Raw genomic sequence first — 55,556 nt, 5'->3', positions numbered from 1 at the left:
AGGAACCGCTCACTGCTTGGCGTATCGATCGAGTCCCTCGAAGACGATTCCGTGTCCGGGTGCCTCGGGCGGACGAAATCCACCGTCCTCCAGTTCCAGCGGCGTTTCGACGACTTCGTTGAGAACTGTCGAGTGGTGTTCGATGAACGGAACGTTTCCGAAGGCGGCCGCGAGATGGACGTGGATCGGTTCGACGTAATGCGGCGAGACCGGGGTATTCCAAAGCGCGGCCGTCTCGGCGACGGTGACCCACGGCGTGATCCCGCCGACGCGCCCGACGTCCGGCTGGAGGAAATCGGCGGCCTCCGATGCGAGCACCTGTTTGAACTGGGTGGTATTGTAGACGTTCTCGCCGAGCGCGATCGGGACGTCGACCTGGGCACGGAGATCGGCATAGGCGTCGTAATCCCCCTTCTCGAGCGGCTCCTCGAGCCACGCGATGGGACGATCGAGAGCGTTGACGAATCGACGAGCCTCCGCGACGCTGAACGAGCAGTTCGCATCGACGAAGAGGTTCGTGTCGGCGGGCAGTTCCTCGTGAACGGCGCGAATCCGGTCGGCGTCCTCCGCATGGCCGCGTCCAACCTTCATCTTCATGCCTGCAAAGCCCTCCCGACCCACGCGTCGGGCGTTCTCTCGAAGTCGGTCCTCCTCGAACTGGAGCCATCCGCCGTTGGTTTCGTAGGCAGGAACGTGTTCTTGTGTGCCCCCGAGCAGGTCATAGAGAGGGCGATCCGTCCGTTTGCCCTTCAGGTCCCACATCGCGGTATCGATCGCGGCGATGGCGATCTCGGAGATCCCCTCCCTGCCGACGAAGGTCGTCTCGGCGCGCAGGTCGCGGTAGACCGATCGCGGCGCGACCGGCGATCCCTCGACGAGCGGGGCGAGCACGTCCGCCAGAAACCGCTCGATCGTCGACCCTCCCTCGCCGATCGTATAGGTGAACCCGACGCCACGGTCGCCATCGCTCGTCTCGAGTACCGCCGTGATCAGTTCGAGTTCGTCAAACGTCTGTGTCGCGTCCTCGAGCGCCTCCTCGTTCGGGATGCCGTAGAGGCCGGTCTCGACGGACGTGATCGTGGGTTCCGTTGACATTCATTTCGGGGTCCACACGACCCGGCATAAAGATGCGGGATGGCCTCGCGGACTGGCTGTGAGAGACGACCTATCCCGTTCATACCGAGTGACTGATCGGATCCGATACTGGCAATGTTGTCATCCGAACAAGTCCCTCGCTGGACTCGTCGTACGGGTTGTGCATGAACGAAACGGGTTGTGCGTGGACGAAGAAGGAACATTTATCAACAATTATTAACATATGTAGACGATGGAATACACGACCCTTGGAAAGACGGGGACGAACGTCAGTCGTCTCTGTCTCGGGTGTGACGCCTTCGGGAGTAGCGATCCGTGGAAGCTCGATCCGGACGATGCCCACGAGATCATTGACCGAGCGATCGAACTCGGTATCAACTTCTTCGATACCGCCAATGTGTACTCAAGCGGTGAGAGCGAGCAGATCCTCGGGGACGCGATCGAGGAATACGATCGGGACGAGCTGGTTATCGGAACGAAAGTCGGGGAAACGATGGACGAGACCGACCCAAACGGGAGCGGTCTCTCACGGAAAGCGATCGAAACGGAGATCGCCGGGTCCCTCGACCGGCTTGGAATCGACACGGTCGATCTCTATCAGATCCACCGATGGGACTACCAGACGCCCATCGAGGAGACGCTGCGTACCATGTCCGATCTCGTCCGGAGGGGGAGGGTCCGATATCTCGGTGCGAGTTCGATGTGGGCGTACCAATTCGGTGATATCATTCACGCCTGTGATCGCCTCGGAATGGATCCGTTCGTTTCGATGCAAAACCACTACACGCTACCCTACAGGGAGGAGGAACGCGAGATGATTCCGCTCTGTGAGAACGAAGGCGTCGGCTTGATTCCCTGGAGCCCACTCGGTCGGGGATATCTGACGCGTCCGGATACCGACGAGACGACGACGAACCGCGAGCGGACCGACGAGTATATCGACGAACACGTCTCGACGTACCGTCAAGCGGGCGGAAAGGCCATCAACGAGCGCGTCGAGGAACTGGCCAGTGACTACGGGGTCTCGATGGCTCAGATCGCCCTCGCATGGCACCTTCACAAAGAGCCGGTCGATGCGCCGATACTCGGAACGACGAGCGTTCGCCATCTGGAGGACGCCGTCGAGGCGATCGATATCGATCTCACCTCCAGTGAGATTTCCTATCTGGAGGAACCGTACCGCCCAGTAAACGTATTTCGTCACGAGTAGATCGCGCCGGGTCGAGTCCGTGATCCTCGATCCGCCGCTTGTCGAGCGAGAGCGGATCCGATCCGTTTAGTCAGCAACCATCTCGCGATCGACGCCGAGAGAGGCGACAGTCATTCCTCGAAGACGATCTCGTCGAAGGTCGAACCCGCGATTCCGGGATCCGTCGGTACCTCGATCCGGCCGTCATCGACGGGTGCCGGATCCGGAACGAGGTCCTCTCGCAGAAGCGAACCAGTTGCGAGACCGCAGGGACGAACGTCGGGAATCGCGGCGGCGACGTGGACCGCGGCCGTGCGGGCGATCGCGGCGTCGATCGTGGTCGTCACGACCGGCTCCACCCCCGCCTCACGGGCGGCGCGCGCCGCTTCGAGGGTCCGAACGACACCACCGAGCACCATCGGCTTGCAGATCACCACGTCCGCCGCTTCTTCCGCAAGGATCCGCTCGATGCCGTATTCGGCGATCGACTCATCGAGGGCGAGATCGATGCGAAGCTCCTCGCGGAGTGCCTGGTGTCCTCGGAGATCGGCGGCCGGAAGCGGCTGTTCAACGTAGCTGACGCCCATCCGCCTCAATTTGTCGAGAGCCTGGCGTGCAGTGGTCCGGTCCCACGCCCCGTTTGCGTCGGCCCGCAGTTCGATGGCAGGACCGACCTCGCGTTGGACCGCACGCATGCGATCGAGATCGCGATCGAGGGCACCGGCGCCGACCTTCAGTTTGATCGCCCGATAGTCGTCATCGACGGCACGGCGCGCCTCGCGTGCGGCCGCCGCGGGAGTGCCGTCGCCGATCGTCGCATTGACCGGGACATGGACGGCCGGCTCCGGAAATCCGACTCGATCGGCGAGGAGCGCCGCGAGCGAGCGGTCGTCCGCGCGGGCGGCGGCATCCGCCCGTGCAAGAGTGATTCCGTGGCGAGCCGCCGGCGTCGTGAGGTCGGGATCGTTGGTCCGGTCGTCGCTTCCGCCACCGCGTTCGTCCCCACTCGGGGTCTCACGATCGTCGAAGGCCGCGAGCGCAGCCCGGCAGTCCTCGTGCGATTCGGTCCATCCCGGGAGTGGCGTCGCCTCGCCGACGCCGCGTGCGGGCACGTCATGCGCTTCGGGATCGAGGCCAACGACCCAGCCGCGTCTCTCGAGGACCTCTGCCCGCGCGGTCCCAAGGGGGCTGTCGAGTTCGAGGGTGAATCGGGTCGATCGCATGGGTGTTGGATTGTCGTCGGGCCTCAGACCGCGAGTCCGATCGCGAACAGGACGGCGTGAGCGGCCAATAGCTGTCCGGTTCGTTCCAGTGCCGGGTTGAGGACCTCCCCCGAGGTCTCCGTCCAGACGGTTCGAACGAGGGATGCCGCAAGCGGCACCGTCACGAGCGGCGCAAGCACCGAGGGGCCGTATCCGTCGGGGACGACGGCGAACCAGACCGGGACCACGTAGGCGAGCGTCGTCAACGCGAGGAACTGTAGCCGCGAGAACCGATAGCCGAACCGGACGGCGAGCGTCCGCTTTCCGGTCGTCGCGTCCTCCTCGCGGTCGCGAACGTTGTTGACGACGAGGACGTTCGTCGAAAGCGCCGCGACCGGGAGGCTCGCTATCAGCGCCTCGATCGTGAGGGTCCCGGGCGGAATCCAGACGGGGAATCCGGAGGCGAAAAGCGCTGCAGCCTGCACGTAGTAGGTTCCCGTCACGGCGACGATTCCGAAGAAGACGAACACAAAGAGATCGCCGAGTCCGTGGTATCCGAGTGGGTAGGGACCGCCCGTGTAGGCGATCCCTGCCGTGATCGATGCGAGTCCGACCAGAACTATCGGAACCCCGCCGACGGCGACGAGGTACGTTCCGACGAGGACCGCGAGAGCAAAGACCAACCACATCGCCCGTTTGACCGCCGGGGGTTCGATGATCCCCGTGGCGGTGACCCGGGTGAATCCCTCACGGTCGGGTGTGTCGGCGCCACGAACGGCGTCGTAGTAGTCGTTCGCGAAGTTCGTCCCGATCTGGATCAAGGCGGCGCCGACGAAGGCGGCGAGCGCCGGACGGGGGGCGAACGCGCCGTCGTGATACGCGAGTCCGACGCCGACGATAACCGGCGCGGCCGCCGCCGGGAGGGTCTGGGGACGGGCCGCAAGGACCCATGCCCTGGCTCGCGAGACCTCCGTGGTACTCATTGGTGACCCTTCGGGTGGCCCGTTCCTGAAGGTTGCCATCCGTTCTGCGGATCGCTCAATAATGCCAGGGGTACTCGCCGAACTCGGGGTCGCGTCCCTCGAGGAACGCGTCGCGGCCCTCTCTGGCCTCCTCAGTCGTGTAGGCAAGCCGGGTCGCCTCACCCGCAAACAGCTGTTGGCCCACCATTCCGTCGTCAGTCATGTTGAACGCGTATTTCAACATTCGCATCGCCGTCGGGCTCTTTTTGGTCATCTCGTCGGCCCACTCAAGGGCGACCGATTCGAGTTCCTCGTGCGGGACGACTTCGTTGACCATCCCCATGTCCTCGGCCTCCGCCGCCGAGTAGGTCTTCCCGCGGAAGAACACCTCTCTGGCCCGTTTTTGACCGATCTGCTTGGCGAGATACGCCGATCCGAACCCGCCGTCGAAGGAGGCGACATCGGGATCGGTCTGAAGGAACTTCGCCTCCTCCTCGCTTGCGATCGTGAGATCGCAGACGACGTGCAGCGAATGACCACCGCCGACGGCCCATCCCGGGACCACCGCGACGACTGGCTTCGGCATGAACCGGATGAGCCGCTGGACCTCGAGGACGTGCAGGCGGCCGGCTCTCGCCTCCCGGACGAGTTCGTCGTCCTCCTCGCTGGCCTCGTCGTCGTCCCGATACTCGTACCCCGAACCGCCGCGAACCGACTGGTCGCCGCCGGCCGAAAAGGCCCAGCCCCCGTCCTTCGGCGAGGGGCCGTTCCCGGTGAGAAGCACACAGCCGATGTCGGCCTGCTTGCGGGCGTGATCAAGTGCCGCGTAGAGTTCGTCGACCGTGCCGGGTCGGAATGCGTTGCGGACCGCCGGTCGATCGATGGCGATCCGGACCGCGGGAACGTCGACACCGCGGTGGTAGGTGACGTCTTCAAACTCCTCAGTCACCGACTCCCAGGCGTCCGGATCGAAGATCGCAGAGACCATATCTCCCGTGACGGGGGCAGCGGTTAAAAGTCGCCGAGTCGGAAGACGCGGAGCGCCGGGTCAGGTCGCTAGGAATCCTCCTCACCCAGCGATTCTCGAAGCGTCTCGATATGCTCTTCGAGGATCGAAAGCGTCGCGTCGGCGTCGGCGTATCCCTGATCGTACTCCGCGAGAGTTACGTCGGCATCGGCCAGAAACTCCTCGATCGCCTCTCGGGGGTCGTCGACGTCATCGCTCATGGGAACGAATCCGTCCCGGAGTGGGTTAAAGACGCCGCCACGAGCGGGGTGGAAACGGCACTACGACTGCGATCTCGGACGGCGGCTCATCGTATCTTGACGTGTTCGGATTCCTCGTTGAGCGCGAGGTTCGCCGCGATCTCCGCGTTCCGCATCGCGTACTCGGCGGTGTGCTGGAGGCTGACCAGCACCTCCCGGACCCGAAGCAGTTCGTCGTTGTCCAGCTCCGGAAGGTCCTCGAGGATGTCGGATTCGCGATCGCTTATCTCCTGAAAGAGTGCGCGGCACTCGACGGTGAGATCGTAATCGCGTTCGACGACGGATCGAACCGCCATCGCCGTGAGGTCGTCGACCTGATCGGTGAACTCGCGGATCCGTCGCATCGTGGACTGGTCGATGTCGAGAGTGTGACCCTCGGTTTCGATGACGATCTCGGCGATGTCCTCGGCGTTGTCCGCAGTGAGTTCGAGGTTCTTGGCGACCGACCGATATCCGATCAGGGGGAATCCCGAATCGAGACCAACGGCACGGGTCAGGTTCGGGTTCTGGTAGGCCGTAAAGATAAGCCGCAACATCAACACGAATATCTTGTTCGCCTGTCGCTCGCGGTTCAACGCGCGCTGGGCGAGATCGGTGTTGCCGTGAGCAAGCGCCTTGATCGCCTCTCCGCGCATCGTCGAGCCCGTGTTCTCGAGACGCTGCATGAGGTTATCGAGGGTGAAATCCTCGGGGTCGACCGAACAGCGGATCGCGATGCTTTCGGGCGTCTCCTCGATGACGCCGAGTCCCATGAGCTGCGTCTCCGCCCGATAAACCGCGTTGATGTGGTCGCTTCCCAACGGGCCGTCGCTTTCGACGTTGATGACCCGTCGACCGAGCACGTACTGGGCGACGATCGCCCGCTCCAGGGCGCCAGAATCGAGATTATCGGCGAAGATCGTTGCCTCCGACTCCTCCGTACTTGCCGACTCAGGGAGCACGGTGAGCGTTCCCTTCCCGCCCATCCGCAACGAGACCTCATCGCCCTTCTCGACGTCGTGTTCACTTGCCCATTCGGCTGGCAGGGTCATCGCCAGCGTCGAGGGACCGAGCCGCTGGACCTTCCGCGTTTCCATACCTGGCCGTATTGTTCCAGTTACCTTAACCCTATCCCTATGTACATTATACACGTCCGCAAAAATACAAGGTGTTCGATCGTGATTGTCAAAAATACGAACCGACTCACGTAGCCTGCAGCTTCCGGCTGAGGCCGGCTCGAATGCGGCGGGTGACGATCCCCTCCGTTCACGCGACGATCCGCATCATTCGCGTCTCGAAGGCACCGACCCGCACCCGCGTCCAGCCGGCAAGCTCCTCGTCGAGATCCGGATCGTCGGTATCGACCCGGAGAACACGAAGATCGTCGAGTTTACTCCGCGAGGCTACGATCGAGACCGAACACTGCCGAATCACCGCGGGAGACAACTGCGGGTTTCCCCGTCCGAAGACGAACCCCTGTCCGCCGATCGGTGAGACGACGATCTCGTTATCCTCCCCGAGCGCCTCCAGGATCTCGTCCTCCGAGGCGTCACGGACGAGCAACTCGCCGTCCCGCCACACGTCGACGCCGAGCGGCGAGGGATCGATTTCGAGTTCCGACTCGATCGCAGCGACCGTCGATCCCGGGCCGAACACATAGGTCACCGCAGGATCGACGTCCGCAGCGAATCCCTCCGTGAGCGCCTCGACGGTGCCGCCACCCAGCTGTTTGGCCGACTGCAACTCCTCGGCCACGGGAACGGAAACGACCGCCTGAAGCTCCGGGGAGACTTCCCCCTCGCGATAGGCGTCCTCGTCGATGTCCATCACCTCGCGTCGTTCGGTCCGCTCGAAGGAGGCGATGACGGTTGCTGCGTCCTCCGGTGAAACGGCGAAGACCGACGAGTAGACCTTGACTCCGGCTGGAATCCCGAGCATCGGCGTGTCCGACCCTTCAAGCACAGTCGCGACGTCGGCCGCCGTGCCGTCGCCGCCGACGAACGCCACGAGGTCGACGCCGGCATCGAGAAACGCCGAAACCGCGTTTCGGGTATCCTCCGCTGACGTTCCCGGATCCGCGTACGGATCGCCGGTGTCGCCGGAGGAATCGGGGCCACTGCCACGATCGTCCGTGGCCTCCGCTCCCGCGTCGGTCGACGGCTGATAAACCACCGTCGGGTCGAATCCCGCCTCCCGAACGATCGTCTCTCCCATCGGTTCGCCGGCAACCGAGATCCGGAGATCCGGACGGATCTGGTGGAGCCGATCGAGGGCGCGTCGGGCCCGCTGCGGGGCTCGTGGCGTGGCCCCCCGTTCGCGCGCCTCCTCGAGTTTTCCGTCGGTTCCCTTCAACCCGACGCGACCGCCCATTCCGGCGATCGGATTCATGAGGACGCCGATATGCATACGGCCCGATAGCCCGGCGGGAGCATTAAAAGGACGAGTCGACCGGACGGACCGGATGGACGTGAGTCGAGTTCACGCCTCCGGCGAAGGCTGAACGCTTAAGAACGACCCGGAACAACCGACGAGTATGATTCCGCTTGCAACCGACTCAGCGACACTCCCGATCCCCGAAACCGCTACCGCCGTCCTGCTCGTGAGTCTTCTTCTCGTCGTCGGCTGGCTGGCATACCTCTATCGGTGATCGACGATCACCGTCACTGCCGCTCGTCCGACCCCTCGGGCCGTTGTACCCGATCGGCCAGCCACGCCGCCGCCTCCTCGGCAGTCTCGCGCGATCCGGCCGTTATCTTTACCCGAACCGTCCCCCCGGGGTAGGATCCGACCGTCACGTCGAAGCGATCCCGAAGCTCGACCAGCCGGTCGATGAGGGCGCTTTCGGGCTCGTCCGCCGTCACTATCTCCGTATGTTTCGGAACCCCGTTGAACTCCCGTTCGATCCGGTCAAACATCGCCTTCATCTCGGTGGGAACGCCCGGCAGAACGTAGGTATTCTCGACGATCGCGCCGGGAGCGACGCCTTCCTCGTTGGGAATCATCCGCGCGTCCGTCGGTAGATGGGTCGTCCCGTCGGTCAGATCCGCGGCGCTGTATCCGCCCTCGCGTTCGAGCCACTCGATCACCGTCGGGTCCTCCGAAAGCGATCGGCCGAACGCGGCTGCAACCCCCTCCATCGTCACGTCGTCGTGAGTCGGACCGAGTCCGCCGGTGACGATCACGGCGTCGTATTCGGCGTGATACTCGTTGACCACTCTCGCGATCGTGGAGACGTCATCGGGGATCGTCGTCACACGGCCGACGTCAACGCCCCGGTCGGAGAGTCGAGCACACAACCACGTCGCGTTCGTGTTCTCGATATCCCCGGAAAGCAACTCGTCTCCGACGGTGACGATCGCGACTCGCATGAACGCTCGTAGGTGAGGCGGACTCAAAATCCCGTCGCTGTCGGGGGCTGGCCCCGGCGAGGACCGGGAGCCACCGCTTACCGCATTCCCGGCGGCGGCCCGTCGTCTCCGAAGTCGTCCGTCTCCTCCTCTTCGACGTCGAGTCCCATCTCCTGGCGCGTCTCGCGCAACTCCTCGAGTTGCCGTCGGAAATAGAGGTAGCCGGCGATCCCGATCGCCGTCGCGATAATGAAGATGCCGACGAAGATCGGGAGATCACGCTCGCGGTAGGCCTGGACGACGATCAACTCCGTCGTCACCTCCTCCCAGACGAGTCGCTCCCGTCCATCGACGGTCTCGACGTCATAGCCACGGGGTGAGCCGTGACCGAACAGCCAGAAGTCCGTCGTATAGCCGGGCGGAAGCACAACCTCGTAGGAGCCCTTCACGTAGGTTCGCGCCAGGAACCGTCTCGGCGACCCGTCACTGGTATAGGCGATCGTCCCGTCGGTCATGTCCTCGCCGAACCGCACCCAGACCTCGTCGGGCGTCTGTTCGATCTCGCCGCCCTGCTCGCGAAACTGCGATCCGTTGATCACGGTCCCGTTCGCGTAACGATACCGGAAGGCCCGAAACTCGAGCGGCTCTTCGATCCCGTATCCAGTTTCCTCGTACAGCCGAAGCTCCTCGCGGTCGGAGACGTTGGAGACGGTGAGATACGTCGAGTCAGCCTGGAACTCGATCCGCACGTCCGCGTTGGTGTCCCATTCATACGCCGCCGGCGGATCCGCATCAAGCGTCTCGTTCGTGATCTCACCGCCGCCGGTGACGTATCCGAGACAGCCAGCGCTTGCAGCGAGGAGTGCGACCATCGAGATCGCAAGCAGGAATCGTCGATTCACGTGTACGTAGATGTTCCAAATTCCGAGTTCGATCGATCAGACGACACACCGCATCTCGGCGGGAAGATACGACCCGATGGCCGCAAGCAGTCCCGGCGGATCGGTCTCTTCGCGACAGATGACGCTCTGTTCGAGCAGCCCGAGTCGCTCGACGGTGACGATGTCACGGGCGTGGCCGGCACGGTTGATCGTGGCACGAACCTCCCCGCGGGTTGCGGAGTTCACGTTCAAACGTCCGGGGCCGCGACGCCACTCGTAGAGGCGATCACGTTCGGCATCGGCGAGTCGAGAGGTCGCATCCGATTCCGGATCGGGAGCGGGTTCATCACCATCGCCGTCTCCCTCCCCTTCGCTTTCCGGAACCGCGTAGACGAACCGCATCGGGAGATGTTGGACCAGTCCGAAGCGCTCTATGACCTGTTCGGGCGTTCCCGCGCCGAGTCCGAGACGATCCGCCGGAATCCGGACATCCGCACCCGCATCGAGGACGATCCCGTCTGAATCCCACGATTCCAGCGTTCCCACGTACTCCGATCCGGGTTGGAGTCCCTCGTCGTGGGCGACGATCTCTCCCCACTCCTCGGCAAGGGCGTTCCGGGCGACTGCAGCGTCCTCACCGGCCAGATCGACCTGTACGAATCCGTCGCCACGGACCCCGATCTGCCAGTCCACGTGGAGGTCGCCGACCGCGTTCTCGACGAGCGAGTCCATCCCGTCGAGGGCGCGATCGCGCGCGTCGCCCTCGACGTAACATTTGGTCGCGAGGACGACCATCAGCGAGTCACGTCCACGTTGAGTTCGTCTCGAAGCTCGTCGATCCGTTGCTCCATGGACTCGACGAGCCGATCGTTGTCCATCGACTCGATCGGCGAACCGCACTCGGGACACTCGAATCCGAGATCCATCGCCTCCCCGAACTCGAAGCGGATCGAACACACCTCACAGAGGTAGAACTCGTGGGTCCGCTCGTACTCCTCGCGTTCCTCTAAGGCGTCGAGCAGCCGATACATCTCCTCCTCAAGGTTCTCCGGAATGTTCTCGTATTTGAAGGTCCACAGATACGTGAGCCAGCCGGAGTCCTCGTCGCGGACGCGACGGTAGGATGCGAGATCGTTTTCGTACAGAATGAATAGCGCGCGACGGATGTCGTTGAGCTCCAGGCCGAGCTCCTCGGCGAGCTCCTCGTCCGTCACCTCACCCTCCGGCGGCGCGGCGGCCACCGGCATCCCTGTCGGACCGACCAACTCGTGTAGGTACTTTTGGATGACGGGGTCGTTCAACAGGTCCTCAAAAGCCATTAGTGAACCATCCGGTCGGCGGTCGTTTAAAGGATTCGAACCAGTCATCCGCCCGAGGGTTCCGCCGGTATCGTCGGCAGACTCTTGTGGGAACCGGCCGTCGCGACGATCATGGACGAAGCGGTCGGGACGATCGATCCGGAGGCAAACGATCCGGAATCGGGCGATTCGGCGACGGGAGAGCGACGAACGAGTGACCCGCGAGCCGACGGCGGACCATCAGCCGACGACGGACCATCAGCCGACACCGGCGATGTGGGAGGCGAACGAGAAGGGCCCTCACCTCGGGAACTGATCGGGGCGGTCCTGCTCGCCGCGATCCCCGCAACCCTCGTCGCCGTTCCCGCGTTGATTCTCTCCTGGTTCGTCGACGTTAGTGCGGCGATCGTCCTTCCGGTCTCCGTGATCGTCGGCCTCGTGGGGTCGTACGCGATCGGTCCGACAGTCGTTGATCGCTCGATATCGAGGATGGATCCGATCAACGGGAACCGCTCCGATCACCTGAGAGAACGGGTAACGGATGTCGCCCGATCGAACGGAATCACGGTGCCGACGGTGCGTGTCGTGCAGCGGTCGGCAGTCACCGTCGGAGTCGCAGCGACACGTGAGAAAGCGATGCTCGTCGTTCCGGCTCGACTGGTCGAACTCGACGATCGGACCTTCGAGGCCATGGTACTTCATGCGCTGTCACGTGCGGATTCACACAACGCTCGGCTGACGACGGCGTTCCTCCCGGCGATGTTGCTCGTGGAGGCAGTCCAGCTGTTCGGGGACACGCTCGTGTCGCATCGTCCCTCAAGTGATTCCGACCGACCGCGAGCGTTCGGCGCTGACAAAGACGGAAGCCGCTCCGTCCCGTGGGCCGCGTACGCCCTCGCCGGTGGGACGCTGCTCGTCGCGATCGCGCCGTGGTGGCTCCTGCTTACGGCCGGCGATCGGCTCCTCGTCGGCGGTGGACGCATGTCGGCCGACCGGGCGGTCGCGAGACTCGGGCGGGCGGACGCCCTCGCGGAGGCTCTCGAGTACGGTCGGGACGCGAGCGGCCACCGGGGGTGGGCATTCGAGATCGACCGGCTCGCAGTGGTTCCGATGGGAGAAATGGCTTCCCGGCGGGCGCGAGGAACGAGTCGAGGAGAACTGCGGATCCGCATCGCCCGGCTTCGCTCGAAACGTCCGGCGTGATCGCGGCGATCAGGTGGATCAGTCGTCCTCCTCGATCTCCGACGCGTCGACGACGGTCTTCCCGCACGCCTCCGGGCGGACGACGCGGTCCGCGTCGGCCCACTCGCGATCGAGTTCACGGCCCTCGAAGAGCCGGTCTAAGAAGACGGCGAGTCCTGCAACCTCCGAGTGCGGCTGGTTCGTCACGCCGACGTTGAACGTCGCGTGTTCGTAGAGCTCCCAGGGAACCTTCTCCCCGCCAACCACGACGAGAAGCGGCGACTCGGCGTGTGCGTCCCGGATCGCGGACTCGACCGTTTGCACCGGCTCGCCGTACATCGTGAGGTGGACGACGACACCGTCCCAGTCGCGGACGATCGCGGTCTGATCCGTCCGGAGTTCGACCGTGAAGGGACCGCCGAAGCGGTCGGTGATGTCCTGGACGGTCTCGGCCGACTGGCCGGCGTTGTCGGGGAGGATCACCCGGTCGGCGCCGAGCGCGCGTGCCGTGAGTCCGACGTGGGTCGTCATTCGGTCGTCCCGACCCGGCCTGTGGCCGAACCGAAGGACCGCGACCTCGCGTGTCTCCTGCATGCACGCGAATTGGCGGCCGGACGGGTAGTGGCTTTCGGCACGGATCCGACCGCGAACGCACTTTCGCCCTGACCGGAACACACCTGCGTCCCGATCCGAACGCATCTGCCACCTCAACCGAGAACACACCTCCACCCCGACCGGAACGCACTTGCGATCGGCAACGGGAGGTCAGACATGGATCTTTCGGACGCACGAGTGCTGATCACGGGCGGAGCCGGACTGGTCGGCAGCCATCTGGCGACCGACCTCCTGGAGGACGCCGAGGCGGTACGGATCATCGACGACCTCTCGAAGGGCGATCGTGACCGGGTACCCGAGGGGGCCGAGTTCGTCCGCGGCGACCTCACCGATCCGGACGACCTCGCAACGGCGCTGACCGCGGACATTGACGTCGTCTTCCACCTCGCGGCCTACACCGACACGAACTACGACGACGATCGAAAGCTCTTCGAGGAGAACACGGAGATGACCTACAACGTCCTCGAGCGGATGTCCGAGGTGGGCGTCGATGCGATCGCCTTCACCTCCTCCTCGACGGTCTACGGGGAGGCTCCCCGACCGACGCCGGAGGACTACGCACCGCTTTCACCCATCTCGATCTATGGCTCCTCGAAGCTGGCCGATGAGGCGCTGTTGTCGACGTACGCCCACTCCTACGGGATGACCGTCTGGAACGTTCGGTTTGCGAACATCGTGGGACCACATCAACGGGGCAACGTCGTTCCGGACTTCATCGAGAAACTCCGTGCGGACCCCGAGACGCTCACGATCCTCGGCGACGGCCGCCAGGAGAAGTCGTATCTCCACGTGACCGAGTGCGTCGACGCGATCCGTCACGTGGTCGAACACGCCGACGACGCGTTCAACGTCTACAACCTCGGGACGCGGACGACGACCTCAGTCACGAGGATCGCCGACATCGTAAGCGAGGAGATGGGACTCGATCCGGACTACGAGTACACCGGCGGCGATCGCGGATGGACCGGCGACGTCCCGAAGATGCGGCTCTCGATCGAGAAGCTCTCGGCGCTCGGATGGGAGCCGTCGATCTCGAGCGACGAATCAGTCAGGCGGGCGACCCGCGAGTTGGTGGCGGAGATCGCTCCCGAACATCGAACCGGATAAACGGTCGCGTCGCCTTACTCGAACCGTGCAGATCGTCGGGTACGATTCGGGCGTCGGCGGGACGGACGCTTCCGGACCGGCGGGATTGCTCGTAGCTCGACACCAGCGATCCGGCGACGATCCGGCGCCGGTCGAGCGAATCGACCTGACGCCCGGGACGGAGTTAGCATACTCGCTCGGCGACCGCCGGTGTGCCGGAACGATCCACGACGGGAGCCACATCGCGTGTTCGGCAGCCCAGACACCCTACTGTGTCTCACACCAGAACGTCTGGGTCTGTGCACGCTGTACGGGAACGTGTCTAAAAGAGGAAATGGACTGTCTCGAAGAGCACGCCGTCTATCTCGCCGCGTTCGCCCCCGACCGGTTCAAGGTGGGAGTGACCCGCACCTGGCGACTCGAAACGCGCCTCGAAGAGCAGGGTGCCGATCGGGGCGCACGGATCCGAACCGCCGAGAACGGGCGGATTGCCCGCGAGATCGAGGCGGAACGGGCAAACGAGGTCGAGGAACTCGTCGACCGCGTTCGCGTCTCCGAGAAGCGTGCGGGGCTCGGGGCGTCACTCGACGAACGGGCGTGGAACCGCCTACTGGAGCGATTCGAGCCGGACCGTCGCTTCGAGTTCGAATACGGGATCGACCTCGACGAACGTCCGATAGACGAGACGATGGCCTCGGGCCGAGTCCTCACGACGAAGGGACGTCTGTTGGTGCTCGAACGTGGCGGGTCGACCTACGCAGTCGACCTGCGCGATCTCGTGGGCCACGATCTGATCGAGGGACGCTCCGCGCGGGATCTCCAATCGAACCTCGGCGCGTTCGAGCCCTGAACGGAACCGTCTCCTGTGACTACCGTCCATGAGCGCCGATCCGGATCCGCGTCCGTCACTCCACGTCCCCTGCGTCGAAGGGATCGATCTCCGATTCGCCCGGCGTCTCCTCATCGACGTCGAATCCGGGACCGGCCGTCGCGAGTTCGAAGACGAGGCCGTCGGGGTCGCTGAAGTAGATGCTCTCGAAGTAGGTGCGATCTTTGATCTCCGAGACACGAACTCCCTGCTCTCGGAGATGCGTCTGCCACTCTGCGAGCGTCTCCGCGTCCGGGACACCGAACGCGAAGTGGTGGCTCGCGCCCGGACCGGGTGCGCCACGGGAGTCGGGATACTCGAAGTAGGTGACGTTGGTTCCGGGTTCTCCCTTCGGCGTCGGCGAGAAGTAGTAATGTTTGGTTCCCGGATCGTCGTAGTTCTGCGTACGCTTGACCGTGTGCCAGCCGAGGACGTCCTCGTAGAACTCGACGGTCTCGTCCATGTCGGTACAGATGTTCGTCACGTGATGCAGGCCGGTGGTCGGTGGAGCGTCAGTCATGGATATCGATGATGATTGGTTTCCGCGGGAGCATAATTGTCGTGGTGGGCGAGTCGGTCGTCGAGAGCGGTCGGCGCGTCTAGAGAAGTCCGACGCCGACGGCGTAGGGCCACTCGATCGCACCGAGCGCGAGGAACGCGAGGGAGGCGGCGAGCAACTCGATGTTCTTGAGGAAGTTCGTCATCTCTGACTGCTTCTGGTCGTCGGGGACTGCCCAGAAGTCGTGCATCGTCGGAGAGGAAACGAGCAGGAAGACGACGAGCGCACCGGCCGCGAGGATCGGATACGCGCCGATCGCGATCCCGAGACCACCGGCGATGAGCATTCCCCCGGAGAACGTCACGGACAGCCTGGGCGCGGGGAGGCCCTTCATCTCGGCGTATCCCGTCATGTTCTCCACGTCGAGGAAGTGGTTGAGTCCCATGAAGGCCATGAGACCGCCGAAGAGTATCCGAGCGATCAGGAACAACTCTCCGGACAACGGCGCGTCGAACTGCAGCGGTATGGTTGCGATCTCTAGTGACATATTGTAACCTGCTGTATGAACCGAACTATTATAGTCGTTCCCGGACGAGATAGTTATCAGGTAACATCGATGTCATCACCGGATCCCATCGAGATCGAGGACGACGAGTCGTCCGAATCCACCGAAAACCCGGAATCCACGCCTCGAAGCGACGCCGCGGAAGCGGTCTCCGACGCCGCGTGTCCGATCGTCGATTCCCTCGAACAGATCGGCTCTCGCTGGCGACTCGTGGTGTTACACGAGCTCCAGAACGACGAATTACGGTTTAACGAGTTGAAACGCGAGACCGACGCGAACGCCCGGACGCTCTCGCGAGTTCTCGACGATCTCCAGGAATTGGGGTTCGTCAACCGTCGTCTCGAGGAAGCCGCACCCGTTGCGACCTACTACAGCCTCACTCCGAAGGGACGATCGCTTTGTCCGGTCTTCGAGGAGATCGAGCAGTGGGCCAACGAGTGGCTGGCCGCGTGCGACGACGAGACCGGGATGTCGACGGAATAGCGCCACTCCACACGTCCATTGTGTGTCATTGAGAGGGGTATCCATCGGTGAGTGGATAGCTACCGTCGAGTGTGATGGCTGCCGTCGGGCATGTGCATCGATCGCACGCGGGAGACTTTTTACGTCAGGGACGGTAGCGACCATCATGATATCGCTTGAGGATGCCGTGACCGCTCGACTCGAATCCCACGGCGAGCGCTTCGAGGTGCTCGTGGATCCGGACGCGGCGTTGGCGATCAAACGCGGCGAGTTCGAGGGCGATCTGGAGGACGTCATCGCCGCCGAGGACGTCTTCGAGAACGCCTCTCGCGGCGATCGCCCCGCCGAAACCGCCCTAGAGGAGGTCTTTGGAACGACCGATCCGATGGAGATCATCCCGGAGGTGATAAAGCGCGGTGAGATACAGATCACCGCCGAACAGCGGCGGGAGATGCAGGAGCGAAAACGGAAGAACCTGATAAACACGATCGCGCGCAACGCGGTCAACCCGCAGATGGACGACTCACCGCACCCGCCGGAACGCATCGACCGCGCCCTGGAGGAGGCCGGATTCACCGTCGACCCCATGGAACCGGTCGAGAACCAGGTCGACGAGGCCCTCGAGGCGCTTCGACCGGTGATCCCGATCCGCTTCGAGGAGATCACGGTCGCGGTCCAGCTACCGCCCGAACACGCCGGGTCTGGCCAAGCACGGGTCCGGGAGTTCGGCGATCTCGAACGTGAGGAGTGGCAAAACGACGGCTCCTGGGTCGGCGTCGTGACCTTCCCCGCGGGATTACAAAACGACTTCTATGAACTGGCCAACGAAGTCTCCGCCGGGGAGGCGGAGACGCAGGTTCTCAAGGACAAAGACGATCTGAGAACGCGCTGAGACGATCCCGCAGGGCGACGCTCCGCCTCCGTCTCAACACGACCAGCCGCGATCGGTGTGATTGAGCCGACGACAGCCTCCCTCCGTGACCACGACGAGATCCTCGATCCGAACACCGAATTCGTCGGGCAGGTAGATCCCGGGTTCGACCGAAAGGACCATTCCGGCCTCAAGGGGCCGCTCGTTGCCCGCGACGACGTAGGGTTCCTCGTGGACATCGATCCCGACGCCGTGGCCGGTCCGGTGGATGAACGCCTCACCGTAGCCAGCCGCCTCGATAGTAGATCTGACAACCCGATCGATCTCGGATGCGGGAACACCGGGCTCGATTGCCTCGACGCCAGCCTGGTGTGCACGACGAACGATCCCGTGAATTTCGCGAAATCGGTCGGTCGGATCGCCGCCGAACACGAGCGTCCGCGTCTGATCGGACGGATAGCCGTCAACGCGCGTACCGAAGTCGAGGACGACGGGATCGCCGACCTCGATCGTCCGGTCGCTGTGGTGATGGTGGGGTTTCGCGCCGTTCGGCCCGGAACCGACGATCGTCTCGAAGGCGGGCGTTTCGCCGCCCCGGTCCGAGAGGCGTTCGTCGATCCATTCCGCAAGCTCCGCTTCGGTCATCCCGACCGCGTCGGATCCGAGGGTTCTGAGATCGCCGACGACCGCATCGGTGATCCCCGACGCGCGTTCGATCGTCGCGATCTCCACCTCGTCCTTTCGGGCGCGCACGTCGCCGAGCACCTCGTTTGCGAGTCCCCATGTGGCCTTCGGTGCCGCCTCGCGAAGGTCCTGGGTGAACCGGGCCCACATCGTGTCGTCGACGAGCAATCGCCCCTCCAGAACACCACGATCGGCGATAAGCGCGCGGACCGCCGGGAGCGGATCCTCGTCGTCTCCCCACGATCGGATCTCCGTCTCCGGGACCGTCTCGCGGACGTCCGCGAGCGACAGTTCAGGGACGAGAAGGGCCGGATCGCCGTCAGCGGGGGTGAGATACAGAAAGTGACGCTCCCCCGGCGTCTCCGCGATTCCCGTCAGATACTGGAGGTTCGAACTCGGGAAACAGACGACCCCGTCGGCGATCCCCGAGTCGAGGCGGTCCTGTACCGCAGCGACGCGCCGATCGAAGGTCTGCCGGTCGGGCAGATCGGACGATCGAGACATACCGATCGGCGTCGCCGAAGGAACATATACCGTCCGGTCGGATCCACGGCGTCGGTTTCCGCGCCGCTTTAGACGCCCGCGTGCCAGTCGTGAATCGTGACCTGGAGCATTCGGCACGACGACGAGGGGCTGATCGAGTGGGAACGGGAGGACGGTCTCGCGACGATCCGAAAACGACGTCGTGGCGATGGAGACGGCTACATCGTGCGAATCGACCTTCTCGAACAGGCGCCCGAGGGGCGAACGTACCGACGGGAGTCAGTCGGGACGGAGACTGCCGCCGACGAATACGTGGATCGGTGGCAAACGGAGTTTGCGCTCGAGGAGTGAACGTCTCCCTCTCAGAAGACGTACTCCGGTCCCTCGATGTACTCGAACCGTTCGGCGTAGTCGTCTCTGAGCGTGAATCCGAGCCCCGGAGCCTCGGGCGCGTACACCCGTCCGTCGCGAACGTCGTACTCCTCCTCGAAGAGGTCGGTCAGGAGCGGCATGTATGCCTGGCTCACTTCGAGGATGTGACAGTTCGGCAGCGCCATGGCGAGGTGGATGCTCGCGGCGAAAAGGACGCCGCTTCCCCACGCATGCGGTGCGACACGGAGGCCGCGGGCCGACGCCATGGCCGCGATGCGGCGGATCTCGGTGAATCCACCGGCGCGGGCAACGTCCGGCTGGACGACGTCCATCGCACGCTCCTCCATGAGGCTCAAAAAGTCGAATCGGGTGAATTCGCGCTCCCCGGTAGCGATCGGGATGGGAGTGGCGCGGCGCACTTCGGCGAGTCCCGCGTGGTCGTCGGGTGACACCGGCTCCTCGAACCACGTGATGTCGTACGGTTCGATCCGTTCGGCCAGCCGGATGGCAGTCGACACGTCGAGCGAACCGTGCGCATCGACCATGAGATCGACGTCGTCGCCGATGCCTCGGCGCGCCGCCTTGACGCGGGTCACGGCATTCTCGATGGTGAACTCGTCCTCTCCGACGACGCGCATCTTCACCGCATCGAAGCCCTTCTCGGCGTAGCCTCGCATCTCCGCTTCGGCCTCGTCACCGGGAGCCCAGCCGCCGCTTGCGTATCCCTGCACGTCGTCCCGCACGGGACCGAGTAGTTTGTAGATCGGCTGATCGAGCAGTTTCCCCTTGAGGTCCCACAGGGCGATGTCGACTCCGGAGATGGCTTCGAGCGTGATCCCCCGGCGATCCTCGCGTGGTTGGGAGTAGCCCCGTTCCAGCGACGGCTTCCACCGCGATCCGTCGTACATCTTCTCCCAGAGACGCTCCGTATACAGGGGATCCGCATCAATCAGGTGCGGCGCGAGTTCGTGCTCGACGATGCTAGCTATCGTCGGCGGATTCCCGAGCGAGGCCCCGACTCCGGTGGTCCCGTCGTCGCTTTCGACGAACACCAGGGTCGCGTCGGTCTTTACCTTGGTTCCAAGATCCGTTCGATGACGCATCTCCTCCGGAACGGGATCCGATACGGGCATCGCGCGCACGTCCGTGATACGCATGGTGATAGCCAACGGAACTCGAACGTAAATAGGTACTACACAGAACACCCGACGCGAGTGGTATACTCTCGACTCGTTCGTAACGTAACACCGCTCGACCGTAACGTAACACCGCGTGGACACCCGACCACACCTTTAGGGTGGCCGCGCGCGACGTACGGTCGATGCGCATCAGCGAGTTGGAACTTCACGAGTTCACGTATAAACTCGACGACGTGGGGATGCGACACGGCCACCAGGCGTACGATCCGGGATCCGTCCTCGAGCCGCCGGGATTCGTGTTGACGGTGCGGACTGCCGATGGACTCGAGGGGCACTACCGGGGATTCTACTTCGTCCCGCCGATGCTAGCGCAGATTCGGATGGCATCGAGCGATCTCCTGGGACGGGACCCCCTCGAACGCGAGGACATCTGGCAGGACCTCTGGAAGGGGTTCCGCCATCTGGACCATGTCGGGATGGGCCCCATCGACATCGCGCTGTGGGACCTCGCCGGAAAGCACTACGGCGCGTCCGTCTCGGAACTGCTGGGAGGCACCGACGAGGCGGTTCCGGCGTACGCTTCGACGTTCATGGCTGACGACGCGGGGGGACTCGACTCGCCGGCGGCGTACGCCGATTTCGCCGAGGAGTGCCTCGATCGAGGGTATCCCGCCTTCAAGATCCACGGCTTCGGTGACCCGGATCGCGACGTTGCGACCTGTCGTGCCGTCGACGAGCGGGTCGGCGAGGAGATGGACCTGATGATCGATCCCGCCAGCGAGTATGACACCTACGCGGAGACGCTTCGCGTCGGACGTGCGCTGGATGAACTCGACTTCTTTTGGTATGAGGATCCGATGGCCGACGGGGGCGAAAGCATGGCGATGGCTCGCCAACTCACCCGCGATCTCGACACACCGGTGCTTGGCGTCGAACACGTCCGCGGCGGGCCGTACACGCGGGCGAACCACCTCGCCGACGAGGCGCTCGATCTCGCTCGCGCCGACGCTCATCTCGACGGCGGCATCACCGGCGTCATGAAGATCGCGAACGTCACGGAGTCGTTCGGCCGAGACGTCGAACTCCACGTCGGCGGTCCCGCACACCTCCACTGTGCAAGCGCCATTCGAAATACGAATTACTACGAGCACGGTCTCCTCCACCCCGAAGGCATCGACTGGATGAGCGCACAGGGGTTCGCCGAATCGCCCGAGACGCTCACCCCCGACGGCACCGTCCCGATACCCGACGGACCGGGTCTCGGCGTGGAGATCGACTGGAACTTCGTCGAGGAACGGCTGACGAATCACGAACTCATCGACACGCCGACGGTGAGCGGCCTCTCCTAGAACGGGAGGCCGAGCGGGTTCGTCCCCGACCGCTCCCCGCTGACACCCCGGACGCGGTGACGAAAAGACGAGTACGACGGGCAACCGAGCGATGCCCTCCGATTCGGGACGGGTCCAACCCACTCGCGAGAACTGCCCTGGTGTCAGCCCCCGGAAACGCTCATTCGTGTCAAATCGAATTTACTTCAACCGCTTCGGTCTCACTGCGACCCTCCCCCCTTGATCGTTTCGACCTCCGCGATCACTGCAGCCGCTTCGTCGTCTCGACGAGCGGGTGGCGAGCGTAATCGACGATCTCGACGTCGGAAAGCGAATCGAGGCCGGCTTCACGGGCGGTCTTGGCCATGCCAAGCTCGACTCGTTCCGCGAGGACGACGACGTAGGCATCCATCTCCTCGAGACCGATGTCCTCGGCCGCCATCACGCGATGGTGGCCGTCGGCAAGAAACAGCTCGCCGTCGTTGTCGATCACGACGAGGGGCTCTGCAAGCCCGTTTTCAAGCTCGTATTTTCGTCCCTCGAGCTCGTCGGCGTAGACGCGCTCCTGGGTGGGCGTGAGCCGGTCGAGACGGACCATTCGGCGATCCTCCTCGAGTTCGACATCGTGGATCTGTTCGAGCGTTCGCATCAGCTTTCCGACCTTTCCGGGCGTGGCACGTTCGATCTGCGATCGGACGACGTCGGTGTTCGAGATGATGCCGACGAGATTGCCCGCGTCGTTGACGACCGGAAGCTTCTGGATCCCGGAGCGGAGGATCACCCGAGCGACGTCGGTGATGGCCATGTCCGGATGGGCCACGATCAGCTCGTCGCTCATCACGGTGAATATCTGGGCTTCCGCATCCGCCAACAGGAGATCGCGCGCCGAAACAAATCCTTCGACGGTGCGGCCGTTCGTAACAGGAAAGCCATTGTGGCCCTCGTTTTCAACGATCTGCTGGGCCACCTCGCCGATCGTGTCGTCGGGCGAGACCGTCCTCACCTCGCGTGTCATATACTCGGCGACCGTCGGCTTTTGACTCATTGAGGGATCTACGGCGGAGAACACCTAAAAGGATGTGGAGGCCGTCACCGTGTTGCCGACGGGACGCCCCGATCTGAGACGACGGCGATCACGTACCATGCGATGGCGATCAGGACGATCGTGCCGCCGGCCGGAAGCCCGGAGACGTAGCCGACGAGCAGCCCCGATATTACGGATACCTCACCGACGAGCACGGCGAGGTAAAGTGCCTCTCGAAAGCTCGATGCGACCTGTGAGGCGGCCGCCGTCGGAACGACGAGCATCGCGGCGACGAGGATCACCCCAAGCACCTGCATGGATCCGACGACGACGAGCGCCGTGAGGACGATGATCAGCGTGTTGTACGAGGAGACGTTGAGGCGGGCAACGCGTGCCGCTTGCTCGTCGAAGGTAACGTATAGAAGCTGTTTATACCGGGTCGCGATGGTCGCAAGCACGAACGCCGAGATGACGATCATCAACCAGGCGCCGCCGACCGGAACGAACGAGATGTTCCCGAACAGGAATGAGTCGATGTTCAACCCCGAGAAACCGCCGCCCCACGAGATGACGACCGTGCCGAGCGCGAACGACCCGGTGAGCATGATCGCGATGGGGACATCGCCGTAGGCAGCGGCGTGTTCGGCCAGCCACTCGACGGCGAAGGCGCCGAGGACGGCGGCGACGAGCGCCGAGAGCAAAAGCGGCGCCGACCAATCCGTGGTGCTCGCAACGAGCAATCCGACCGCGACGCCCGCGAAGGCCGTGTGTGCAAGTGTCTCGCCGATGAGCGCCATCTCGCGGTGGACGATATACATCCCGACGAGCGGCCCGACGACGCCGATGAGCGCGCCGGTGACGAGCGAGTACCAGACGAACCGGAACGCGAACAGTTCGATGCCAGTCATGGCCCCGAACGCGCGTCCCGCAAGCACGACGAATTCGGCGAAGCCGCCGCCCGGAAGACCGACGGTCGCAAGTCCGTCGCTCACCATGAACGCGAGCAGGAACGCAACGAAGACCGCAACGACCGCGATCACTCCACGCAGCAGTCGAAAGCGAGTGGTATCGTGGTGCATGCTGGAAGTATCGTCCTCGGTCGCCTCAGTGGTGGTGATGAACGACCGTGCCGGTCGTCCCATAGGCGCGTTCGAGCGCGTCGCTTTCGACGAACGATTCCGTGTCGCCGTGGTGATACAGCTCGCGATTGAGACACGCGATCCGTTCGGCGCGATCGGTCACCACGCCGATGTCGTGTTCGATCAGGACGATCGTGATCCCATCGTCGTTGAGCTCGTCCAACAGTCCGTAGAACCGGTCGCGAGATTCAGCATCGACGCCGACGGTCGGCTCGTCGAGCGCCAGAAGGTCGGCCTCCGAAGCGAGTGCTCGGGCGATGTAGGCGCGCTGGCGCTGGCCGCCCGAGAGGGCGTTTATGCGGCGATGACGGAGGTCGATCACGTCGACGCGTTCCATCGCGTCCTCCACGATCCGGTGGTCCTCCGATCGAAACCGCTCGGAGCCACGAAGTGGATACCGACCCATCTCGACGACCTCCTCGACGGTGACCGGCATCGTCGAGCCCTTCTGGGTGGCCTGCTGGGCGACGTAGCCGATCCGGTGGCCGTCCTCGAAGGAGGAGACCGGTTCGCCGAACAGCCGGATTTCTCCCGAATCGGGGTCGAGCAGACCGAGCATCAGGTGGAGGAGGGTGGTCTTACCCGAGCCGTTCGGGCCGATGAGCCCGAGGAATTCGCCGTCCGCGACGTCGAGCGAGACGTCGTCGATGGCGACGGTGTCGCCGTAGGTGTAGGTGACGTCCCGAACCGAAACGACCGTATTCACGCGTTGATCCCAACTGCAGCTTGCAGCGCCGGAAGGTTTATGTTTTCCATCTGTTCGATATATCCCCAGCCCCGCTCGTTCCACTCGACGGTGGTTCCCTCAGCCGGAGAGATGCGCTGTACCTCCGAGGCATTCGAGTCCCGGACGATGGTATTCGCCAGATCGGCCGACTCGAAGTGATCTGCGAGAACGACGTCGATTCCGTTCCGGTCGATCAACTCGATCGTCTCGGAGATCTCCTCCTGGCTCGGCTGTGCGTGCGGCGAGACGCCCTGTGGGGAGTGGATGCGAAGGCCGTAACGTTCGGCGAGATACTGGTAGGAGTCGTGTGCGGCGACAACGACGACGTCGTGGTCGCGATCGGCAAGGCCCGTCTCGAAGGTTCGATGGAGCTCATCGAGACGGTCGAGGTAGGCCTCGCCGTTTTCGGCGTAGACGTCCTCGTTTTCCGGATCGGCTTCCTGAAGGCCCGCGATCACGTTCTCGACGCTTTCGGCGGCGAGGACCGGGTCGGTCCAGTAGTGCGGGTCGAAATCGCCGAGACGGTCATCCGTCTCGTCATCGTGATCGTCCGTGTCGGTGTTCGCGTCGTCCGTGGCGGTATTCGCGTCGTCCGTGTGTGTGTTCTCGTTCTCCGTGTGGGCGTTTTCGTTGTCGTACTCACGAAGCTCGATCCCTTCCAGGGCGTCGATGAGCTGGACTGATGGGTGATCGCGTTCGATCGCCTCGGCGGCGTCGAGTGCCCACCGCTGGAACCCCTCGACATCCAGGTAGACGAACGCCTGATGCGAAGCGACCTCGGTGGCCAGATCCGGTCCGGGCTCGTAGCGATGGCCCATCGTCCCCACCGGAACCGGGTTCTCGAACGCGAAGGTCTCGCCGCCGACGTGCCGAGCGAAATCGAAAAGCGTGAAGAAGGCCGCATAGCCGCCGTCCTCGAGCGTCTCCTCGCCCGCGATCTCCTGCAGCCGGCCCGTACATCCGGCAAACGCACCGGTGGCGAGCGCCCCCGCAGTTCCCGAAAGCACCTCGCGTCGTGTCCGTCCCATATCCATTGATCGGACGTCCTCGGTAATGAATGTTATTATCTGTACAGTGTATTTTAATAAGAAATCGTATCTAGTAGTGTTGGATTAATAGACCGTCGCGGAGGTTCGCGATCGGCCTCTCCCCGGAGTCACGAACAGACACCGGAGCGACCGGCTCACGTGGAGGGATCGACTCCCCACGTGGGGAATCCGACATTCCTCGGGCGTTTTCGACGCTGAGGGCCTGACGTCGGGTGCGGTTTGGTGCCAAGGAGTGGCAGTTTGACGCTACTGAATGGCAGTTCGAGACGGAGGTGTGGCTCGACTCGACGGAGTCTCGAAAGAACGAGTCCCAAGAACGAGTCTCGAGAGGTAACCTCAAAAGAACGGGTCTCGGATCGAGTCGGACGATCAGTGCGAGTGACCGAGCGCGTCCTCGAGCGACTCGCCGAACCGCTCCTCGAAGAGTTCCGCCGCCGTGTCGTTGATGTCCTGGACGTCCTCGGGCACATCTCCCTCCGAGTGGTGGGTGATCGCGTGCGCCTGCTGGGCCATCACGTTCAACAGGACATCGGTGACGACTCGGGTCGGCTCCTCGCCGTGGTCCGAAAGCATGTCGACGAGCCCCACGGGGAGCTCGACTGTGTCCTCGTTGCCGTTCGGTCCGGTCACGGTGTAGGTCTCGGTTTCGGCCATACCGGTGGGTCGTCGTCAGGACGTAAGGCTCTGTGGAAATCGGTCGGGACGTCCCCGAGCGACCCCGTCAAGTCGAACCTCTTTAAGCGCCGCCACCGAAAGTCGAGGTAACCGATGGAGCTACTCGTCGTCGGCGCCGGTGAGATGGGGCGATGGATCGCCGACACGGTCACGTCCGTGGCGACCGATCCGGCAGTCTCCGTCACCTTCACCGACCTCGAGCCGGAACGTGCACGCTCCGCCGCGAACGTGCGTGATGCACGGGCAATGGACCCGGATTCGATCGTCGACCCCGTGGATCCGCCGACGTTCGAGGCCGTCTGTCTGGCCGTTCCCATCTCGGGAGTTGAGCAGGCAATCGCGGCGTACGCGCCGACCGTCGACCGGGCTATGGTCGACGTCTCGGGGGCGATGCGTGAGCCGATCACGGCAATGCGCGAGCATCTCGATCCGTCGATCGAGCGGGCCAGCCTGCATCCGCTTTTTGCACCACCGCGCGTCCCCGGAAACGTCGCGGCGGTCATCGACGAAGAGGGTCCGACGGTCGACGTGATGATCGAGGCGATCGAGGCGGGCGGAAATGACGTCTTCGAGACCACGGCGGCCGAACACGACGACGCGATGGAGACGATACAGGCGGGTGCCCATACGGCGATACTCGCCTGGCGTCTCGCCGGCAACGACGTCCGCGAGGAGTTTCACACGCCGGTCTCGGCGACCCTCGATGACCTCGCTGACACCGTGACGGAGGGCGCACCGGAGGTGTACGCGGAGATCCAGCGCGCCTTCGACGGCGCCGACGAGGTGGCCGACGCCGCATCGGAGATCGCAGCGGCGGACTTCGAGGAGTTCACCGAACTGTACGAACGAGCCCGTGGCGACGATCCCGGTCGCGATCGACACGGGTGACGATCGACGACGGGAGACGATCGATGACCGACCACGGGAACGGGGAGACGAACTATCACGGGCGAGCCGAAGACGAACCAGTACGGACGAGATGAAGACGAACCACGAGAGAAGAGGACGACCGACGATGGGCGAAACCCACGGATGACTACGGAGAACTCAATGACGATCACGAACGCGACGACGAGGGGCCATCGGACCGAGGAGACCCACCGGACGGCGAGGGACCACCGGACGGCAAGTGACTTCCGGGCGACGAGAGCCACCCGGACGAGGATCGAGAGATGGGAAGCGACGACGGTGAACGACGTGTGGCAGTCATGATCGATAGGGACGCCGTCCGCGACAACGCGAGATACCTCCGGCGCGTTCGACCGATCGACCCCGAAGAGATCGCGGAGTACATCGAGGATGGGGCTCATCCCGGAGTGGTCAAACGGATCCTCCGTGAGGAGGCCTACGATCTGGGACTTCTCGAACGCGAGGACGGCACGTTCATACCGGTAGATGACGAACCGGTCTCGCCGCCCAGGTGGACCCCCACGGAACTCCCGGAGGGGTACGCGTTCGCCCTTGAGGACCGGTTGGTCGCCGAGTTCGGCGCAAACTGGCACGACGGGGAATCCGGAGACGAACTTCGGGAGGCCATTCGCCGGCTCAAGCGGGACTACTACCACCAAAACGACGTCGAATACGACCGCATTGCAGCGTTGGGATACGCGATCTACCACCTCGCGGATTACTATGCGGCGATCGGATACGTCCTCGACGACCTGGCGGGGAACGGCCAACTCGATCGACGGCTCCGCGTGCTCGACGTCGGCGCCGGGGTCGGCGGACCGGCCCTGGGCCTTCACGACTACCTGCCGTCGGATGCCCTCGTCGAGTACGTGGCCGTCGAACCGAGTGCCGCCGCGGACGTGCTCGCCGACCTTCTCGAAGAGACCGGGCGGAACTTCCGGACGACGATCCGTCGTGAGACGGCCGAGTCGTTCTTCGGTCTCGAAGGGAACGGAGCGGACGGCATGGAGGGGACGGACGAACCGAATGCGGTCTCGGACCCCTTCGATCTCGTGGTGTTCGGGAACGTTCTCTCGGAGCTTTCGGACCCGATCGCCGTCGTCGAGGCGGCACTGGAGGCGATGGCGAGGGACGGATCGGTGATCGCGATCGCGCCGGCGGATAGGAACACGGCGATCGGGCTCCGAGAGATCGAACGCGCGGTCACCACGCCGAAACGGAAGCGCGGAGACGCGGAGGGAGACGCCCCATCCGCGACCGTCTATAGCCCGACGCTGCGCCTCTGGCCGGACGCGTCTCCCAGCGATCGGGGATGGTCTTTCGACGTTCGTCCCGACCTCGCAGTCCCGCCGTTCCAGCGCCGCCTCGACGAGGTCGCCGCTCGCGGGCCGACCGACGAGCCCGGCGAGTTCGTGAACGTCGACGTCCAGTTCGCCTACTCGATCCTCCGGACCGACGGAACCCGACGCGTCGACATTCGTGCCAACGAGGATCGACACATGCGGATGGCGGAAACGGACGACCACGTCACCGACCGCGTGAACCTCCTCGCGGTCAAGTTGAGCCACGATCTGTCCGAGGGCGGCAATCCGATATACCGGATCGGCGACGGCTCACAATCGGTCGATCACTACGCAGTATGCACCCGCGAAACGTCGTTGAACCGGGCGCTCTCGGAGACTGGATACGGCGCCGTGCTCGCGATCGAGAACGCGCTCGTGCTCTGGAATGACGATGAGGGAGCCTACAACCTCGTCGTCGATGATGAGGCGGTCGTCGATCGTCTCTCGCCGGCACCGTAAGGCGATCCGCACTCCGAGATACCCGCAGAAACGGACGGTAAGCGCGCGACTTTAAAACGGGATCGTCATCGATCCCGTATGGCCGGCACGCTCTCATCCTTCTGGCAGCGGTATCGATCGGTCGGGCTTATCTACCGGATCGCGATCGCGTTCGTCCTCGGGTCGGCGGCCGGGATCGCCTTCGGCGAGCGGATGGCGATCGTCGAGCCGCTCGGAGAAGTCTTTCTCCGACTTCTCAACATGCTCGTGGTCCCGATCATCGTCTTTACCCTGATCACCGGGGTCCGACAGCTCTCGCCGGCACGACTCGGTCGGATCGGGGGCGCAACGGTGGGACTGTACGCCGTCACGACGACGATCGCGGGGGTGATCGGGCTCGCGGTCGCGAACGTGCTTCAACCGGGGCGGGGTGTCGAGTTCGTCGGCGGAGCCGCCGAATCACAGTCACCGCCCTCGCTGACGGAGGTCGTTCTCGGTATCGTCCCGAGCAATCCTGTGACAGCCATGGCGGAGGGGAACCTGCTCGGGACGGTCTTTTTCGCCATCGTCTTCGGGATCGCGTTGACCTACGTCCGCGCCAACAAGGAGGAATACGCCGAAAGCGTCGACTCCCTGTTCGAGGCTTTCGAGGTCGGGGCCGAGGCGATGTTCGTCGTGGTCCGTGGCGTCCTGGAGTACGGCGTGATCGGCGTCTTCGCGCTGATGGCGGCGGGAATCGGCACGGAAGGGATCGGCGTGTTCTCCTCGCTCGGCGAACTCGTCCTCGCGGTCGCGATCGCGGTGGTCATCCACATCACGTTCACCTACCTGTTCGTGTTAATGATGATCGTCTCGGATCTTCCTCCGATCGCCTTTCTCACGGGCGCAAAGGACGCAATGGTGACCGCCTTCGCGACGCGATCCTCAAGTGGAACCCTCCCGGTGACGATGACAAACGCCGAGGAGGGCCTCCGGATCGACGAGCGGGTCTACTCGTTCGCGTTGCCCGTGGGCGCGACCGCAAACATGGACGGCGCCGCGATCCGACAGGCGATCACGGTCGTCTTCGCCGCGAACGTCGTCGGTCAGCCGCTGGCGTTGACGGAGCAGGTGCTCGTTCTCGTAGTTGCAGTGCTCATAAGCATCGGCACGGCCGGCGTCCCCGGGGCGGGAATCGTCATGTTGACGGTCGTGTTGACGCAGGTCGGCCTCCCGCTTTCGGTGGTCGGCTTCGTCGCCGGCGTCGACCCGATCCTGGGGCGTATCGCGACGACGAACAACGTCACCGGCGATCTGGCGGTGGCTACCGTCGTCGGCAAATGGAACGACGCGATCGACGTTACCGGTGGCGTTTGGATGGACGGACCCGAAGCGTCCCTGAAGGCACCCGCAAGCGACGAGTGAGAACGCCTCGTCTCACCGCTCGCGGTGGGGCGTCTCGACCCGAGCAGCGATCGTTCGCACCGCGGGAAACAGTGCGAGCGCGATCAGTATCTCCATGCTCCCGACGACGAGGAACGCCGTCAGGTAGTCGAACCCCTCAGTGACGGTTCCGCCGACGAGAAACCCCGTCAAAAATCCGAGCGAGCCGAACACGTTGAACAGTCCCATTGCCGCACCGCGCTCGTCGACGCCGACGAGATCCGTAACGAGCGCCATCGTCGCCGGAGCGACGAGCGCCCCACAGACGCCGACAAGGACCATCGATCCGGCAGCCATCGGATAGGTCGGCGCGAGGCCGACGGCGATGATGACGAAGCCGTAGGCGATCGAGCCGATCACGACCGGATAGAATCGACCGATCCGGTCGGAGAGAACGCCGAGTGGATACTGAAGGAGTGCGAAAGGGATGAAAAACAGCGCAAGGGTGACTCCGGCACCGAACGCCGAAAGCGAGAACGGGCCCTGCTGGAAGTAGTAGACGCCCACGAGCGCGAAGAAGCCGGCCGTCAGCCGGTCGATGAACCCGAACGCGAACGGAACCAGGAGGCCGGGAACCGCGCGTATACGGATGAGCACCTCCCGAAACCCGGGGCCATCATCGTCGGATCCCTCCCGTTTGGTGTCGTCGACAAGTCCGTGTGGGTCCTCATTCTGGCGTCCGATCGCCGCCGTTTCGGGAACCCGATCGGTCACCGTCGAAGCGAGCAGTCCCGCCGTGAGGAGCACGCCGGCGCTGGCGTAGATCGGATAGAACGGATCCACATTGGCCAGCGCGCCGCCGACGACCGACCCGAGTGCTGCACCGAGGCCGATCGCGACGCCGGCGGCGCCCATGTTCCGTCCGTGGCCACCGCCGAGGTCCATGAGCATGGTGACGCCAAGCGAGAAGGCGCCGATCGTGAGCGCACCACCGACCACGCGGACCACGAGCGCTTCCGAAAAGCCGATTTCGAGATGTGGGGCTGCCGCGAGCGTCAGGTAGGCGAATCCACCGCCGAGCGCACCGACGACGACGAGGGGGGCTCGCCTGCCGAGCGAGTCGCTTGCTGCACCCCATGGCCCTGCAAAAGCGACGAAGGCGGCGAACTCCGCGACGAGAAACCACATCCCCGCGCTCACGCCCGCCGGCGCGCCGAGCGCGACGACGATGTCGGGGACGCCGGGATACACGATCACCTGGGAGACGAGCACGAGCCAGACGACCGTGGCGAGACGTCGGCGAGCGGCGGCGTCGCCGTTCTCTGCGCCACGGCGCTCTCCGTCCACGACTCGGCGAACCGGTCCGGAAACCGAGTCAACGATCCGGCTCACGATCGGCCGAATGAGCGACGAACGGACGAACGGACGGGAGGGAATCATCGATGGCAATCGAGGGCACCAGTGACGATCCGGAGTTCCGTCGGCGGCGAGAGTCCCGGTGGCATCGGGGATTCAGGTGGCATCGTGAGTCCAAATGGAAGCCGGACGCGTTCGCCTCCGCGATCGGCGGAAGGCGACGGGAGATCGACGCGTGGTGGGGTCTCCCGTTGGAGATCAGCGCGCGGCGTCGATCGCATCCGAAATGGCCTCCGCGGTCGGCTCGGAGACGGCATCGCCGTCGACGAAGACCGTCGGGGTTGCCTCGACGCCGCGTTCGACGCCGGCGTTGCGGTCGGACTGGAGGACCAGGTCGTAGGTCCCGGACTCACCGTCGGCGATCGCGGCGCATGGGTCGGCGCCGGCCTCCTCGGCGGCATAGCCGACCACATCCCAGGAGTACTCCTCGTGATGTTCGAAGGCGACTCGCGAAAACTCGAAGAAGGCCTCGCTTCCGTGGCGATCCTGAACGCCCCGGGCCGCGTTCGCGACGCCGTACGACCACGTCTCGTCGACCGGTATCGGCAGATCCCAGTGTTCGTACCGAACCGCTCCGGGATCCACGTACTCCTCTTTGATGGTCGGAAACTCCTCCGTTTGAAACCGGGCGCAGTGTGGACACGCGAAGTCCTCGAAAGAGGCAACGACGATCTCCGCGTCCGGATCCCCGATGACCGGCTGGGGGAGTTCGGAGACGGATTCGCCGGTCGATCCGGGATCGCAGTCATACTCGGGGACGTCGGAGCCGGAGCCGCCGAGACAACCCGCGAGACCGAACGCCGCGGCGCTGCCAGCGGTCGAAAGAAACGTGCGACGGGAGCGGCGCATGTGGACGGTTCGGTGGGCCGGACACTTAGCCCCTCCGAGACCTGTCGGGACTGGTGATGGTGGAGCGAGGAGGCACGATCGGTAGCACGGCGATCGCCGGTCAGACGCGCTTGGAGCGCGCCTCCCTGACGCCGGCACCGTCGCGGATCTTGTCCTCGCAGTCGGGGCAGACCCGGACGTCGTCGAGTCCCGGCGGGGCGAACACTCGGACGTACCGCTCGGTGACGAATGAGCCACAGTTCCTACAGTTCGGCATGCAGGTCCGAATACGGAGTCGCCCAACGTAGTGTTTTGGGCCGGGGGGGATGTCACCTATTCACAAGCGACCGGTCGCCCCACGATCGGTCATGGATCGACGGCGATCGACCGCCGTTTCAGCCTCGATCGGTCGTCGCTTCAAACCGATCGACCGACGGTTGAGGTGCCACCGCGGATTGATACGTCCCCACGCTCAACGGTTGGGTATGAGCGAGTCATACGACGTGAATCGGGGCGAGGCGAACGAGGGTGACGAATCGAACGGGACCGCCACGTTCGGTGGAGGTTGTTTCTGGTGTCTTGAGGCGGCCGTCGAGGAGATCGAGGGCGTCGAGTCGGTCACCTCCGGATACGCTGGCGGCGAGATGGACGACCCCACCTATCGTGAAGTCTGCACGGGAACGACGGGCCACGCGGAGGTCGTCCAACTCGAATACGACCCGGAAACGGTCGAATATGAGGAGCTGTTGGAGGTGTTTTTCACCATCCATGATCCGACCCAACTGAACCGTCAGGGCCCCGACGTGGGAACGCAGTATCGATCCATCATCCTCACTCACGACGACGAACAGCAGCAGCTGGCCGAGACGTACGTCGAGGCCCTGGAGGCCGAGGGAGGCTACGACGACCCGGTCGTGACGGAGATCGAACCGCTCGAGACGTTCTGGCGCGCGGAGGAGAAACACCAGAACTACTTCGAGAAGAATCCACAGGACGCCTACTGTCGGATGCACGCACAGCCGAAAGTGGAGACGGTACGCGAGCGGTTCCGCGAAACGGCCACGAAGTAGACGACCCAACTCGACCGTGTCCCTTCGATCCGGCGGAGCGGTCCGGCGGGTCAACGGGGCGGTCCCGCGGCCCGACCGAAACGAACGCGAACTCCGGCCAGAACGGTACTTCTTTGAGCCGTGCCACGAACCGTCGAATATGGTTACGCTGGGACTGGTGGTCGCGCAGTTCAACGACTCGGTGACGACGCCGATGGCGGCCGCCGCCCGCGAGGCGGCAGCGGAGCGGGATGCGGAGATCGTCGATGAGGTCTCCGTCCCCGGCTCCTACGACGCCCCGCTTGCGGCCGACCGGCTGGCGCGCCGGGATGATATCGACGCCGTCGTCGTCGTCGGCGCGATCGTCACCGGGGACACGGACCACGACCGCGTAATCGGCGCCGCGGCGGCCCAGAAGCTGACCGACGTGAGCCTCGAACGGGATACGCCGGTGACCTTCGGGGTCAGCGGCCCCGGCATGTCCGGCGCCGAGGCTCGCGAGCGGATCGAGAAGGGTTCCGAGGCGACACACGCCGCGATCGATCTCCTCGCGGAGCTGCCGTGAGACCGCACATCGACACAACCACCGAGACCGACACCGACCTACGACACCACGATGACCTACGACTTCACAGACCGGATCCAGCGAGTAGAACCGAGCGCGACGCTTGCGATCTCCAACCTCGCGGCCGAAAAGGAGGCCGAGGGGGCCGACATCGTCGACCTCTCGGTCGGCGAACCCGACTTCGACACTCCCGAACCCATCGTTGAGGCCGGCAAGGAGGCTCTTGACGCCGGTCATACGGGTTACACTTCCTCGAACGGGATCCCCGACCTGCGGGCGGCGATCGCAGAGAAACTCCGAGCCAACGAGATCGATGCCGACGCCGGAGAGATAATCGTCACTCCCGGCGCGAAACAGGCACTGTATGAGACCGTCCAGACGATCGTCGACGACGGCGACGAGGTCGTTCTGCTCGATCCGGCCTGGGTGTCCTACGAGGCCATGGTCAAACTCGCCGGCGGCGAGTTGACCCGGCTCGATCTGGCACCACACGACTTCCAGCTTGAACCCGCCCTCGCGGAACTCGAGGAAGCCGTCTCGGCCGAGACGGAGCTTCTGATCGTCAACTCGCCGTCGAACCCGACTGGCGCCGTCTTCTCCGAGGGAGCCCTGGAGGGCGTCCGCGATCTGGCCGTCGAGCACGACGTGACCGTCATTGCCGACGAGATATACGAACAGATCACCTACGGCGTCGAGCCGACCTCGCTGGCCTCCCTCGAGGGGATGGCCGACCGTACGGTCACGATAAACGGCTTCTCGAAGGCCTACTCGATGACCGGCTGGCGACTGGGCTACCTGCACGCGACCGAGGAATTCGTCTCGGAGGCCGGCAAGCTCCACTCGCATTCGGTCTCGTGTGCGACCAACTTCGTCCAACATGCCGGCATCGAGGCGATCGAGAACGTCGAGACGGCGGTCGTCGAGATGCGCGACGCCTTCGAGTCGCGTCGTGATCTGCTCGTCGATCTCCTCGAGGAACACGACGTCGACGTCGCCGTCCCCAACGGGGCCTTCTACATGATGATCCCGGTCGATGCCGACGACCAGGCGTGGTGTGAAGCCGCCATCGAGCAGGCCCACGTGGCCTGTGTCCCCGGATCCGCGTTCAACGCGTCGGGATACGCGCGCATCTCCTACGCCGCGAGCGAATCGCGGCTTCGCGAGGCGGTCGATCGGCTCGCCGAAAACGACCTCCTGTAGCACACTGCCGTTCATCGACCTCGCCGCGATCGGATCACGCTCTCAGCATCTCGACTATGACGGGCCGGTATCGGCGATCCCGCCCGTCCACCGCTATCCCTTTTAGGGCGGGGTCACATCCCTGATGTATGAGCGACGAGCGGGAGGTACTCGACGTACTGACGACGAACGCTCGAGAGGACATTGCCGACATTGCCGCACAGACCGGCCTCGAGGAGGCGGCCGTCGAGGAGACGATCGCGGACCTCGAGCGGCGCGGAGTCGTCCACGGCTATCAGGCCGTCGTCGACTGGGACCGGATCGATGACGGCGGCGTCCGGGCGATCGTCGAGCTCAACGTTGCGCTCGACCGCGAGACGGGGTACGAGGAGATCGCGGACCGGATCGCGAAGTTTCCGGCGGTTGACGCGCTTCATCTCGTCTCCGGGAACTACGACTTCGCGGTCGAGGTGACCGGCGACTCGATGCAGGACGTCTCGGGATTCGTCTCCGAGCAGGTCGCGCCAATTCCGGAGGTCACGCAGACAGTGACCCACTACATCATGGAGACCTACAAGGACGGCGGGATCCGCTTTGGCGACCGCGACGACGACGATCGGCTCTCGGTGTCTCCATGAGACTCTCCGATCGCGTCGTCGACCTCCCCGAATCCGGGATCCGGGAGTTCTTCGAGTTGGCGGAGGCCCGCCAGGACGTCATCTCGCTTGGAGTCGGCGAGCCCGACTTCTCGGCACCGTGGGCGGCCCGAATGGCCGCGATCGATTCCCTCGAACGGGGACGAACCTCCTATACGTCCAACCGGGGACTCCGCGAGCTTCGAGAGCGGATCGCAACGCACCATCACCGATACGACCAACTGTACGATCCCGACGAGGAGATCCTCGTCACCACCGGCGCGAGCGAGGCGGTCGACCTGGCATTTCGCGCGCTCGTCGATCCCGGCGACGTCGTCGCAGTTCACGACCCGACATACATCTCCTACGAGCCGGGCATCGAACTGGCCGGCGGGGAACCCCTTTCGGTGCCGACGCGTGCGGCCGACGACTTCGCGCTCACCCGCGAGCGCCTGGAGGCGGCCGGCGCCGGCGCGGCCGACACGCTCGTGTTGTGTTACCCCAACAACCCGACCGGCGCGATCATGTCCGAGGAGCAACTCGCGGAGGTGGCTGCCTTCTGTCGTGAACACGACGTTCAGGTGATCGCCGACGAGATCTACGCCGCACTCACCTACGAGGGTGCCCACTCGTCGATCGCGACGCAGCCGGGAATGCGCGAGCGAACGGTCGTGATAAACGGCTTTTCGAAGGCGTACGCGATGACTGGACTGCGGCTCGGGTACGCGCTCGGTCCCGCCGAGACGATCGACGCGATGAATCGGATCCACCAGTACACGATGCTTTCAGCCCCGACGACCGCGCAGTACGCCGCGATCGAGGGACTCCGCTCGTGTGACGACGAGGTCCAGGAGATGGTGGACGAGTACGACCGTCGCCGCCGGTTCGTTCACTCGCGATTTCGCGAGATGGGGCTCGACTGCTTCGAGCCCCGGGGCGCCTTCTACGCGTTCCCCGATTGTGGCGGCGACGACGAGGCGTTCGCCGCAGATCTCCTGGAGGATCAGGGCGTCGCCGTGGTTCCCGGATCGGTCTTTGGCGCCGGCGGGGAAGGACACCTTCGCGTGTCGTATGCGACGAGCATGCGGGACCTCAAGCGGGCGACGGATCGGATCGAGACGTTCCTCGCGACGGAGTGGACGGTAACGGCATAGCCCACGGGCCCCGATCGGAATGGTTAGGGCGATTGCGGTCGTTCCGTGATCACACATGACACGCGAAGTGACCCACGTCGAGAACGGCCCGACGCGACTGGACGAAGACGATCTGGGCGATGACGGGATGATATACGTCTGCCGGTGCGGTCTCTCGGAGGAGCAACCGCTCTGTGACGGAGCACACAACGCAACGACCGATGAGGAGGACGGTGTCCGATACAAATACGAGGACGGAACCGACTCACGGCGCGTTATCGAGGAGATCGTCTACGCCGACGACGAGGAGCCGGAGTGACCTCCTGAAGTGACTCACAGAACGCCCATCTCGTCGAGCCGATCGGGGAGGTAGGTGTCGGTAACGAAATCGAGGCCTCGGCTGGCGAGCGCCTGCTGTTCGGACTTCCTGCCGATGTCGAGTTGCAGTTCGATCTGTTCTTCCCAGTAGTCGGTCTGAAAGCGCGGATCGTCGAGTTCCGACTCGAGAGCGTTGATGTCCGAATCCGAGAGCGGATCACTCGGGAGGTCGTACTCCACGATGTCTCGTGGCTGGATGCCGACGAAATCCGCCTCGGGGGTAGCCAGATACTCCGAGAGGTGCGCCGACTTGATGGAGCCGTATGCGACCGATCCGTAGATGCGGTACGACCAGGGGTCGCCGTCAGTGAAGACGGCGACCGGTAAATCGAGTTCGTCGTGGAGTCGTTTGGTGATTCGGCGAGTCGCTCGTGCCGGTTGGCCCTTGAGGTGGACGACGAGACAGTCGTACTCCTCATCGAAGCCGTTCTCGACGAGCCGATCGCGCATCCCGCCGGTCTCCACACACAGGATGAACTCGACGTCATCATCGAGAAAGTCGATCATGTCCGGATTATTTGGGATCTGATAGCCACCCTCCCCGACGTCCTCTTGACAGTGGATCTCGCGTTCGCCGCGGCGGGTCTGCTCGCGGATCTCGATCGGTCCCATCAACGTCGCACCCGATTCTTCGGGTCGCATGTGGAAGTCCTCGCGGGTGACTCCCGAGACGATCTCCAGATCCTCGATGAGCTGGTTCGATTCGTCCTGGTCGCCGAACTGCGCTTCCTCGTTGTCCCACGACTCCGAGAGGTAGTAGAGTTCCCGGAGCGTCGAAGAGCGGTCCGCCTCGAGTTGGTCGGCGAGGAACTCGATGGTGTAGACCGCCTTGAGCAGCTTTCGGGCCCCGCGGACCGAGTTCGCGCTCCGCGTCGAGGTGCGATCGCCGTACTTCCAGACGCCGCTTTCGGGGTCGTACTCGATGTTGCTTTTGGTTCGCGTGGGCAGGGTCATCTCGGGGATGTCCCCGCTCGCGAACTGGTCGTAGAACTCCGCCGCCAGATCTATCAGTTCGTCTCTCGCCGTTTCGTCTTGTGTGCTCATTGGTAATCAGGCGTTCACCGTGAGTTTCTCCGATTCGACGCCACTCACACTGATGTCGAAGTCGGGATCTCCGTCGATCGTGTATCGCAACTCCGCCTCCTCGCCGGCCGGAATCGATGGCTTCCACTGGAGGAACCACTCGTCGTCCATGTCGACGACCGTTCCCGCCGAGGGATCGATGGGTTCGACCGGAAGAATGTCCGTGATCTCCGGATCCGCGGAGACGTCCGAGTGATTCTCGACGACGAGCCGAACGGTCCCGTCGTCGATCTCGCGTTCGACGCTGACGTTATTCATGATCCGGGCGAGGGCGCCGTCGATGTCCGGTCGATCGCGTCCGGTAACCTCCGCGACCTTGTCGGCCATCTCCGGAAGGATCCGGCCGAGGACGTCCTGCTTCTCGCGGCGTTTCTGCATCGACCGGCGCCGGTTGAGATACGACTTCAATTCGCGTGCGGCCTCCCGGACGGCCAACTCGATCTCGTCTTCGATCTCGGGGACGTTCGCGAGCGCGTCCTTCGATTCGCTCGTGAACGGCACGTTCGTGGAGGCGACGTGGATCATGATCACGGCCGACCCGTTCGGGATCCCGCTGCCGCCGGGCTGGTCGAGCCCGTAGTTGCGCCAGCCGATCGACTTGATCACGTCCGTCGTCGCACAGGCACCGCGCTGATAGACGAGCGGGACACGGTTGGCGAACCGGAGGATCGAGGCGCTTCCGTTCTCGATATCGCCGCCGTAGGCGATCCCGGCCTCGACGATGAAGGGGTCGCCGCCGTGGACCTCGGCGTCGCGCGTCGCAGCGGCGTAGAAATCTGCGTCATACTCCTTGCGGAGGCCGGCCTCGACGAGGTCCTGGGTTATCGGGGCCAGACAGTCGGTCGGTGGGGCGAGGATGTTCGTCTCCCGCATCGCCTCGAGCAGGTCGGCGGCGGCATCGCGGTCCCCCGCCACAGCAGTCACGTTTGGAACCTCGTCGGGGACCGTTCGCATGACCGACCAAAGCGCATCGGCGACGTTCTCGCGGGCGGTCTCGCCGAAGCTCACGTCATGTTGGTCGACGACGAACGTCGCGGCATCGGCGATCTCCCGTTCGAGATCCTGTCGAACGAACCGGAACCGCTCGTCGCCGTGATTGGCGATCCGGCGCGCGAGCGCCTCGGCGAACGCCCGGACCGTCTCGTCGTCCTTGCGAGTGCTCGTCGCGTCCTCGACGATCGCATACAGGTCGTCGGTGAGCAGATCGCGCGTCTCCTCCTCCGTAGCCTCCTCGGCGTCGCCATAGGCGGTGAGTTCCCCCCAGGCGGCGGCGACCGCGTTCTCGCGGACCGTCGACCCGAACGTCTTGTCCGTGTCGGCCTCGACTTCGTCGGCGATCGTTTCGACGATCCCCGTCATTTCGGCGTGAGAGAGACGGTCGTGGGTTCCGATCGTCTCCGCGATCCGGGTCGCGAACGTGTCGGTAGCCGCCGCTCCCTTGTTGGAGACGGCGGCTTCGACGGCCGTTGCGACGTCGGCGTCCTCGTGGGGCGCGGGTGGCTTCCAGGCCAGTTCCCGGCCGAAATACCGGTCCCGAAAGTTCGTGAGCAGCGAGTCGGCGGTCTTCTTGCCGACCCGAGTGAACTCCTCCTGGAGGAATCCCGAGATCGAATAGGAATCGGTCGCCTCCAGCATCTTGATGAGCGTCCCGAGTTCGACGCCGTGGGGGTGCGGACGGATCTCGGAGGTTTCCGCCGGAAGCTGGTCGGTGGCACGTTCGAACTTCAGTGGGTCTTCGAGTCCGGGCTCGCGGAGCTCGATCCGGGCGTGCGGGTTGACGACTGCCGTGTGTTTCACGTAGTCGTGCAGTTGTGAACGAGCGCGCATGTTCGCCTCCATTTCCAACTCGATGCGGGTCCCATGGGGACGATCCCAACTCGTCTCCGCGTCGGCTTTGATCTCCGGCTCGTTCGCGTCGGTATCGATGATCAACTCGAAATACTGGGCCTGGTCTTGTCCCTTTGGGCGTGAGGTGATCTTCGTCGGTTGGCCGGAGGTGAGCTGTGCGTACAGGACGGCCGCCGAGATGCCGATGCCCTGTTGACCGCGGCTGTTTTTGACGCTCAACGCACCCTCATTGGAGACGACGAAGTTCTCGTCGGAACCGGTCGCTCCCGGGACCGAGATGTCGTACACGTGGTCCGGTGGATCCGTCTCCTCGACGCGTTTCACCGGGAGGAGACACATATCGGAGTCCGTGATGCCGTGGATGGAATGAACGGTCTCCCATAAGGATTCGAGCGAGGCGGTCGGGTGATGCTGATCGTCCAGCAGTCCCATCTCCTGAAGGGTGTGAACGTATCGAGGCTTCTCGACGCGTTCGCCGTCCAGCGCGCGCTCGATCAGGGAGCAGTACACCGCCGCGTGCTCGCGGTTCGATCCGACGCCTGCGCCCTGCAAGAGACCCGGTATCGTGTCCGGAACGGTCTCCACGTCGACCTCATCGACACGGACGTCATCGAGCAGTTCGGTCGGGACGCGCCTGTATCGCTGCGATCGAAGGTCGACCGCGTCGTCGAGTGCGTCGACCGCGTCGACGTCCGCACCGGCGACCTTCGTTCGGTACTTCGTGGTCACATCCTCGGCGTAGCCATCGTTGCTCTCGATGACCTCGGTGCTGGCGAGGACGCCCTGCATATTCCAGAGCGTCGACAGCTGGCGAGCCAGCGTCTCGCTCCGCGTCGTGTGTGAGAGTTCGTTGTCCGGATGGGCGTCGGAGCCATCCCTCTCGTAGAGCGCGCCGATGAAGCGACGCTGGAGATCCGCGTCGAGGTCGAACACGAAACCCGGGACCCGCTTGTTTCTGGCGGCGTCGCCACAGGCCGACTGCAGGAACAGCGCGAGCGCCGATCCGAAGGCCGTCACTCGCGTCGAGTTCGACTCCCGTTCGACGGTCGTAGTCGTTCCCCCAACGGTCCCTACCGCGCGTTCGGTCGCCTCGATCAGCTCCGGTTCGTGATTCCCGGACGTGAACCCGACTTGCCCTGGTCCAGCGTGACCCTCCGAGAGATAGGACGCCACCATCTCGACGAGCGATTCGTCGGCGGGTATCGAGACCGGAATCGCCGTCTCCTCGCCGCCGACTCGATACGTCCTGAACTCACAGTCGGCCGCCTTCTCTTCCCATCCGAGTTCGAGCACCGTTTCGGCCGGGAGATAGCCGTTTTCCAGGTAGTTCTGATCCAGGCTGTCCGTCAGGATCTCGACGCCGTCGTAGCGGTAGTACCGTTCCCGGGAGCTGTCGGCCGAGGGTCTTCGACGAACGGTCTCACCGGTTCGGAGCTCCTCAAGCGTTTCACGGTCGAAACCACACACGTAGGTACGTCGCTCCGCGAGCTGGTCGCGATCGAGGTACTCGAGAAGGTTGATCTCCTCGACGGTTCGATCCGTGGATGGGAGGTTCCGTGGCGTGAGGAGAACGTCGCCGGGTTCGAGCTCACCGGCTTTTACCTCTCGTGTGTCTCCGTTCGAATCCAGGCTGAACACGCTGTGGTTGCCGGTGACCTCGACGGTTCGCCCCGTTTCGGTCTCGATCTCATAGGTGCGCTCGTCCGTCTCGTGCCGGATCGCATGAGTAACCGGTTGCCACGTCATCTCACGGGTTTCCCGGTTGAACGAGGGGACCTCGATCCCCTCCGGGATCGGTGCCGTTCCGTCACCTTCACCGGGCAGGTATGCGTCACAGAGCACTCCGATCGGGAGGGACTCGATCTCCCCGTCCCGACGGATGAGTAGCCGTTGATCCGGAGTCAAGGACTGTTCTCTGGCGTGAAACCGGCTTCCGTACAGCAATTTCCCGAAGACCTTCGGGAGTTGTTCTTTGGTGATCCCCGGGCCGTTATCCTCGATCACGAGTCGGTAGTAGTCGCCGACCTCGGTGATCTCGATGTAGATGTCGGGAAGGACTCCCGCTTCCTCGGTCGCGTCGAGGGCGTTATCGACGGCCTCCTTCACCGCCGTCACCAACCCGCGAGCGCCCGAGTCGAACCCGAGCATGTGTTTGTTCTTCTCGAAGAACTCGGCGATGGAGATCTCACGTTGGGCTGCAGCCAACTCGTCTGCGATCCCCTCCTCGTCGTCGAGCGTCGACTGGAAGGACGTCATTCGATGGGAGAGTCTTACCCAGTCGGGGTTAAAACCCCTCCGGCGGCGGGGTGAAAGTGGAATCGGACGGTCGACACCGTCCGGGGGATCTGACGGAGGAGAAACGGTCCGGAACGGGACGTCGCAAGATGGTTGCGGATCGTCGAACGTGATCGGTCGTTCGGAATGGTTTCAAGCGTTATTCTGCGATCGGTCGTGCGAGGGGGCTGCACACGCTTATTTCTTCTCGCTTGCGCGCCCGCGCGTGCGGGGGCTTTATCAGTGGGGGTGTACTACCTTTTGCAAGTTCAATGTCAGAGGAAAACGAGTACGGCGCAGGCCAGATTCAGGTCCTCGAAGGCCTTCAGGCCGTACGTAAACGCCCGGCGATGTATATCGGGTCGACCGACGAAGGGGGATTACACCACCTCGTCTACGAAGTGGTCGACAATTCGATCGACGAGGCCCTCGCCGGGTACTGTGACAACATCGACGTAACGATCCACGACGACGCGTCGGTCACAGTAAGCGACGACGGTCGCGGGATCCCCGTCGACACCCACGAAAAGTACGACCGACCGGCACTGGAAGTCATCATGACGGTCCTGCACGCCGGCGGCAAATTCGACTCCAAGTCCTATCAGGTCTCGGGCGGCCTTCACGGCGTCGGCGTCAGCGTGGTCAATGCCCTGTCGAGCCGACTTGAGGTCGAGGTCAAACGCGACGGCGGCGTCTATCGCCATCGCTTCGAATCCGGCCAGCCCGTCGAGGGCGCCTTCGAGCGGGTCCGTAAAATGAATCCGGACGAGGAGACGGGGACGACGATCCGATTTTGGCCCGACGAGGATATCTTCGAGACGACCGACTACTCCTACGGAACGCTTGCAAATCGGCTTCGGGAGTTGGCGTTTCTCAACTCCGGCGTCGCGATCACCCTCACCGACGAGCGACCCGAAGAGGAGGAACCAGACGGCGAAGCCGAGTCCGAGACGTTCCTCTATGACGGCGGCATCCGCGAGTTCGTCCAATATCTCAACGAGAGCCGATCGCCGATCCACTCCGAGGTCATCTACTTCGCGGACGAGGAGGATGACGTCCACGTGGAGATCGCGATGCAGGCAACTGAGGAGCTACAGGGCTCGATCCACGCATTCGCCAACAACATCAATACACGCGAAGGGGGAACCCATCTCACCGGATTCAAGACGGCCCTCACGCGCGTGGTCAACGACTACGCCAACGAGCACGGCCTGATCGACGACCTCGAGGCCAACCTCAAAGGAGAGGACGTCCGAGAGGGTCTCACCGCAGTCATCTCGGTGAAACATCCCGATCCGCAGTTCGAGGGACAAACGAAGACGAAACTCGGGAACTCGGAGGTTAGGGGAATCGTCGAATCCGCGGTCCATGAAGGGCTCGACACCTTCTTCGAGGAGAATCCCGACACCGCGAGAGCGGTCGTCTCGAAGGCCGCCGAGGCCGCACGGGCACGCAAGGCTGCAAAGAAGGCCGAGGAACTCACTCGCCGAAAGTCCGCACTGGAGTCGACTGCCCTTCCCGGCAAGCTTGCGGACTGTCAGACGCGCGACCCCGCGGAGGCCGAACTGTTCGTGGTGGAAGGCGACAGCGCCGGGGGAAGCGCCAAACAGGGCCGCGATCGAGCCAATCAGGCGATCCTCCCGATCAAAGGAAAGATCCTCAACGTCGAGAAGCATCGCCTCGACCGCGTTCTCGAGAATACCGAAATCCGTGCGCTGATCACGGCGATCGGCGCCGGGATCGGCGAGGAGTTCGACATCGAGGATGTGAGGTATCAAAAGATAATTATCATGACGGATGCGGACGTCGACGGAGCCCACATTAGAACCCTCCTGTTGACGCTTCTGTACCGGCATATGAAACCGCTCATCGAATCGGGCTACGTCTACGCGGCCCAACCGCCGCTGTATCGGGTCCGGCATAAAGGGGAGACCTACGACGCAATGACCGAGGCCGAACGCGACCGGATCGTCGAGGAGAAGTGCGACGGGGATCCCGGTCAGGTCCAGCGGTTCAAGGGGCTCGGCGAGATGAACCCCGACCAGCTGTGGGAGACGACGATGAACCCGGAAAATCGCATTCTCAAACGGATCACGATCGAGGATGCAGCGGCCGCAGATCGGATGTTCAGCGTCCTGATGGGCGACGCCGTCGAGCCGCGAAAGCAGTTCATCAAAGAGCACGCGACCGACGCCGAATGGGTGGATATATAGATGAGTTCGGACGTTCCAACACCGGACGACGTACAAGCCGCACAGATCGAGACCGCTCGAATCGAAGACGAGATGGAGCAGTCGTACATCGACTACGCGATGTCGGTCATCGCGGGTCGGGCGCTGCCGGACGTCCGTGACGGGCTGAAACCCGTCCACCGGCGGATCCTGTATGCGATGTCCGAAGCGAGCGTGACGAGTCGTTCTGCACACCGCAAATCCTCCTCCATCGTCGGCGAGACGATGGGAGATTACCATCCCCACGGCGATTCAGCGATCTACGACACGCTCGCACGGATGGCTCAGGACTTCTCGATGCGATACCCCCTCGTCGACGGACAGGGGAACTTCGGCTCCGTCGACGGCGACCCACCCGCAGCGATGCGGTACACCGAGGCGCGGATGGCACCGATCGCCGAGGAATTGCTCGCGGACATCGACCGCGACACCGTCGACTTCCAGAGCAACTACGACGATCGGCTCGAGGAGCCGGAAGTGCTTCCGTCCGCGTTTCCGAATCTGCTCGTCAACGGATCCTCGGGGATCGCCGTCGGGATGTCGACGAACATCCCGCCCCACAACCTCGGGGAGGTGATCGACGCGACGGTCGAACTCATCGAGAACCCGGAGGCGACCGTCGAGGACCTGATGGAATACGTCGAAGGACCCGACTTCCCGACCGGCGCGAACATCGTGGGTCGAAACACGGTACACAAGGCGTACAAGACCGGTCGCGGGCGACTCCGCGTCCGCGCGGAGTTCGAGGTCGACGAGGAGAACGGCCGGATCATCATCACGGAGCTCCCGTTCCAACAGAACAAGGCGCGATTGGTCGAACGGATCGCTGAGGACGTCACCGAGGGTTCCATCGAGGGGATCCGCGACCTGCGGGACGAATCCGATCGCGACGGGATCCGCGTCGTCGTGGAGTTGAAACGCGACGCGATGGCCGAAGTGGTCAAAAACCAACTGCTCGAGAGTCACCTCGAGCGGACCTTTGGCGTGATCAATCTGGCGCTCGTCGACGGCCAACCACGGGTCCTCTCGTTGAAGGAGACGCTCGAATATTATCTCGAGCACCGACGTGAGGTCGTTCGCCGGCGCTCGGAACATGAACTCGCCGAACGAGAGGATCGCGCACACATCCTCGAAGGCCGGCTTCGCGCGCTCGAACACGTCGACGAAGTCGTCGAGACCATTCGCGAATCCGAGGATCGCGACGCCGCAAAGGCCGATCTGGAGGAGACGTTCGGATTCACGCCCGAGCAGGCCGAACACATCGTTCGGATGCAACTCGGATCGCTGACGTCGATGGAGACGGAGGAGATCGAACAGGAGTATTCGGACGTGATGGAACGCATCGAGCGCCTCGAGGAGATCCTCGATTCGCAGGCGGAGCTCGATTCGGTGATCGAATCGGAGTTGCTTGCGATCAAAGACGAGTACGACGACGAGCGTCGCACGTCCTTCATCGAGGACTCCGGGACGGTGACCCACGAGGACCTCATTCCCGAGGAGGAGTGTGTCGTCGTGATGTCCGAAGACGACTACATCAAGCGGATGTCCCTCGAGACCTTCCGTGCACAAAACCGCGGTGGAAAGGGGATCATCGGAGCGGACCTCAAGGAGGGCGATCGCGTCTCCTCGGTGTTCCTCGCCAACTCCCACGATTACCTGCTTGCGATCACGAACCGGGGGCAGATCTATCAGCTGAAGACCTACGAGATCCCCGAGATGTCCCGGACGGCCCGGGGCAAGTCGGCAGTCAACCTGCTTGATCTCGACGACGACGAGGAGATTCAGGCAGTCGTCGACTGCGATCGAGTGGGCGAGGACGTCGACGAGGAGCGATATCTGACGATGGTCACCCGCGACGGGTACATCAAACGGACGTCCGTCGAGGCCTTCGAGAATATCCGATCGACCGGGATCCGTGCGTTGCGGTTGGAGGACGGCGACGAACTCGTCGACGTCGAGGAGACGGACGGCGACTCCGATCTCGTGATCGGGACCGCAGACGGGATGGCGATCCGGTTCGACGAGGACGAGGTGCGACCGATGGGACGAAGCGCCCGCGGAGTCCGGGGAATCGATCTCCGGCCGGGCGATCGAGTGGCCGGACTCGCAGCCGTCGACGCCGACCGGCACAACTGGGTGCTCACGGTCACCGAGAACGGCTACGGAAAACGCTCCGACGTCGAGGACTACCGCGTCCAGTCACGAAACGGAAAGGGTCTCATCGACATCAAGACGGGAAGCCGAAACGGTTCTGTCGTCGCGATCGAAGCGGTCACCCACGGTGATCACCTGATCGCGATGAGCGCCGACGGACAGATCGTGCGGACGCGCGTTGAGGACGTCTCGACCGTCGGGCGAAACACGATGGGTGTGATCGTGATGGACCTCGATCCGGACGACGAGGTCGCGTGTCTCGATATCGTTCCCGCTGCGATCGCGGAAAACGACGGCGATCGCTCCGAAGCGGAGACGGTCGAGACCGGCGAGGAGTAGGCCGGTCGGCGTGCCTCCCAACTGACGGACCCGCGTACAGCGAGATGCCGCTCTTACAGCAGGACGCCGCGTACAGCAGGATATCACGTACCGCAGACGCTGCTTACAGCAGAACGCCCGCCTCTAGTCGGACGCCCGCCTCCCCACCGACTTTCCGAACACACCCTCAACTAGTTCAGTCGCAAGCGCCGATACTGGGAACGGTCAGGTGGCACGGGGACGCACAGCGGCTTCACCGTTCGAGTCGGACTTCCGGGACTTGGGTGGGTCATCCACCGCATTTAAGCAGAAGCCGTGAGTAGTGGACCGTATGTCATCGATCGAGCTGACGTCGAGTCAAAAAAGCATACTCACTGCCCTCATTAATCTCCACCGCGAGGAGGAGGGCGCGGTCAAAGGAGAAGAGATCGCAGGGGAAGTAGACCGGAATCCGGGAACGATCCGCAACCAGATGCAGAGCCTGAAGGCTCTCCAGCTCGTCGAGGGGGTTCCCGGACCCAAGGGCGGATACAAACCGACCGCGAGCGCCTACGAGGCGCTCGATGTCCAAGAGATGGACGAGCCGGCAGACGTCGCGATCAGACACAACGGCGAGTATGTCGAGGAGGCGAACGTCGACGATATCGACCTCTCAAGCGTTCACCACCCCGAACTGTGTCGCGCGGAGATCCACCTACAGGGATCGGTTCGCGGGTTCAACGAGGGAGATTCGGTGACCGTCGGACCGACGCCGCTGTCGAAACTGCTGATCGAGGGAACCGTCGACGGGAAAGACGACACCTCGAACGTTCTCATCTTGCGGATCGACGATATGCGCGCGCCCGTCGAAGAGCCGTCACACTGAGCGACGCAAAACACACTGTAATCCATCCGAACTCACCGGAAGCCATCCAAACACGTTCGACCGCCCCGTTTTGAAATCTCGCCGCCCGGACGTTACATATCGCCGAACGCGCTCACGCCACGCCCGGTCGAGGAGACCTTCGCGATCCACCGGCTCGCGATCCCTTTTTTCAGTATCTTCGCCCCGGGGCCGCCGAAGGTGGATATCGGGACGCCGGCGACGTCGTGTGCGACCGCCCGCTCGCCGACCGAGATGACGGTTCCTTTGTCGTCGTGGTGCCAGGTTTTGAGCGGAGCGCCGCGAGCCGCACGCGCAAGGTTCTCGCCGGCGACCTCGGCAGCCTGCCAGGCGGCCTGTGCGGTCGGCGGCGCAACCTCATCGGAGCCCTGTTCGACGAGCGCGGTGTCCCCGATCGCGAACACGCGGTCGTCGCTCGTGGTGAAATCCGAGTTCGCGACGACGCGATTCGAGCGGTCGTCCTTCTCCACGTCGACGTTCTCGAGTTCCTCGTGGCCGGTGATGCCGCCCGTCCAGACGAGCACGTCGTAGGGGAGTTCCTCGGGCTCCTCCTCCTCGCCGCCGCCGAGATAGACGGACTCCTCGTCGGCCCGCGAGATGAAATCACCCGTAAGGATCTCGATGTCCGCCTCTTCGAGACGCTTCCGGAGTGCGCCCTGGATCTCCGGATCGTTACCGGGGAAGACCTCCTCGAGGCCTTCGATGAGTTTGACGTCTATCGGGGCCCGGTGTTTGTCGCGGTACTCGGCGATCTCGCCAGCCGTCTGGATCCCGGAGAGCCCGGCACCGCCGACGAGAACCTGTGCCGGTTCCGACTGGGTTGCCTCGGAGGCGGCTGCACGAACGTCGTCGTGGATTGCGCGGGCGTCCTCGAGACATTTCAGTTGGTGAGCGTTCTCCTTGAGCCCCTCGATCCCGAAGAACGCAGTCGTCGAACCGATCGCCAAAAGCAGGTAGTCGTAGTCGACGGTCGTCCCGTCGTCGGTCTCAATCCGGCGATCCTCGACATCAACGTCGACCACGCGCCCCTGAACGAATCGGGTCGACCGGGATTTGATCTCCTCTATGGGTATCGTTATCTTCGATTCGATCGACGGATCGCGGATCACACGGTGAACCTCGTGGAGCACGAGGTGGTAGTCGTGTTCGGAGATCCACGTAACGTCGATCTCGTCGTCGATCTCCGCTTCGAGCGACTTGATCGCGCCCGATCCGGCATATCCGGAGCCGACGACGACAACTTGCGTACTCATACCACAGGGTGGGTGTCCATCGGATAAAGTCGCTTTGGAACCGTTCTGCAGTTGGATCCTCATTCAAGCGACAGGCCCGCATGAAACCGATCCGCGCCGGCCTCGGCCGCCCGTCCGTCCATCCGTGCGAGAAGTTTTACCGCGAGGCTTGCGGTCTCGACCGCACGCGAATCGCCCTCGGTCCGGAACTCACCGGTCGCCCGGTTCGCATAGACTGCACAGACCGCGCCAGCGCGGAGCCCGTAGACGTTCGCGAGCGTGAGAATGGCGCTCGTCTCCATCTCGACGTTCTTCACGTTCGCCTCACGAAGCTCGTCGAGGAGTTCCGCCGAGCCGGCCGCCTCGAAGCCGTCGAATCCGGGACGGCCCTGTCCTGCATAAAAGGAATCGGTGCTCATCGTGATCCCGACGTGGTAGTCATGCCCCAGCCGCTCTGCGGCGGCGACGAGTGCGGAGACGACCTCGTCGCTTGCAGCCGCGGGATAGTCCTCGCGGACGTACTCGTCGCTCGTTCCCTCCTGTCTGACGGCACCCGTGGTGATCACCAGATCGCCGATGTCCATTTCCGGATGGAGCGCACCACAGGAGCCAACCCGAATGAAGGTTTCCGCGTCCGCGCGCGCGAGTTCCTCGAGGGCGATCGCCGCCGACGGCGATCCGATCCCGGTCGATGTGACCGAGATGGGAACTCCGTCGTATCGACCGGTCACGGTTCGGTACTCCCGGTGTCGTGCGACCTCCTCGGCCGACTCCCAGATCGCCTCAACCGCGTCGACGCGATCGGGATCGCCAGGAAGCAACACGCTCGATGCGATGTCCTCGAGAGTGATCTCGAGATGATACTGTACCTCCGCGTTCGGATCCTCACTATCGCCGGGCATGGGGGAACTTCGAGAGGGACGGATAAATATCACGGCGGTAAGAACACGAACGGACGTCTCGGGCACACCTTCTTTAGGGAGGGGGCGAAACCCAACAGCATGGTCGAAGCATTCGTTCGACTGCAGTGTCCCGAGTGTTCGAAGGACTGGCAGGACTCACCTAGCGATCTCCCAGATCTTCGGACGAACTTCAGCTGCCCCGACTGTCACGCTACGCGGCGACTGACGGAGTTCATGCGGACCGGACGCGACCTCGAGACGGTCAAACAGTTTCAGTAGGCCCCCCGACCAGGAGTCGGCAGTCACTCGCCGGTCGGCGAGATCGCACCACAGGCGTCACACTTGATCACTCGCGTCCCCTGTTCGGTCTCAAAGCGCGTATCGGGGAGTCCACACTCCGGACAGATCACGAATGCCTCCAGATAGTCGTCGATCGCCGCCTGGATCCGGTCCGTCGAGAAGTCACCGGTCAGTCGTGCGCGTCCGCTTTCGTCGATCCGCGCGCTCGTCCCGAGTTCGTTCTGGAGGAACTGCAGGACGTGATCCGGATCGCGGTCGAGACGTTCGACGACGTCCTGGAAGTTCTCGAAGACGGTCGCGTGCCCCTCCGTCCGAATCTCCGGCGTCGGGACCTCGAAGCGTTCGCCCTGCTGATGGATATCCGGGGTCTCCTCGAGCGCACGGTCGAGTCGATCGTCGTAGTCCATATATGATGGTTTCGGTGGAATCGCATTAAAGCTTCGCGGCGTTTCCACGGATCGCTTGAATATGGCAGGTATGAGCCGTCTACGTTGAGAAGTATGTTAACGGGACTCAAGATAATACTATAAACCTCCGGTCGCTAGAAACGCCTGCTCATGAAGAAACAAGAGCTCATCCACCTGCACGGGCTTCTTTCGGAAGTACGAAAACAGTGCGAATACTGGAACGAGGACCTCGATCTCGAAGAGTACGAGACGATGGGCGTAAAACCGACATCGATCCACAAATCGAAGACCGATCACAAGGCGGCTGTTTTTAAACTCGCAAAGGGAATCACCACACCGATGGAGGAGGCCGACTCCGAGACGCTGGCCCCCACCGCGGACTGAACGACGGACATCGACGCATCTCGACGCCATAGTTCCCCGTAGTGGAGACGCCGTCCCGCCTACTATTACGATCGACGCCGCCCACGATCGCTACCACGATGACGTCGTGGCCGTCACTCGGATTCGTATCTCGTCAGCGAGAGGGTTCGAATCATTCGTCGACCATCTCCTCGAACTCGGGCAGTAGATCCTCCTCATCGTCGGACTCAGTACCGGCGTCTGCGTCGTCGTCCTCCTCTTCCGTCTCATCCCCGTCCTCAGTCTCATCCTCAGTCTCATCCCCGTCTTCATCCTCGAGGACCTCGATCTCAAGTACCGAAAGCGGGATGTTGTGGAGCCGTTGGCCGATCTCCTTGCGAGCGATTCGAGAAGCGTGTTCGGGTCGATCGACGTTGAACACGGTCATCTCCAACTCGAGGGCGACGAGGGCCTCGTCGGCTGCGATGAAGGCGGGGGGAAGCTCCTCCCCGCCCGGCGAGGTTCGTGATCCCATCTCGATCTCGACGTAGTTGAGATCGGGATTCAACATCTCGCCGGTCTTCGAGATCGCGATCCGGATCGCCTCGTCGGCGTTCGTTACGTCGTATACCGGAACCGCAGCTTCGACGACGACTCGACAATCCATCGTGGTAGTAACTAACGCACGAGGGGGTATGAAGGTTCGGCCGACTCCTGTGAGCTCACTCCCCGCCCGACCGAAGGTGATGAAACACGTACGTCTGCGTGTAGCCGGCTATTGGTCCACCGAACCGCTCGCGAATCGCTCGCGACGTCTCGACGTACCCGCCGCGGTCACAATCGGGGTACCGATCGGCGATAACCGAGCGAATCCAGGTGTCAAGCGGCACCGCCTCGAGGAAATCCAGTGAGAACAGCGCCACGCAGTCTGCGACCTTTTGTCCAACTCCAACGAACCGAGTCAGCCACTCGCGAGCCGACTCGTATGCCATGTCGGCGGCACGCTCGGGCCGCGTTTCGCCCTCGGCGACCATGCGAGCCGTTCGTTTCACGTAGGGCGCGCGGTATCCCAACGACAGGTCGCGAAGGGCCGCTTCACTCGCCTCGGCGAGCCGCTTCGGGGTCGGGAACGCGTGGTACCGCTCGCCCTCGAAGTCGATCGGCTCGCCGTAGGTGGCCTCAAGTCGACGCTGCATTCCGTGGATCCGGTGAACGCGCATCTGTGCGGAACAAATGAACGAGACGAGACACGAAAACGGCGGATCGCGAACGAGACGCATCCCTTCGTAGGCCTCGGAGGCCCGTTCAAAGAGCGGATCGTCGGGAGTTCTCGCCAGGATGGCGTCGAGGTCGTCATCGAGCCGAAGGAGGTGGGTGAGGATCGGCGTGGCGTCCGTCGTCGATTCCCACTCGAGGGTCCCTTCCTGAACCCCGCCGCGCTGTCGGACCCGAACCACTTCCCGTTGGTCGTTTACGCCATCGATCGGGGGAACAACTGTGTGGTAGGTGTGATCGCCCCCGTGAGCACCATCCGTCTCGTAGGCACGTTCGTCCTCGCGTGTCCAGAGATAACTCTGACCGCTCTCAAGGGTGGCCTGTAGGTCGAACGGTCCATCGAGCGAGCCGACATCGATCGCGCCACGTTCCATCGTCGAAGGAAAGAAGTCGCCGGGATATCGGCGTTTCGATGCGACTGATTCGGGATCGATCGCGCTTGCGACCATCGGCGAGGGCACACGATCCTTTTGCCGGTCAGCTTCCTATTGGGAGTATGCCCACGTATCGGCGACGAACGAGGATCGCGGCTCCGCTCGAACGCGTCTGGGAGTTCCACTCGCGAGTGGAGGGCTTGACGGCACTGACGCCGGATTGGATGAATCTGCGGATCGACTCCGTCGTCGGTCCCGACGGCGAGCGCGATCTCGAGATTCTCGAGGAGGGAACCCGGATCCGAATGTCGCTTCATCCGTTCGGGATCGGGCCCCGACGCGGATGGACCTCCCACATCCGTCGACGTCGATCGAACCCGGGACGCGCGTACTTCATCGACGACATGGAGGAGGGCCCGCTCCCTCGATGGGAACACACGCACCTGTTTTTCGCCGACGGTGACGAGACGGTTCTCGTCGACGATCTGGAGTATCGAATGCCCATCGGGATCGTGACTGATCGCCTCGATCCCCTCGTGCAACTCGGATTCGAGGCGATGTTTCGCGACCGTCACCGAAAGACCGGATCCCTCCTGGAGGAAACTGGGGACGAGACGTCATAGTCGGACGTTACGGTCGGAAGCCCGAACGGTCCCCGTCCAGCTAAGTCGATCGGGAACGATCCGCTGGCATGGACATCGAAGTTTCCGACGTGGACCACGTTGCGTTACGCGTCACCGATCTCGCGGCGTCACTGGCCTTCTATCGTGATCTGCTCGGACTGTCGGTCCGCGACCGTGATCGCTACAACGCCGACGAGGTTCCCTACGTCGCAGTCGTGGCGGGCGGGCGACATCTCCATCTCGTTCCGACCGATCCGAAATCGCTCGACGAGGACGAACTCGACGTTGGCGGCGAGCACGTTTGCCTGCTCGTGCGATCGGACGAGATGGACACTCGAGACCAACTCGAAGGGATTCTCGAGACGATCGACGAGGCGGGTTACGAGATCGAACCGGACGAGCCGAAAAAGCGATACGGGGCTTACGGACGTGACTGGGCCGCCTACGTTCGCGATCCCGACGGCCGCCGCGTCGAGATCAAACTACACTGAACGGAAGGGGGACGATCACACGTCCGGACGGCCGCGGGCGGTGAGGTAGATCCCCGCGAGGACGATCGTGCCGCTCACGACGGTCGCCGGCGTCGGAACCTCGATGAAGATCGCGAGCGCGAGCAGCGTCGCACCGACCGGCTCACCGAGCAGCGAGACGGAGACGAGACTCGAGTCGACGTGGGCGAGCGCCCAGTTTATCACGGTATGGCCGAAGAGTCCGGGGCCGACGGCGAGCCCGATGAAGATCCACCATTCCCGTGCGGGATACTCGAGAAGTGGGAGGCCCTGTACCAGCACGAACACGAAAAGCGTGATCGCACAGACGCCGTAGACGATGACGACGTAGGGAATGAGCGCGACGCGTTGCCGAAGCGATCGACCGGCGAGAACGTAGACGGCCGCCATGACCGCACCCACCAGCGCGAGTGCATTGCCGTACAGCGGTGCCGCGCCGACGAGTCCTCCGGTCAGCAGGTCACCGACCGACATCCCGACCACGCCGAGGACGGCAACGGCGATCCCGGCCGCCATCGAGCGCGTGACCGTCTCACGAAGCAGCAGCCAGGCACCGATTGCCACGAACACTGGTTGTGCCTGGACGAGCGTCACGCTGGCAGCGACGCTCGTCCACTCGAGACTCTCGAACCAACTCGCAAAGTGAATCGCAAGCGCAACACCCGACACGACGGCGAAACCCAGATCGCGACGGGTGATCCGACGAAGGTGATCGCGATACCGAATGAACAGGATCGGAACGAGCGGGATGGTGGTAAACGTCACGCGATAGAGGGCCGCCACCGAACTCGGAGCCGTGCTCAACCGGACCAGTATCGCACCGGTGCTGATCGCGAGGATCGCGACTGCGAGTCCGATCGCGGGGGAGATGACGGGATCGTCCCCGCTTTGAGGAGGTGCCACGGCCGAGGATCCGTTTCGGTCGACAAATGTCTTTCGGGCAGTCGATCGCCAACCGCCATCGGTGTCCCTTTGCACGTCCGTCCCGAAGACGCCCCCGTGAGCGAAGACACGTTCGCGGTTGGCATCCACCTCACGGAGACGGCCTTCGAGTTCGTCGTTCGTGTTCCCTCGGCGATCGATTCGGGGTGGTCGGATCCCGAGGCATTCCAATCACTCGTCGAACGGGAAGTCTGGGAGCGCCTCGACCGGCGAGCCGTCCTCGAAACGATCGACAGACGCGCCGACGTCGGAGAGACCGTCTCACTTGGAACGATCACCATCCGACCGGACGGAACCGTCGTCGACGATTCGCTTCGAGCACCCGATCGCGAGGAGTAACGTCGACCTCCGGCTACAGCCGGATGAATCTCCGGAGCTGATTCTCACGAGTGGGCTCGATCGTCGCCGTCGTCATGACGAGGACGTCTCCCAGAACGTCGAGAGACGATCCCCCTTGGAAGTAGTGAGACCGTGAAGACGCATCTCCGTGCAAAAACTGACCGACTGACGACACTCCAACTCACTCCAGAGCGTTGTCACTACTACAAAGGATGAATGAAATATGAATGGGCAGGCGGCGAATCAACTCTCCCAGAGGGTTGTCACTACTACAAAGGATGAATGAAATATGAATGGG

The 55,556-nt window shown here is 63.6% G+C and carries 58 protein-coding genes; 25 read left to right on the top strand and 33 right to left on the bottom strand.

The window, feature by feature from the left end; genetic code table 11:
• Positions 1 to 9: 9 nt before the first annotated feature.
• Positions 10 to 1,095 (bottom strand): mandelate racemase/muconate lactonizing enzyme family protein, encoded by a 1,086-nt coding sequence (locus ACERIT_RS12665; protein ID WP_373675225.1) that lies wholly within the window; start codon positions 1,093 to 1,095, stop codon positions 10 to 12.
• Positions 1,096 to 1,327: 232 nt separating this feature from the next.
• On the opposite strand from ACERIT_RS12665, the gene ACERIT_RS12660 reads away from it, so the two are divergent.
• Positions 1,328 to 2,305 carry an aldo/keto reductase gene (locus ACERIT_RS12660; protein ID WP_373675224.1) on the top strand — a complete coding sequence of 326 codons (978 nt, stop codon included), beginning with the start codon at positions 1,328 to 1,330 and terminating at the stop codon, positions 2,303 to 2,305.
• Positions 2,306 to 2,415: 110 nt separating this feature from the next.
• Here ACERIT_RS12660 and ACERIT_RS12655 read toward each other — a convergent pair whose 3' ends face one another.
• From ACERIT_RS12655 to tfe, 10 genes are all read right to left on the bottom strand, one after another.
• Entirely contained in the window at positions 2,416 to 3,507 is a 1,092-nt protein-coding gene (locus tag ACERIT_RS12655; RefSeq protein ID WP_373675223.1) for an enolase C-terminal domain-like protein, read from the bottom strand.
• Between the two features lie 23 nt (positions 3,508 to 3,530).
• On the bottom strand, positions 3,531 to 4,469 hold the full coding sequence (locus ACERIT_RS12650) for a 1,4-dihydroxy-2-naphthoate polyprenyltransferase (RefSeq protein WP_373675222.1): 939 nt from the start codon (positions 4,467 to 4,469) through the stop codon (positions 3,531 to 3,533).
• A 55-nt stretch (positions 4,470 to 4,524) separates the two neighbouring features.
• A complete protein-coding gene (locus ACERIT_RS12645; protein WP_373675221.1) occupies positions 4,525 to 5,436 on the bottom strand; it encodes a 1,4-dihydroxy-2-naphthoyl-CoA synthase in 912 nt (303 codons plus the stop codon).
• A 68-nt stretch (positions 5,437 to 5,504) separates the two neighbouring features.
• Positions 5,505 to 5,675: a hypothetical protein gene (locus tag ACERIT_RS12640; RefSeq protein ID WP_373675220.1), complete on the bottom strand. Its 171-nt coding sequence runs from the start codon at positions 5,673 to 5,675 to the stop codon at positions 5,505 to 5,507.
• Positions 5,676 to 5,761: 86 nt separating this feature from the next.
• Positions 5,762 to 6,790: a PhoU domain-containing protein gene (locus ACERIT_RS12635; protein ID WP_373675219.1), complete on the bottom strand. Its 1,029-nt coding sequence runs from the start codon at positions 6,788 to 6,790 to the stop codon at positions 5,762 to 5,764.
• Positions 6,791 to 6,959: 169 nt separating this feature from the next.
• Entirely contained in the window at positions 6,960 to 8,099 is a 1,140-nt protein-coding gene (locus ACERIT_RS12630) for an ATP-NAD kinase family protein (protein WP_373675218.1), read from the bottom strand.
• A gap of 254 nt (positions 8,100 to 8,353) precedes the next feature.
• Positions 8,354 to 9,061 (bottom strand): competence/damage-inducible protein A, encoded by a 708-nt coding sequence (locus ACERIT_RS12625; protein WP_373675217.1) that lies wholly within the window; start codon positions 9,059 to 9,061, stop codon positions 8,354 to 8,356.
• A 77-nt stretch (positions 9,062 to 9,138) separates the two neighbouring features.
• On the bottom strand, positions 9,139 to 9,942 hold the full coding sequence (locus ACERIT_RS12620; protein WP_373675216.1) for a DUF5803 family protein: 804 nt from the start codon (positions 9,940 to 9,942) through the stop codon (positions 9,139 to 9,141).
• Positions 9,943 to 9,978: 36 nt separating this feature from the next.
• Positions 9,979 to 10,716, bottom strand: a complete 738-nt coding sequence (locus ACERIT_RS12615) for a DUF2110 family protein (protein WP_373675215.1) — start codon at positions 10,714 to 10,716, stop codon at positions 9,979 to 9,981.
• Complete coding sequence (tfe, locus tag ACERIT_RS12610; RefSeq protein ID WP_373675214.1) at positions 10,716 to 11,240, bottom strand: transcription factor E; 525 nt, start codon at positions 11,238 to 11,240, stop codon at positions 10,716 to 10,718. Before tfe ends, ACERIT_RS12615 begins: the two co-directional genes overlap by 1 nt.
• Before the next feature lie 111 nt (positions 11,241 to 11,351).
• Here tfe and ACERIT_RS12605 point away from each other — a divergent pair, with 111 nt between their 5' ends.
• Entirely contained in the window at positions 11,352 to 12,422 is a 1,071-nt protein-coding gene (locus ACERIT_RS12605) for a hypothetical protein (RefSeq protein WP_373675213.1), read from the top strand.
• An 18-nt stretch (positions 12,423 to 12,440) separates the two neighbouring features.
• Here the strand turns inward: ACERIT_RS12605 and ACERIT_RS12600 are convergent, their stop codons facing one another.
• Positions 12,441 to 12,995: a tRNA (cytidine(56)-2'-O)-methyltransferase gene (locus tag ACERIT_RS12600; protein ID WP_373675212.1), complete on the bottom strand. Its 555-nt coding sequence runs from the start codon at positions 12,993 to 12,995 to the stop codon at positions 12,441 to 12,443.
• A gap of 177 nt (positions 12,996 to 13,172) precedes the next feature.
• Here ACERIT_RS12600 and ACERIT_RS12595 point away from each other — a divergent pair, with 177 nt between their 5' ends.
• Both ACERIT_RS12595 and ACERIT_RS12590 read left to right on the top strand, forming a co-directional pair.
• The gene (locus tag ACERIT_RS12595; RefSeq protein WP_373675211.1) at positions 13,173 to 14,123 is read left to right on the top strand and encodes an NAD-dependent epimerase/dehydratase family protein; all 951 of its coding nucleotides are present in this window, start codon (positions 13,173 to 13,175) and stop codon (positions 14,121 to 14,123) included.
• 25 nt (positions 14,124 to 14,148) lie between these two features.
• Positions 14,149 to 14,952, top strand: coding sequence for a DUF2797 domain-containing protein (locus ACERIT_RS12590; protein WP_373675210.1), 804 nt, complete (start codon positions 14,149 to 14,151; stop codon positions 14,950 to 14,952).
• A gap of 55 nt (positions 14,953 to 15,007) precedes the next feature.
• On the opposite strand, the gene ACERIT_RS12585 is transcribed toward ACERIT_RS12590, so the two are convergent.
• The gene (locus ACERIT_RS12585; protein ID WP_373675209.1) at positions 15,008 to 15,490 is read right to left on the bottom strand and encodes a VOC family protein; all 483 of its coding nucleotides are present in this window, start codon (positions 15,488 to 15,490) and stop codon (positions 15,008 to 15,010) included.
• Between the two features lie 79 nt (positions 15,491 to 15,569).
• Positions 15,570 to 16,016 (bottom strand): DoxX family protein, encoded by a 447-nt coding sequence (locus tag ACERIT_RS12580; protein ID WP_373675208.1) that lies wholly within the window; start codon positions 16,014 to 16,016, stop codon positions 15,570 to 15,572.
• Between the two features lie 69 nt (positions 16,017 to 16,085).
• Between ACERIT_RS12580 and ACERIT_RS12575 the strand changes: the two genes are divergently transcribed.
• Positions 16,086 to 16,517, top strand: coding sequence for a winged helix-turn-helix transcriptional regulator (locus tag ACERIT_RS12575; RefSeq protein ID WP_373675207.1), 432 nt, complete (start codon positions 16,086 to 16,088; stop codon positions 16,515 to 16,517).
• 145 nt (positions 16,518 to 16,662) lie between these two features.
• Positions 16,663 to 17,388, top strand: coding sequence for a ribosome assembly factor SBDS (locus ACERIT_RS12570; protein WP_373675206.1), 726 nt, complete (start codon positions 16,663 to 16,665; stop codon positions 17,386 to 17,388).
• Positions 17,389 to 17,421: 33 nt separating this feature from the next.
• Here the strand turns inward: ACERIT_RS12570 and ACERIT_RS12565 are convergent, their stop codons facing one another.
• The gene (locus ACERIT_RS12565; RefSeq protein ID WP_373675205.1) at positions 17,422 to 18,555 is read right to left on the bottom strand and encodes an aminopeptidase P family protein; all 1,134 of its coding nucleotides are present in this window, start codon (positions 18,553 to 18,555) and stop codon (positions 17,422 to 17,424) included.
• Between the two features lie 96 nt (positions 18,556 to 18,651).
• On the opposite strand from ACERIT_RS12565, the gene ACERIT_RS12560 reads away from it, so the two are divergent.
• Positions 18,652 to 18,885, top strand: coding sequence for a hypothetical protein (locus ACERIT_RS12560; protein WP_373675204.1), 234 nt, complete (start codon positions 18,652 to 18,654; stop codon positions 18,883 to 18,885).
• A gap of 11 nt (positions 18,886 to 18,896) precedes the next feature.
• Here ACERIT_RS12560 and ACERIT_RS12555 read toward each other — a convergent pair whose 3' ends face one another.
• On the bottom strand, positions 18,897 to 20,063 hold the full coding sequence (locus ACERIT_RS12555) for a mandelate racemase/muconate lactonizing enzyme family protein (RefSeq protein WP_373675203.1): 1,167 nt from the start codon (positions 20,061 to 20,063) through the stop codon (positions 18,897 to 18,899).
• A 164-nt stretch (positions 20,064 to 20,227) separates the two neighbouring features.
• Between ACERIT_RS12555 and ACERIT_RS12550 the strand changes: the two genes are divergently transcribed.
• Positions 20,228 to 21,394 (top strand): enolase C-terminal domain-like protein, encoded by a 1,167-nt coding sequence (locus ACERIT_RS12550; RefSeq protein WP_373675202.1) that lies wholly within the window; start codon positions 20,228 to 20,230, stop codon positions 21,392 to 21,394.
• 241 nt (positions 21,395 to 21,635) lie between these two features.
• Here ACERIT_RS12550 and ACERIT_RS12545 read toward each other — a convergent pair whose 3' ends face one another.
• The 5 genes from ACERIT_RS12545 to ACERIT_RS12525 all read right to left on the bottom strand — a co-directional run bounded on the left by ACERIT_RS12545 (position 21,636) and on the right by ACERIT_RS12525 (position 25,966).
• Positions 21,636 to 22,418: a CBS pair associated ParBc domain-containing protein gene (locus tag ACERIT_RS12545; RefSeq protein WP_373675201.1), complete on the bottom strand. Its 783-nt coding sequence runs from the start codon at positions 22,416 to 22,418 to the stop codon at positions 21,636 to 21,638.
• 44 nt (positions 22,419 to 22,462) lie between these two features.
• Positions 22,463 to 23,476, bottom strand: a complete 1,014-nt coding sequence (locus tag ACERIT_RS12540) for a metal ABC transporter permease (protein ID WP_373675200.1) — start codon at positions 23,474 to 23,476, stop codon at positions 22,463 to 22,465.
• Between the two features lie 25 nt (positions 23,477 to 23,501).
• The gene (locus tag ACERIT_RS12535) at positions 23,502 to 24,242 is read right to left on the bottom strand and encodes a metal ABC transporter ATP-binding protein (protein WP_373675199.1); all 741 of its coding nucleotides are present in this window, start codon (positions 24,240 to 24,242) and stop codon (positions 23,502 to 23,504) included.
• Positions 24,239 to 25,291, bottom strand: coding sequence for a metal ABC transporter substrate-binding protein (locus ACERIT_RS12530; RefSeq protein ID WP_373675198.1), 1,053 nt, complete (start codon positions 25,289 to 25,291; stop codon positions 24,239 to 24,241). Before ACERIT_RS12530 ends, ACERIT_RS12535 begins: the two co-directional genes overlap by 4 nt.
• A gap of 390 nt (positions 25,292 to 25,681) precedes the next feature.
• Positions 25,682 to 25,966, bottom strand: a complete 285-nt coding sequence (locus tag ACERIT_RS12525; protein WP_373675197.1) for a hypothetical protein — start codon at positions 25,964 to 25,966, stop codon at positions 25,682 to 25,684.
• 114 nt (positions 25,967 to 26,080) lie between these two features.
• Here ACERIT_RS12525 and ACERIT_RS12520 point away from each other — a divergent pair, with 114 nt between their 5' ends.
• The 3 genes from ACERIT_RS12520 (at position 26,081) to ACERIT_RS12510 (ending at position 30,081) form a co-directional block, all read left to right on the top strand.
• Positions 26,081 to 26,875 (top strand): prephenate dehydrogenase, encoded by a 795-nt coding sequence (locus ACERIT_RS12520; protein WP_373675196.1) that lies wholly within the window; start codon positions 26,081 to 26,083, stop codon positions 26,873 to 26,875.
• A gap of 320 nt (positions 26,876 to 27,195) precedes the next feature.
• Positions 27,196 to 28,698 carry a small ribosomal subunit Rsm22 family protein gene (locus ACERIT_RS12515; protein WP_373675228.1) on the top strand — a complete coding sequence of 501 codons (1,503 nt, stop codon included), beginning with the start codon at positions 27,196 to 27,198 and terminating at the stop codon, positions 28,696 to 28,698.
• 78 nt (positions 28,699 to 28,776) lie between these two features.
• Positions 28,777 to 30,081 (top strand): dicarboxylate/amino acid:cation symporter, encoded by a 1,305-nt coding sequence (locus ACERIT_RS12510; RefSeq protein ID WP_373675195.1) that lies wholly within the window; start codon positions 28,777 to 28,779, stop codon positions 30,079 to 30,081.
• Positions 30,082 to 30,093: 12 nt separating this feature from the next.
• Here the strand turns inward: ACERIT_RS12510 and ACERIT_RS12505 are convergent, their stop codons facing one another.
• The 4 genes from ACERIT_RS12505 to ACERIT_RS12490 form a co-directional block, all read right to left on the bottom strand.
• A complete protein-coding gene (locus ACERIT_RS12505; RefSeq protein WP_373675227.1) occupies positions 30,094 to 31,386 on the bottom strand; it encodes an MFS transporter in 1,293 nt (430 codons plus the stop codon).
• A gap of 89 nt (positions 31,387 to 31,475) precedes the next feature.
• Positions 31,476 to 31,676 (bottom strand): hypothetical protein, encoded by a 201-nt coding sequence (locus ACERIT_RS12500; protein ID WP_373675194.1) that lies wholly within the window; start codon positions 31,674 to 31,676, stop codon positions 31,476 to 31,478.
• Positions 31,654 to 32,304, bottom strand: a complete 651-nt coding sequence (locus ACERIT_RS12495; protein ID WP_373675193.1) for a thioredoxin domain-containing protein — start codon at positions 32,302 to 32,304, stop codon at positions 31,654 to 31,656. The genes ACERIT_RS12500 and ACERIT_RS12495 overlap by 23 nt, the downstream gene beginning before the upstream one ends.
• A gap of 100 nt (positions 32,305 to 32,404) precedes the next feature.
• Positions 32,405 to 32,560, bottom strand: a complete 156-nt coding sequence (locus ACERIT_RS12490) for a hypothetical protein (protein WP_373675192.1) — start codon at positions 32,558 to 32,560, stop codon at positions 32,405 to 32,407.
• A gap of 208 nt (positions 32,561 to 32,768) precedes the next feature.
• Here ACERIT_RS12490 and msrA point away from each other — a divergent pair, with 208 nt between their 5' ends.
• The 6 genes from msrA (at position 32,769) to ACERIT_RS12460 (ending at position 37,163) form a co-directional block, all read left to right on the top strand.
• Entirely contained in the window at positions 32,769 to 33,353 is a 585-nt protein-coding gene (gene msrA, locus ACERIT_RS12485) for a peptide-methionine (S)-S-oxide reductase MsrA (RefSeq protein ID WP_373675191.1), read from the top strand.
• A gap of 139 nt (positions 33,354 to 33,492) precedes the next feature.
• Positions 33,493 to 33,897, top strand: coding sequence for a 6,7-dimethyl-8-ribityllumazine synthase (gene ribH, locus ACERIT_RS12480; RefSeq protein ID WP_373675190.1), 405 nt, complete (start codon positions 33,493 to 33,495; stop codon positions 33,895 to 33,897).
• A gap of 51 nt (positions 33,898 to 33,948) precedes the next feature.
• Positions 33,949 to 35,097, top strand: a complete 1,149-nt coding sequence (locus ACERIT_RS12475; RefSeq protein WP_373675189.1) for a pyridoxal phosphate-dependent aminotransferase — start codon at positions 33,949 to 33,951, stop codon at positions 35,095 to 35,097.
• A 128-nt stretch (positions 35,098 to 35,225) separates the two neighbouring features.
• Positions 35,226 to 35,714, top strand: coding sequence for an Lrp/AsnC family transcriptional regulator (locus tag ACERIT_RS12470; protein WP_373675188.1), 489 nt, complete (start codon positions 35,226 to 35,228; stop codon positions 35,712 to 35,714).
• On the top strand, positions 35,711 to 36,865 hold the full coding sequence (locus tag ACERIT_RS12465; protein ID WP_373675187.1) for a pyridoxal phosphate-dependent aminotransferase: 1,155 nt from the start codon (positions 35,711 to 35,713) through the stop codon (positions 36,863 to 36,865). The genes ACERIT_RS12470 and ACERIT_RS12465 overlap by 4 nt, the downstream gene beginning before the upstream one ends.
• 55 nt (positions 36,866 to 36,920) lie before the next feature.
• The gene (locus ACERIT_RS12460; RefSeq protein WP_373675186.1) at positions 36,921 to 37,163 is read left to right on the top strand and encodes a CDGSH iron-sulfur domain-containing protein; all 243 of its coding nucleotides are present in this window, start codon (positions 36,921 to 36,923) and stop codon (positions 37,161 to 37,163) included.
• 14 nt (positions 37,164 to 37,177) lie between these two features.
• Here ACERIT_RS12460 and ACERIT_RS12455 read toward each other — a convergent pair whose 3' ends face one another.
• Positions 37,178 to 38,266, bottom strand: coding sequence for a DNA topoisomerase IV subunit A (locus ACERIT_RS12455; protein ID WP_373675185.1), 1,089 nt, complete (start codon positions 38,264 to 38,266; stop codon positions 37,178 to 37,180).
• A gap of 6 nt (positions 38,267 to 38,272) precedes the next feature.
• On the bottom strand, positions 38,273 to 42,409 hold the full coding sequence (locus ACERIT_RS12450; protein WP_373675184.1) for an ATP-binding protein: 4,137 nt from the start codon (positions 42,407 to 42,409) through the stop codon (positions 38,273 to 38,275).
• 290 nt (positions 42,410 to 42,699) lie between these two features.
• Between ACERIT_RS12450 and gyrB the strand changes: the two genes are divergently transcribed.
• From gyrB to ACERIT_RS12435, 3 genes are all read left to right on the top strand, one after another.
• On the top strand, positions 42,700 to 44,640 hold the full coding sequence (gyrB, locus tag ACERIT_RS12445; RefSeq protein ID WP_373675183.1) for a DNA topoisomerase (ATP-hydrolyzing) subunit B: 1,941 nt from the start codon (positions 42,700 to 42,702) through the stop codon (positions 44,638 to 44,640).
• Positions 44,641 to 47,151, top strand: a complete 2,511-nt coding sequence (gene gyrA / locus ACERIT_RS12440; RefSeq protein WP_373675182.1) for a DNA gyrase subunit A — start codon at positions 44,641 to 44,643, stop codon at positions 47,149 to 47,151.
• A gap of 310 nt (positions 47,152 to 47,461) precedes the next feature.
• Positions 47,462 to 47,995, top strand: a complete 534-nt coding sequence (locus ACERIT_RS12435; RefSeq protein WP_373675181.1) for an Rrf2 family transcriptional regulator — start codon at positions 47,462 to 47,464, stop codon at positions 47,993 to 47,995.
• Positions 47,996 to 48,087: 92 nt separating this feature from the next.
• Here the strand turns inward: ACERIT_RS12435 and ACERIT_RS12430 are convergent, their stop codons facing one another.
• Positions 48,088 to 49,266 carry an NAD(P)/FAD-dependent oxidoreductase gene (locus ACERIT_RS12430; protein ID WP_373675180.1) on the bottom strand — a complete coding sequence of 393 codons (1,179 nt, stop codon included), beginning with the start codon at positions 49,264 to 49,266 and terminating at the stop codon, positions 48,088 to 48,090.
• Between the two features lie 59 nt (positions 49,267 to 49,325).
• The gene (locus ACERIT_RS12425; RefSeq protein WP_373675179.1) at positions 49,326 to 50,147 is read right to left on the bottom strand and encodes a nucleoside phosphorylase; all 822 of its coding nucleotides are present in this window, start codon (positions 50,145 to 50,147) and stop codon (positions 49,326 to 49,328) included.
• Between the two features lie 99 nt (positions 50,148 to 50,246).
• On the opposite strand from ACERIT_RS12425, the gene ACERIT_RS12420 reads away from it, so the two are divergent.
• A complete protein-coding gene (locus ACERIT_RS12420) occupies positions 50,247 to 50,426 on the top strand; it encodes a hypothetical protein (RefSeq protein WP_373675178.1) in 180 nt (59 codons plus the stop codon).
• Between the two features lie 23 nt (positions 50,427 to 50,449).
• Here the strand turns inward: ACERIT_RS12420 and ACERIT_RS12415 are convergent, their stop codons facing one another.
• Positions 50,450 to 50,854, bottom strand: a complete 405-nt coding sequence (locus ACERIT_RS12415) for a translation initiation factor IF-2 subunit beta (RefSeq protein ID WP_373675177.1) — start codon at positions 50,852 to 50,854, stop codon at positions 50,450 to 50,452.
• Positions 50,855 to 51,004: 150 nt separating this feature from the next.
• Between ACERIT_RS12415 and ACERIT_RS12410 the strand changes: the two genes are divergently transcribed.
• Positions 51,005 to 51,238 carry a UPF0058 family protein gene (locus ACERIT_RS12410; protein WP_373675176.1) on the top strand — a complete coding sequence of 78 codons (234 nt, stop codon included), beginning with the start codon at positions 51,005 to 51,007 and terminating at the stop codon, positions 51,236 to 51,238.
• 151 nt (positions 51,239 to 51,389) lie between these two features.
• On the opposite strand, the gene ACERIT_RS12405 is transcribed toward ACERIT_RS12410, so the two are convergent.
• A complete protein-coding gene (locus ACERIT_RS12405) occupies positions 51,390 to 51,863 on the bottom strand; it encodes a DUF555 domain-containing protein (RefSeq protein WP_373675175.1) in 474 nt (157 codons plus the stop codon).
• Between the two features lie 55 nt (positions 51,864 to 51,918).
• Positions 51,919 to 52,845, bottom strand: a complete 927-nt coding sequence (locus tag ACERIT_RS12400) for a DNA-3-methyladenine glycosylase (protein WP_373675226.1) — start codon at positions 52,843 to 52,845, stop codon at positions 51,919 to 51,921.
• A 122-nt stretch (positions 52,846 to 52,967) separates the two neighbouring features.
• On the opposite strand from ACERIT_RS12400, the gene ACERIT_RS12395 reads away from it, so the two are divergent.
• Complete coding sequence (locus ACERIT_RS12395) at positions 52,968 to 53,468, top strand: SRPBCC family protein (RefSeq protein ID WP_373675174.1); 501 nt, start codon at positions 52,968 to 52,970, stop codon at positions 53,466 to 53,468.
• Positions 53,469 to 53,536: 68 nt separating this feature from the next.
• On the top strand, positions 53,537 to 53,959 hold the full coding sequence (locus ACERIT_RS12390) for a VOC family protein (protein WP_373675173.1): 423 nt from the start codon (positions 53,537 to 53,539) through the stop codon (positions 53,957 to 53,959).
• 15 nt (positions 53,960 to 53,974) lie between these two features.
• Here the strand turns inward: ACERIT_RS12390 and ACERIT_RS12385 are convergent, their stop codons facing one another.
• Positions 53,975 to 54,880, bottom strand: a complete 906-nt coding sequence (locus ACERIT_RS12385; RefSeq protein ID WP_373675172.1) for a DMT family transporter — start codon at positions 54,878 to 54,880, stop codon at positions 53,975 to 53,977.
• Positions 54,881 to 54,976: 96 nt separating this feature from the next.
• Here ACERIT_RS12385 and ACERIT_RS12380 point away from each other — a divergent pair, with 96 nt between their 5' ends.
• Positions 54,977 to 55,258 (top strand): hypothetical protein, encoded by a 282-nt coding sequence (locus ACERIT_RS12380; RefSeq protein ID WP_373675171.1) that lies wholly within the window; start codon positions 54,977 to 54,979, stop codon positions 55,256 to 55,258.
• The last annotated feature ends 298 nt before the right edge of the window (positions 55,259 to 55,556 follow it).

Source organism: Halopenitus sp. H-Gu1, assembly GCF_041821145.1.
Taxonomy (GTDB): domain Archaea; phylum Halobacteriota; class Halobacteria; order Halobacteriales; family Haloferacaceae; genus Halopenitus.
Note: the sequence above shows the minus strand (reverse complement) of the source record. Positions and strands in the feature narration are given on the sequence as shown.

Bases quoted from the DNA above. Each gene is read 5' to 3' on its own strand.
- ACERIT_RS12665 (WP_373675225.1), bottom strand. From the start codon at position 1,095: ATGTCAACGGAACCCACGATCACGTCCGTCGAGACCGGCCTCTACGGC.
- ACERIT_RS12660 (WP_373675224.1), top strand. From the start codon at position 1,328: ATGGAATACACGACCCTTGGAAAGACGGGGACGAACGTCAGTCGTCTC.
- ACERIT_RS12655 (WP_373675223.1), bottom strand. From the start codon at position 3,507: ATGCGATCGACCCGATTCACCCTCGAACTCGACAGCCCCCTTGGGACC.
- ACERIT_RS12650 (WP_373675222.1), bottom strand. From the start codon at position 4,469: ATGAGTACCACGGAGGTCTCGCGAGCCAGGGCATGGGTCCTTGCGGCC.
- ACERIT_RS12645 (WP_373675221.1), bottom strand. From the start codon at position 5,436: ATGGTCTCTGCGATCTTCGATCCGGACGCCTGGGAGTCGGTGACTGAG.
- ACERIT_RS12640 (WP_373675220.1), bottom strand. From the start codon at position 5,675: ATGAGCGATGACGTCGACGACCCCCGAGAGGCGATCGAGGAGTTTCTG.
- ACERIT_RS12635 (WP_373675219.1), bottom strand. From the start codon at position 6,790: ATGGAAACGCGGAAGGTCCAGCGGCTCGGTCCCTCGACGCTGGCGATG.
- ACERIT_RS12630 (WP_373675218.1), bottom strand. From the start codon at position 8,099: ATGCATATCGGCGTCCTCATGAATCCGATCGCCGGAATGGGCGGTCGC.
- ACERIT_RS12625 (WP_373675217.1), bottom strand. From the start codon at position 9,061: ATGCGAGTCGCGATCGTCACCGTCGGAGACGAGTTGCTTTCCGGGGAT.
- ACERIT_RS12615 (WP_373675215.1), bottom strand. From the start codon at position 10,716: ATGGTCGTCCTCGCGACCAAATGTTACGTCGAGGGCGACGCGCGCGAT.
- tfe (WP_373675214.1), bottom strand. From the start codon at position 11,240: ATGGCTTTTGAGGACCTGTTGAACGACCCCGTCATCCAAAAGTACCTA.
- ACERIT_RS12605 (WP_373675213.1), top strand. From the start codon at position 11,352: ATGGACGAAGCGGTCGGGACGATCGATCCGGAGGCAAACGATCCGGAA.
- ACERIT_RS12600 (WP_373675212.1), bottom strand. From the start codon at position 12,995: ATGCAGGAGACACGCGAGGTCGCGGTCCTTCGGTTCGGCCACAGGCCG.
- ACERIT_RS12595 (WP_373675211.1), top strand. From the start codon at position 13,173: ATGGATCTTTCGGACGCACGAGTGCTGATCACGGGCGGAGCCGGACTG.
- ACERIT_RS12585 (WP_373675209.1), bottom strand. From the start codon at position 15,490: ATGACTGACGCTCCACCGACCACCGGCCTGCATCACGTGACGAACATC.
- ACERIT_RS12580 (WP_373675208.1), bottom strand. From the start codon at position 16,016: ATGTCACTAGAGATCGCAACCATACCGCTGCAGTTCGACGCGCCGTTG.
- ACERIT_RS12575 (WP_373675207.1), top strand. From the start codon at position 16,086: ATGTCATCACCGGATCCCATCGAGATCGAGGACGACGAGTCGTCCGAA.
- ACERIT_RS12570 (WP_373675206.1), top strand. From the start codon at position 16,663: ATGATATCGCTTGAGGATGCCGTGACCGCTCGACTCGAATCCCACGGC.
- ACERIT_RS12565 (WP_373675205.1), bottom strand. From the start codon at position 18,555: ATGTCTCGATCGTCCGATCTGCCCGACCGGCAGACCTTCGATCGGCGC.
- ACERIT_RS12555 (WP_373675203.1), bottom strand. From the start codon at position 20,063: ATGCGTATCACGGACGTGCGCGCGATGCCCGTATCGGATCCCGTTCCG.
- ACERIT_RS12550 (WP_373675202.1), top strand. From the start codon at position 20,228: ATGCGCATCAGCGAGTTGGAACTTCACGAGTTCACGTATAAACTCGAC.
- ACERIT_RS12545 (WP_373675201.1), bottom strand. From the start codon at position 22,418: ATGAGTCAAAAGCCGACGGTCGCCGAGTATATGACACGCGAGGTGAGG.
- ACERIT_RS12540 (WP_373675200.1), bottom strand. From the start codon at position 23,476: ATGCACCACGATACCACTCGCTTTCGACTGCTGCGTGGAGTGATCGCG.
- ACERIT_RS12530 (WP_373675198.1), bottom strand. From the start codon at position 25,291: ATGGGACGGACACGACGCGAGGTGCTTTCGGGAACTGCGGGGGCGCTC.
- ACERIT_RS12525 (WP_373675197.1), bottom strand. From the start codon at position 25,966: ATGGCCGAAACCGAGACCTACACCGTGACCGGACCGAACGGCAACGAG.
- ACERIT_RS12520 (WP_373675196.1), top strand. From the start codon at position 26,081: ATGGAGCTACTCGTCGTCGGCGCCGGTGAGATGGGGCGATGGATCGCC.
- ACERIT_RS12515 (WP_373675228.1), top strand. From the start codon at position 27,196: ATGATCGATAGGGACGCCGTCCGCGACAACGCGAGATACCTCCGGCGC.
- ACERIT_RS12510 (WP_373675195.1), top strand. From the start codon at position 28,777: ATGGCCGGCACGCTCTCATCCTTCTGGCAGCGGTATCGATCGGTCGGG.
- ACERIT_RS12500 (WP_373675194.1), bottom strand. From the start codon at position 31,676: ATGCGATCGACGCCGCGCGCTGATCTCCAACGGGAGACCCCACCACGC.
- ACERIT_RS12495 (WP_373675193.1), bottom strand. From the start codon at position 32,304: ATGCGCCGCTCCCGTCGCACGTTTCTTTCGACCGCTGGCAGCGCCGCG.
- ACERIT_RS12490 (WP_373675192.1), bottom strand. From the start codon at position 32,560: ATGCCGAACTGTAGGAACTGTGGCTCATTCGTCACCGAGCGGTACGTC.
- msrA (WP_373675191.1), top strand. From the start codon at position 32,769: ATGAGCGAGTCATACGACGTGAATCGGGGCGAGGCGAACGAGGGTGAC.
- ribH (WP_373675190.1), top strand. From the start codon at position 33,493: ATGGTTACGCTGGGACTGGTGGTCGCGCAGTTCAACGACTCGGTGACG.
- ACERIT_RS12475 (WP_373675189.1), top strand. From the start codon at position 33,949: ATGACCTACGACTTCACAGACCGGATCCAGCGAGTAGAACCGAGCGCG.
- ACERIT_RS12470 (WP_373675188.1), top strand. From the start codon at position 35,226: ATGAGCGACGAGCGGGAGGTACTCGACGTACTGACGACGAACGCTCGA.
- ACERIT_RS12465 (WP_373675187.1), top strand. From the start codon at position 35,711: ATGAGACTCTCCGATCGCGTCGTCGACCTCCCCGAATCCGGGATCCGG.
- ACERIT_RS12460 (WP_373675186.1), top strand. From the start codon at position 36,921: ATGACACGCGAAGTGACCCACGTCGAGAACGGCCCGACGCGACTGGAC.
- ACERIT_RS12455 (WP_373675185.1), bottom strand. From the start codon at position 38,266: ATGAGCACACAAGACGAAACGGCGAGAGACGAACTGATAGATCTGGCG.
- ACERIT_RS12450 (WP_373675184.1), bottom strand. From the start codon at position 42,409: ATGACGTCCTTCCAGTCGACGCTCGACGACGAGGAGGGGATCGCAGAC.
- gyrB (WP_373675183.1), top strand. From the start codon at position 42,700: ATGTCAGAGGAAAACGAGTACGGCGCAGGCCAGATTCAGGTCCTCGAA.
- gyrA (WP_373675182.1), top strand. From the start codon at position 44,641: ATGAGTTCGGACGTTCCAACACCGGACGACGTACAAGCCGCACAGATC.
- ACERIT_RS12435 (WP_373675181.1), top strand. From the start codon at position 47,462: ATGTCATCGATCGAGCTGACGTCGAGTCAAAAAAGCATACTCACTGCC.
- ACERIT_RS12430 (WP_373675180.1), bottom strand. From the start codon at position 49,266: ATGAGTACGCAAGTTGTCGTCGTCGGCTCCGGATATGCCGGATCGGGC.
- ACERIT_RS12425 (WP_373675179.1), bottom strand. From the start codon at position 50,147: ATGCCCGGCGATAGTGAGGATCCGAACGCGGAGGTACAGTATCATCTC.
- ACERIT_RS12420 (WP_373675178.1), top strand. From the start codon at position 50,247: ATGGTCGAAGCATTCGTTCGACTGCAGTGTCCCGAGTGTTCGAAGGAC.
- ACERIT_RS12415 (WP_373675177.1), bottom strand. From the start codon at position 50,854: ATGGACTACGACGATCGACTCGACCGTGCGCTCGAGGAGACCCCGGAT.
- ACERIT_RS12410 (WP_373675176.1), top strand. From the start codon at position 51,005: ATGAAGAAACAAGAGCTCATCCACCTGCACGGGCTTCTTTCGGAAGTA.
- ACERIT_RS12405 (WP_373675175.1), bottom strand. From the start codon at position 51,863: ATGGATTGTCGAGTCGTCGTCGAAGCTGCGGTTCCGGTATACGACGTA.
- ACERIT_RS12400 (WP_373675226.1), bottom strand. From the start codon at position 52,845: ATGGAACGTGGCGCGATCGATGTCGGCTCGCTCGATGGACCGTTCGAC.
- ACERIT_RS12395 (WP_373675174.1), top strand. From the start codon at position 52,968: ATGCCCACGTATCGGCGACGAACGAGGATCGCGGCTCCGCTCGAACGC.
- ACERIT_RS12390 (WP_373675173.1), top strand. From the start codon at position 53,537: ATGGACATCGAAGTTTCCGACGTGGACCACGTTGCGTTACGCGTCACC.